Here is a 56,349-nt window from a genome sequence, read left to right as displayed (position 1 = left end):
CATTGACACCGCAGTCACCCCTCTACGACCGCATCGCGCACCGCGAGCTGGTCAAACCTGACCCGCGTCCTCGTCGGAGCGGCGTCCCCGCTGGTCTGCACCATCAGAGTGGCTGTCGGGCTGGGCGTGTCCTCGACGATGACCACGTCCGTCACACCTGCAGGCAGGTCGGCAGGCCATCCGGCATCGTCGGTCGGGTCACTGGTCAGGAGGCGCGCGGCACGCCCCTTCAGGCCCGTGTCGGTAGCCCGCACCGGCCGCCACACCATCAACGCCGGCCGGGGAGGCTGGTTGACGGGCACAGGCGAAGGCCCGGCCGTGCTCGCTGGCGCCCAGCTGCCGTCCGGCTGTCGGCGGCGCCTGGGCCGGTCACTGACCGATCCACATGTGCAGGAGGTCTTCCCTGTCCACGACGCGGCGCTCGGAGAGGTCGGCGAGCAGCTCCAGATGAACGGGTCCGTCGACGATCTCGGCCTGGTCGGGGCGCAGCGCCCCGCCGAGACCCAAGGCCGGGACAAAGCCATAGATGGTGTCGGGGCCCACCGGACCACGCAGTGCGAGTATCCGATCGAACAACGGCTTCCTGTCGGCGCCGTGAAGGTCAACGCTGCGGCGGTCCTGGGACATCAACAGCGCGTAGAGCCGGTCATCGCGGCGATCGTCCGACATCGCGCGGTCCGCCCGATCCGTGTGGACCACCCACCCGTACTGCGCGCTGATCGTCAACCGTGAGCCTGTCTGCTGCCCCCACACCTGCACATCGCCGAACGCGCTGCGGCTCACGGCAATCCATCGTTCTTCTTCCGGTAGGGCAAGGCCGTTGGTCCACGCGTCGACCGCCGGCTGCCACACCTCGGGATCACACAACCAGAACGATCCGTTACCGAAGCCGGCGAATCCGTACGTACGCCAGTGCCGCTGATCTGCCGGCGAGCTAGCCGGGCCGCATATAGCGACTCGCCAAGGTACACCCACCGCGTACCGTGTGCCGGCTGCGATTCGCGCCGTCGGCGCCAGTGGGGTGGAACTGACCGGCTGGCGGGAGTAGGCATCGCCCGCACGAAACAGGCTTGCGCGGATCAGCCGGTGAACCGCTGGCCGACCCGCCGCCCCGCGAGGCTCACCACGGTGCTGCCGGCCGCCATGCCGACCAGAACCAGAATCCCCCCGACCACCCACAACCCGCTGTCGTCGGTCGACGCGGCCCGCCACGACCACACCGCCGTGAACGCCACAGTCATCACCGGCGCCACCAGCCACGGGCTGAGCCGCGTCCCGGCGAGCGCGGCCAGCAGCACGAGCGTCAACACACAGCCGATCACCTGCCACGGCTCGTACGGGCCGCTGCTCGCGCCGGTCTGCGCGTCGACCGTGTACCGGGTGTCCCAGCCCAGCCAGAGGATCCACGCCCCGACCGTGGCCGCCGCCAGGAACAGAACACCGAGCAGTGCCCGGGTACCCTTCGTCGCCGTCATCCGGTGATCATCCCCTGCCTGCCGCTCCACCGGAACACGGACCGGTAGCCGACCAGATCCCTGATGGACTGTTGCCTCGGTCGGTGGCGATCCTCTACGGTCTGCTCAGCGGTGGGCGGTGCGGTCCGCATCCGACCCGACACCGCCGGTTGCCCGTCGTGCGGGCCGGGATGGTGGAGTCCCGGGTCGCCCCGTCGGCGGTGACCCGGCGGTCGTGTGACTCCCAGCTCGTCCCCGGGCGCTGATGCCCGGCGTGGCTCCGTGCGGAGCCGACGACGAGCCGGGGCACGCCGACCCACCGGGAGAGCCCCGTGTTCCTCAGCCCGCACGAGCAGGACCGCCTGCTCGTCCACGTCGCGGCCGATGTCGCCCGCGCCCGCCGCGAACGCGGCCTGCGCCTCAACTACCCCGAAGCCGTCGCGGTGATCACCGCGTTCCTCCTCGAAGGGGCCCGCGACGGGCGGTCGGTGGTCGACCTGATGTCCGCCGGCCGGGCGGTTCTCGGTCGCGACGACGTCCAGGACGGCATCCCCGAGCTGCTGAGGGAGGTGCAGGTGGAGGCGACGTTCCCGGACGGCACCAAGCTCGTGACGGTGCACCACCCGATCCCGTGATCCCCGGGGAGATCCTGCCGGCGGCGGACCCGGTCGAGATCAACGTGGGTCGTCCGGTGACCACACTGCTCGTGGTCAACACCGCCGACCGCCCGGTGCAGGTCGGCTCGCACTACCACTTCGCCGAAGCCAACCCGGCGCTGTCGTTCGACAGGGGCGCGGCCTGGGGCCAACGGCTCGCCGTTCCGGCCGGTACCTCCGTCCGGTTCGAGCCGGGCATCAACCGCAGCGTCGACCTCGTGCCACTCGGCGGCGCACGCGTCGTGCCGGGCCTGCGCGCAGAGTGCGCGGGACCGCTGGACCCGTCGCCGCACGCGGTCACGGCCGACGGGTCGCCGCGGTGAGCGCCGTGCGGCGGGACCGCTACATCGACCTGTACGGCCCGACGACCGGTGACCGGATCCGACTGGCCGACACCAACCTGCTGATCGAGGTGGAGACCGACCACTGCGTGGGCGGCGACGAGGCCGTCTTCGGCGGCGGGAAGGTGATCCGCGAGTCGATGGGACAGTCCCGTGCCACCCGCGCCGAAGGGGCACTGGACACCGTCATCACCGGCGCGGTGGTACTCGACCACTGGGGAGTGGTCAAGGCCGACGTGGGGCTGCGCGACGGGCGCATCGTGGCCCTCGGCCGGGCCGGCAACCCGGACACCATGCCCGGTGTCCACCCCGACCTGGTCATCGGCCCGTCGACCGAGGTGATCGCGGGCAACGGGCGGATCCTCACCGCCGGCGCTGTCGACACCCACGTGCACTTCATCTGCCCGCAGATCGTCACCGAGGCGCTGGCCAGCGGCATCACCACGATGGTCGGCGGCGGCACCGGGCCGGCCGAGGGGACCCGCGCGACAACCGTCACCCCGAACGCCTGGCACCTGGCCCGGATGCACGAGGCGCTGGACACCATGCCGGTCAACGTGCTGCTGCTTGGCAAGGGCAACACCGTCTCCACCGAGGCGCTGTGGGAACAACTGCGGGCCGGTGCGGGCGGTTTCAAGCTGCACGAGGACTGGGGCACCACACCGGCGGCGATCGACGCCTGCCTGCGGGTGGCGGACGCGTCCGGGGTCCAGGTGTCGATCCACACCGACACGCTCAACGAGGCCGGCTTCGTCGCCGACACCCTGCGGGCGATCGGCGGGCGGGCGATCCACTCGTACCACACCGAGGGAGCCGGTGGCGGGCACGCACCGGACATCATCACCGTGGCCAGCGAACCGAACGTGCTGCCGTCGTCGACCAACCCGACCCGGCCGTACACCGCCAACACCCTGGCCGAGCACCTGGACATGTTGATGGTCTGCCACCACCTCAACCCGTCGGTGCCGGAGGACCTGGCCTTCGCCGAGAGCCGGATCCGACCATCCACGATGGCCGCCGAGGACCTGCTGCACGACCTCGGCGCGATCTCCATCATCGGTTCCGACTCGCAGGCGATGGGCCGGGTCGGCGAGGTGATCACGCGGACCTGGCAGAGCGCCCACGTGATGAAGGACCGGGTCGGCGCGCTGCCGGGCGACGGGCCCGCCGACAACCATCGGGCCCGACGGTACGTGGCGAAGTACACCATCTGCGCCGCGATGGCCAACGGCCTGGAACGGGAGGTCGGCTCGGTCGAACCGGGCAAGCTCGCCGACCTGGTGCTCTGGGACCCGGCGTTCTTCGGCGTCCGGCCGCTGCTGGTGATCAAGGGCGGCATGATCGCGTACGCCCAGATGGGCGACGCCAACGCCTCGATCCCGACACCGCAGCCGATGCTGCCCCGGCCGATGTTCGGGGCGTACGGCGCGGCGGCGGCGGCCACCAGCCTGGCCTTCGTGGCCCCGGCGGCGCTGGACGCCGGGCTCCGCCTGGACGTGCGTCGTCGGGTGGTGCCGGTGAGTGACGTACGGTCGCGGGGCAAGGCCGACCTGCCGGAGAACAACGCGATGCCGCGCATCGAGGTGGACCCGGACACCTTCACGGTACGGATCGACGGGCAGGTGGTGGAGCCGGACCCGGTGACCCGGCTGCCGATGGCCCAGCGGTACTTCCTGTTCTGATGGCGACGCCGAGCCTGCTGTTGTTGTTGGCCGACGGACGCTTCCCGGCCGGGGCGCACGCGCACTCCGGTGGTCTGGAGGCGGCCGTCGCCGCCGGCCGGGTCACCGACCTGGCGTCGTTGGAGGCGTTCCTGGCCGGGCGACTGGCCACCGCCGGTCTGGTCGGCGCGGCGTTCGCGGCGGCCGCACACCGGGTGGCGATGCCCGAGCCGATCGGCTCGGCGCACCCGGCCCGGTCCGCCCGACCGTCGGACACGCCGGCTGAGTCCGCCGCTCGGTCGCGGGCGCTGGCTCGGCTCGACGCGGAGCTGGACGCGCGTACCGCCGCCCCGGCGTTACGGGCGGTCTCGCGCCGACAGGGCCGGGCGTTGCTGCGTGCCGGCCGGACCATCTGGCCGGACGCCCCGTTCGCCGATCTGCCCGCGACGCCCGGCGGGGCACACCAACCGCTGGTGCTCGGGCTGCTCTGCGCCGCGGCCGGGCTGTCCCGCGTCGAGACCGCCACGATCGCCGCGTACGGGACGCTGACCGGGGCGGCCAGCGCCGGCGTACGTCTGCTCGGCCTCGACCCGTACCAGGTCCAGGCCCTGCTGGTCGGTTTGGCCGACGCCTGCGACGGCACGGCCGCCGACGCGGCGCGGGCCGCCGACGACCCACCGGAGCGGCTGCCGGCCGCCGCCGCTCCACTGGCCGACATTCATGCCGAAATCCATGCCACCTGGGAGGTGCGTCTCTTTGCGTCCTGACACCGTTGTGCCGAGCGCTGTGCCCGCCGTCGAACCGATCACTCCGTCGGCGGCCGCGCCGCCGGCCATGCCACCCCATGACGAGACCGTTCCGCACACCCATCCGGAGCCCGGGGTGGACCCCCATCCGCCGTTGGCGCGTGCCGGCCGTGCCCTGCGGGTCGGCATCGGCGGACCGGTCGGTTCCGGTAAGACGGCCCTGGTGGCCGCGCTCTGCCGTGCCTTCGCCGACGAGTTGCGGCTCGGCGTGGTGACAAACGACATCTACACGACCGAGGACGCCGACTTCCTCCGGCGGGCCGGCGTGCTGGACCCGGCCCGGATCCGCGCGGTGGAGACCGGTTGCTGCCCGCACACGGCGATCCGCGACGACATCGGCGCCAACCTGGACGCCGTTGACGAGTTGGCCGAGGCGGTCGGCCCGCTGGACCTCGTCCTGGTGGAGAGCGGTGGGGACAACCTGACCGCGACCTTCAGCCGGGGGCTGGTCGACCGGCAGATCTTCGTGGTCGACGTGGCGGGCGGGGACAAGGTGCCCCGCAAGGGCGGGCCGGGGGTCACCGCCGCCGACCTTCTCGTGATCAACAAGACCGACCTGGCGCCGATGGTGGGTGCCGACCTCGCCGTCATGGATCGTGACGCGCGGGCCCGGCGCGGCGACCTCCCGACCCTCTTCCTGTCCATCGTGGGAGACCCCACGGCAACGTCGGTCGCGGACTGGATCCGGCACGAGTTGGCCCACCACGCCGCCCTGCACCCACAGACCGTGCCGGTCGGCCCGGCCTGATGCGAGCGCTCGCTCGGCTGGTCGCCCGGGCCGACGGTCGGGGCGGTACGGCCCTGGTCGAGTTGCACGGCGAAACGCCGTTGCTGCTGCGCCAGACCCCGACCGACGGTGGTGTCGCCACTGTGCACCTCGTCGGCGGGGCGGCCGGACCACTCGCCGGAGACGATCTGCGCCTGGAGATCGAGGTCGGGCCGGGCGCGGCCGTCCGGGTGCACAGCGTCGCCGCGTCGATCGCCCTGCCGGGTCGCGCGGGTGCCGTTTCCCGGATGGCGGTGCGGGCGGTGGTCCACGCCGACGCCACGCTGCACTGGCTTCCGGAACAGTTGGTCGCGGCGGCCGGCTGCGCGCACCTCGCCGAGTCCCGGATCGAGCTGGCCGCCGGCGCGAGCCTGCGGTGGCGCGACGAGCTGATCTGCGGCCGGTACGGCGAGGCGCCCGGCGGCGCCGTCGTACACACCCAGGTCGACTACGCGGGTCGACCACTGCTGCGTCAGTCCCTCGCGGTGGGACCGCAAGCGCCGGGCTGGGCCGGCCCGGCGGTCCTTGGCGGCGCCCCGGCCACCGGATCGCTGCTGGTGGTCGACCCCTCGCGACCCGCCGAACCGCCAACGGCCGAGGGTAGCGTCGCCCGGCTGCCATTGGCCGGCGGCCCCGCCACACTGTGGACGGCCACCGCTCCCGACGCGCACACCCTGCGCACCCACCTAACGGTCTAGGAGCCGCTACCGGGCCGAGTGCCGGTCTTGGCGGTCTTGCTGGTCTTGGCGGTCCTGCCGGTCCTGCTGGGCCTGCCGGTCCTGCTGGGCCTGCTGGTCCTCCTGGTCTTGCTGGTCTTGGCGCAATGCCGTCTTGGCCCTGCGCGACGCCGCCATGGCCCGTGTGCCCCGCGGCGGCCGAGCGGGGATTGGCCTCGACCGCCGAAACCGTTCCCGAGGCCAGGTTGGTGCAGAGCACGACGGTGCCGGCCGGCGGACACTCCAGAAAGCGTGATGTCTGTGAGTCATCACGATGACTCACAGACATCACGCTTCCTGCCGTGTGGGGTGGGAGGTCGGGCCGCGCTCACGGCCGTGCCGAACGAACCGCGAGCCCGAACGCCCGGAGCCGAACGCCCGGAGCCGAACGCCCGGAGCCGAACGCCCGCAGCCCGGAGCGGGGAGCGGGAAACGGGAGCGCGGAGCGGGGAGCGGGAAGGGGAAGGGGTCAGCGGGGAAGGGGAGCGGGGAGGGGTCAGCGGTGTGGGCCGGCCGCGTCGGCGTGCACTCGTTGCCGGGCCGGGTCGAGGCGGTCGATCAGGTCGTCGAGCTGGCGTACGAGGTTGGCGGCCCGGGGCGTGCCCGGCTCGCTGGTCTCCGCGACGCCCATCTCGATGATGCCCAGTTCGGCGATGCTGGCCCGGACCCGCTCGTCCAGGCGGGCGTGCTCACGGCGGCCCCGAGCGGTCAGGTACGCCCGGATGCGTCGGCGGTCGATCGGATCGATCCGGCGGAAGACGAGGTTGCGGTCGACGAGTTGGTCGACCAGCTTTGTGAGGGTGCCCGGCGGCAGCGACGCCTCGGCGGACACCTCGCTCATCGGGTGGCCCTGGCCGTCGGCGAGCAGGCAGAGCACGCGCCACGCCTCGATGCTGATCGCGTCGTCGGCCAGAATGGCGCCCAGCCGGCGGGAGAGCAGCCGTTCGGCGCGGGTGAGCGAGCGCAGCAGGTCGGCTGGCGTCCCGGGCACGTGTGACATGAAACTCCCTGGGCCGGTGGCCCTGTCATGGTAGCGAGTCGTCCCGGTCAGTGGTGAACGCTGGTCTTCCGTCGTGGGCCGGGCAATCATGTGCTCATGTCCGCGCCGGCACCGCCGTGGCTGACCGTCGACCGTGCCGTGGTCAGCATCGCGCTGGTCTATCCGATGCGCGGGCCGGCCGGCATGTTCGGCCCCACCTGTGAGCTTTGCGCGCAGCTCGCGGTCGAGGAGATCAATCGGTGCGGTGGCGTGCTGGGCCGGGAGGTTCGCCTGGTGCCGGTCGACGGTGGCGCACCGCCGGCAGAGGTGGCCGCCGAGGTCGAGGCGTTGGTGTCGGTGGGGGCCGTGCAGGGAGTGACGGGGTGGCACATCTCCTCGGTGCGCCAGGCGTTGGCGCCCCGCGTCGCGCACCGGGTGCCGTACGTCTACACCGCACTCTACGAGGGCGGCGAACACACCGAAGGGGTCTTCCTGACCAGCGAGACGCCGGATGCCCAACTGTGGCCCGCGATGCGGCTCCTCGCCGGGGAGCAGGGTGTGCGCCGCTGGTTCGTGGTCGGCAACGACTACGTGTGGCCGCGCCGTACGTCCCGGGCCGCCCAGCGGTACGCGCTGCGCGCCGGTGGGCAGGTGGTGGGCCGGCACTTCCTGCCGTTGGACGCGCACGACTTCACCGAGGTGTTGCGCCGCATCGAGCACAGTGACGCGGACGCCGTGTTGATGCTGCTGGTCGGTGCCGACGCGGTGCGGTTCAACCGCGCGTTCGCCCGATCCGGCCTGGACCAGCGCTGCCTGCGGCTGAGCACCCTGATGGACGAGAACATGCTGTTGGCCAGCGGCGCCGGCGCGACCCGGAGGCTGTACAGCACTGCGGGTTTCTTCGCCGGGCTGGTCACCCAGGAGAATCTCGACTTCCACGGCGAGTTCGCGCGGCGTTTCGGGGTGGAGGCGCCGCCGCTGGGCAGCCTGGGGGAGTCCTGCTACGAGGGCGTCATGCTGCTCGCCGCGCTGATCGGCCAGGCCCGCACCCTCGACGTGCGGGCCATCGAGACGGCCGCCGACACGGTCACCTATCAGGGGCCGCGTGGGCGGTTGCGGCTGCGTCAGCGGCACGTCCGGCAGCGCATCTACCTGGCCGAGGCCGACGGGCTCGACTTCACAGTGCTCGCCCAGCTCTGAACCGGGGGGCAGTCAGCCCACCCGACCCTTGACAGCGCCACCCGATCCCGTCCTAAGATGCTTCCTGCGTGAAGTATCTGGCCACGGGGTCAGGTCTCACCATTGCGTGCCCACCGTTGGCGGATTCGTCCGCCAGCCATTGTGGTGGCACTTATTCTGCGTCTTTCCGAACGGCCGACACCGTTTCCTCCCCAACGGTGTCGGCCGATTTTCGTGCGCGCCTCGACGTCCCCTCGGAAACAGTCAATTAAGGACTGGGAAACACCGGCGCAATCATGCCGGTCGACGCTTTCGGTGCCCATAACCGATCCGGTGCCCTGCGCGACGTCCACCCGTCGACCTTGGCACCGCCCACGTCAGCTCCATCGGACCGCACCGACCGTCCTAACGCCACTTGAGTGCACCGCAGGGAGAGTAGATGTCATTATTCCGGGGCCGCCGCATCCTGGCGGGTGCCATGACCCTGGTCGCCGCGGCCGCGTTGACCGCGTGCGGCAGCAAGACCACCGACGAGGGCGGCGCGACCGGCGTCACCGCCGACGTCTCCGGCGACACCGTCAAGGTGGGCCTGCTCAACTCGCTCTCCGGGACCATGGCGATCAGCGAGGTCACCGTCCGCGACTCCATCATGCTCGCCGTCGAAGAGATCAACGCGGCAGGCGGTGTCCTCGGCAAGAAGATCCAGCCGGTCGGTGAGGACGGCGCCTCGGACTGGCCCACCTTCGCCGAGAAGGCCGAGAAGCTCATCTCCGAGGACCGGGTGGCCGCCGTCTTCGGCTGTTGGACGTCGGCCAGCCGCAAGGCGGTCAAGCCGGTGTTCGAGAAGAACAAGGCGTTGCTGTTCTACCCGGTGCAGTACGAGGGACTTGAGCAGTCGCCCTACATCTTCTACACCGGAGCGACGACCAACCAGCAGATCGTTCCCGGACTTGACTACCTCAAGTCGCAGGGCGCCAAGTCGGTCTATCTGGTCGGTAGCGACTACGTCTTTCCGCGAACCGCCAACAAAATCATCAAGGCGTACGCGGCCGCGAACGGGATGACAGTGCTGGGTGAGGATTACGCGCCGCTGGGCTCCACCGAGTTCGGCACCATCGTCAACAAGGTCAAGTCGTCCGGCGCGGACGCGGTGTTCAACACGCTCAACGGTGACAGCAACGTGGCCTTCTTCAAGGAGTACAAGTCGGCGGGTCTGAGCGCCGCCGCGATGCCGGTGGTGTCGGTGTCGATCGCCGAGGAAGAGGTCAAGGGCATCGGCACCCAGTACCTGGAGGGCCAGCTGACGGCCTGGAACTACTACCAGACCACGCCGGGCGCGGCGAACTCGAAGTTCGTGGCCGCGTACAAGGCGAAGTACGGCGCGGACAAGCCGACCAGCGACCCGATGGAGGCCGCGTACGTCAGCGTGCACCTGTGGAAGGCGATGGTCGAGAAGGCCGGGGCCTTCGATGTGGAGAAGGTCCGTTCCGCCTCGGACGGGATCACCTTCGACGCGCCGGAGGGTCTGGTCACCGTCGACGGCAAGACCCAGCACATCGCCAAGACCGCCCGGATCGGCAAGATCGGCGCGGACGGCCTGATCACCGAGGTGTGGAACTCCGGCAAGCCGGTCGCGCCGGACCCGTACCTCAAGACCTACCCGTGGGCGAGCGGCCTGAGCTGACGACGCCGGCCCGGGCGGAACGCGTTGCCGCGCGCTCCGCCCGGGCCACCCGACCAGCAGTTCGGAGTACCCACAGTGACAGTCCTCTTCGGTCAACTCTTCACCGGCATCAGCATCGGCGCGGTGCTGCTGCTCATCGCGCTCGGCCTCGCGCTGACCTTCGGCCAGATGAACGTGATCAACATGGCGCACGGTGAGTTCATCATGGCCGGCGCGTACACCACCTATGTCCTGCAACAGAGCATCACCGGCGCCGGCCTGTCGCTGGCGGTCGCGCTACCGGTGGCGTTCGTGGTCGCCGGCACCATGGGTGTCCTGCTGGAGGTGCTGCTCATCCGCCGGCTCTACGCCCGGCCGCTGGACACCCTGCTGGTCACCTGGGGCGTGTCACTGATCTTGCAACAACTGGCCCGGGACATCTTCGGCAGCCCGAACGTGCAGACCCGCGCGCCCGAGCTGCTCACCGGCAACGTGGCGCTGCCCGGCGGGCTGACCATCGCCAACAACCGGCTGTTCATCCTGGCCATGGCGCTGGCCGCCGTCGCGGCGCTCACCCTGGCGCTGCGACTCACCCCGCTCGGGCGTCGTATCCGCGCTGTGGTGCAGAACCGCGACCTCGCCGCCGTGTCCGGCATCGCCACCTCTCGGGTCGACCGGACGACCTTCTTCCTCGGCTCCGGCCTGGCCGGGCTCGCCGGGGTGGCCCTCACCCTGCTCGGCCCGATCGGCCCGACCATGGGCACCAACCTGATCATCGACGCCTTCCTGGTCGTCGTGGTCGGCGGGATCGGCCAACTCAAGGGCAGTGTGATCGTCGCCTTCGCCCTCGGCGTGCTCCAGGCCACCGGGGAGTACCTGACCACCCTCAGCGTCGCCAAGGTGATCGTGTTCGTGGCGATCGTCGCGTTCCTCCAGTGGCGGCCACAGGGCCTGTTCACCCTGCGGACCAGGAGCCTCGCATGACAGCCGTCACCCCCGCGCCACCCGACACCGCCGTCCGCCCGGCGCCCGCCGGCGCCGTACCACCGGGCCGCCCCGTCGGCCGCTCACGGATGCGGACGCTGGCCGGCTTCGCCTTCGGCGCGGCGCTGCTGTTCGCCGTCGCCCCGCTGGTGTTGTCGGACTTCCGGTTGGCGTTGCTGGCCAAGTACCTCTGCGTCGCCATGGTCGCGGTCGGCATCGGGATCGCCTGGGGCCGGGGTGGGATGCTCACGCTCGGCCAGGGTGTCTTCTTCGGCCTGGGCGGCTACGCGATGGCCATGCACCTCAAGCTCGCCGACGCGGGTCCGGGTGGGATGCCCGACTTCATGCAGCTGTACGGGCAACTCGACGAGCTGCCGCTGTGGTGGCGGCCGTTCGCCAGCCCGTGGTTCGCGTTGCCCGCCACGGTGCTGCTGCCGATGATCGTCGCCTTCGGGCTCGGCTCGCTGGTCTTCCGTCGCCGGGTCCGCGGCGCGTACTTCGCCATCCTCAGTCAGGCGCTCGCCGCCGCGATGGTGATCCTGCTGATCGGCCAGCAGGGCACCACGGGTGGCACCAACGGGCTCACCGACATCAAGGGCTTCTTCGGCTACGACCTGGACGACCCGGTCAACCAGCGGATGGTGTACTTCATCATCGCCGGGACGCTGCTGGCGTTGCTCGCACTGGCCCGCCAGCTCATCCACAGCCGCTACGGCGAGTTGCTGGTGGCGGTTCGCGACGGTGAGGAACGGGTCCGCTTCCTCGGCTACGACCCGGCGTCGGTCAAGCTGGTGGCGTACGTGGTGGCGGCGGGCATGGCCGGGTTGGCCGGTGCGCTGTTCGTGCCGGCGGTGGGCATCATCTCGCCCGCGCTGATCGGCATCGTCCCGTCGATCGAGTTCGTCATCGGCGTCGCGGTGGGCGGCCGGGCGACACTGCTCGGTCCGGTGCTCGGTGCGGTGGCGGTGGCCTGGGCGCGTACCGCCCTCTCCGAGCGTTTCCCGGGCACCTGGACGTACCTGCAGGGGTTGCTCTTCGTGGTCGTGGTGGCGTTCCTTCCCGGCGGCCTGGCGTCGCTGTGGGCCTTGGCCCGCCGCCGTGACGTCGACGCGCAGCCGCTGCGGCGCGGGCGGTTGTCGCTGGGCCGACGACGCGCCGAGCGGACGGAGGTACCGGCGGCATGAGCGGCGAGCGGTTGGACGGGTTGTCCGTCAGTGACGTGCGGGTCAGCTTCGACGGTTTCACCGCAGTGGACGGCGTCTCGTTGGAGGTGCCCGCCGGTGACATCCGGTTCCTGATCGGGCCGAACGGCGCCGGCAAGACCACACTGGTCGACGCGATCACCGGTCTGGTCCGGGCCACCGGTTCGGTCCGGTTCGGTGACGAGGAACTGCTCGGCCGTCCGGTGCACCGGATCAGCCGGCTCGGCATCGGGCGGACCTTCCAGACCTCGACGGTCTTCGAGGAGCTGTCGGTGTTGCAGAACCTCGACATCGCGGCGGGCGCCCGACGCAGCTGGGCGACACTGGCCCGCCGTCGCCGAGGTGTGCCCGACGAGATCGCCGCCGCGCTGGAGACCATTGGTCTGGCCGAGCGGGCCGCGGACCTCGCCGGGACGCTCGCACACGGCCAGAAGCAGTGGCTGGAGATCGGCATGTTGCTGGTGCAGGACGCGCGGTTGCTGTTGCTGGACGAGCCGGTCGCCGGGATGAGCCACGAGGAACGCGACGCCACCGGCGCTCTGCTGGAGTTGGTGAGCCGGGATCGCACCGTCGTCGTGATCGAGCACGACATGGACTTCCTCCGTCGTTTCGCGCGCAGCGTCACAGTGCTGCACGCCGGCCGGGTGCTCAGCGAGGGCACAGTCGCGCAGGTCCAGGCGGACCCGCGTGTGCAGGAGGTCTACCTTGGCCACCCGGTCGACGCCGGGTCGGCCCGTACCGGCCTGGAGGCATGATGCTGACGCTGCGCGGGGTGCACGCCGGGTACGGGCGTTCTCGGGTGCTGCACGGGGTCGATCTGGCGGTCCCGCCCGACGGGGTGGCCGCCGTGCTCGGGCACAACGGCGCTGGCAAGAGCACCCTGCTGCGGGTCGCGGCCGGGCTGCTGCGCCCGAGTGCCGGCACCGTCGAGCTGGACGGCGAGGACGTCACCCGCGCCGGACCGCACGAGCGGGTGGCGCGGGGGATGGCGTACGTCCCGCAGGGTCAGCAGTGCTTCCCGCACCTGACCGCGGCGGAGAATCTGCGGCTGGTCGCCGACGGTCGGCGCGACGGGGCGGTGGCCACCGCGGAGGTGCTGGATCTGTTTCCGGCGTTGCGCCAGTTGCTGCGGCGCCGGGCCGGGCTGCTCTCCGGCGGCCAGCGCCAGCAGTTGGCCATCGCCCGAGCTCTGATCACCCGGCCGAGGCTGCTGATGCTCGACGAGCCGACCGAGGGTATCCAGCCGTCGGTGGTCGCGGAGATCCAGGAGCGGATCGTCGAGTTGACCCGGCAGTCCGGGTTCAGCGTGCTCCTCGTCGAGCAGCACCTGGGCTTCGCGCTGCGGGTGGCGGACCGCTACCACGTGTTGGAGTCCGGTCGGGTCACCTCGCACGGCGACGGGGGCGTCACGGCCGAGCGGGAGGTCCGGGCGGCGTTGGCGGTGTGATCGGGGTGGCGTCGGTCAGGTTCTCGGTGCGGGCCCGGTCGAGTCGCGGACGACCAGCAGGTGCCCGGTAGGGCGGCGGCGAGGGCGTGTCGTGCGCGGCTTGAGCGCGAGGGTGAGTGCCGTGCGGCCCATCTCGGTCATCGGCAGGCGGATGGTGGTGAGGCTGGGCGCGAGGTCGGCCGCCACGGAGACGTCGTCGAAGCCGACCACCGACATCCGCGCGGGCACCGGCACGCGGCGGGACCGCAGCGTCGACAGCACGCCCATCGCCATCACGTCGTTGAGCGCGATGATCGCCGTCGTCTCCGGATGCTCGTTGAGGATCTGCTCGGCGGCGGCGCGTCCACCGCCGCGGGTGAAGTCGCTGTGCACGACGGCGAGGTCGGCGGGGGACCGCCCGCGCTGCCGCAGGGCCGACGACACCCCGGCCAGCCGGTCGGCGACCGTGGTGAGGCCGGCGCTGCCGGCGGCGACAGCGATCCGCCGGTGGCCGAGGTCCATCAGGTGCTGGGCGAGCGCGTGGCCGCCGGCCTCGTTGTCCGGCAGGACGGCGTCGACGCCGAGCGCGTGTCGTCCGATGGCGGCGGCCCGTCCGCCGTGGTCCTGGAACGCGGCCAGTTCGGCGCGGGCCGCGCTCTCCATCCGTGGGTCGTCGTAGCCGGAGCCGCTGATCAGCACGATGCCGACCCGTTGGGCGATGAGGTGGCGCAGCTGTTGCAGCTCGTAGTCGGGGTCGCGGCCGGACTGGCAGATCTGCACCAGCAGCCCCTGCTCGGCGGCGAGTTGGATGACCCCGGCGGCGATCTCGGAGAAGTACGGGTCGTCGACCTGGTGGACGATCAACCCCACGGTGGAGGTGGCCCCACTGGCCAGGGTGCGGGCGTACGGGTTGGCCACGTAGCCCAGCTCACGGGCGATCTGCCGGATCCGGTCGGCGACCTCGGCGCTGACCCCCTCGCGGCCGGCGAGTGCTCGGGAGGCGGTCGCCAGGGAGACGGCGGCGTGTTCGGCGACGTCAACGAGGCGCGGCCGCCGGCTGGCCCTGGGCATCCGCAATCCTCCGAAAACATTCATGCTGCCCGATCTGTTGCGAGCGACATCGATCGAAGCCTAGGGTACGTAAGCGCTTACGTAAGCGCTTACGTGACCGGCATCCGGCATGCCGCGAAACGAGGTGACAGCCATGTCCAGGGCCCGACGAGCGGCCGTCTCCCTCCTGGCGATCGGCGCACTGACCGGCGCCAGCGCGCCACCGGCGCAGGCGGATCGCAGCATCCCGTCCGACGTCTACCCGGCGCTGCGCGCGCACCTGGTCGCCGCGTACGACTTCGACCACCCGGTGCCCGGCGACCCCGCCCTGGAGCGCGACCAGGGGCGTTCCGGCACCGAGATCGAGCTGATCAACGGCGGTGTCGCCATGCGGGTGCCGGACCGCGCGTACCGGGGCAGCCGCAACGCGGTACAGACCCGGCAGGTCGCCCCCGCCGTCGCCGGCAACGACGACTGGAAGGCCGGCACCTGGTCGGCCAGCGGGGTGCGGACGCTGCGGGCCTTCAGCGCCACCGCCGGCACCACGGTCATGGGCTGGTTCAAGCTGAACATGGACAGCCCGTTGCCCAACTCCACCACCGCCGACCCGGACGACAGGTACAACGCGATCGGCCTGGCCGGAGTGCTGACCGGCGACTCCGACGGCCACGGCGTCCGCGCCCTGCTGGAGCTGATCGACGTCGACGGGGAGTTGCGTCTCGTCGCGCTCGGCCGGCGGCTCGACGGCGGCAACTCACAGACCTTCGCCGCCACCCGCGACTGGCGCGAGCTGCTGCCGGTCGGGGAGTGGGTGCACCTGGCCGCCACCTTCGACTTCACCACCGGCGCGCTCGCCCTCTACCGCAACGGCGAACCGGTCGACGGCTTCTACACCCGCGCCGACGACCCGTGGCTGGTGTCCGGGCCGGGCCCGCACGTGACCACCGCGTCCGACCCCCGGGGCATCAAGATCGGCGGCAGCTTTCCCCAGGACACCCTGGAACGCAACCCGTGCGACTGCCGGATGGACGGCCTGATGTTCCTCGACAGTGTGGTCTCCGCGAACGACGTGCGGAGGCAGTACCGCCACCTTGCCCGCTGACCACCCTCGGCACCGTCCCACCGAGAAGGAGACACGCGTGCGCACCCTGCACCGCCGCGCCGGCACCGTCCGCCGGCCCACAGTGAGGGCCGGCCTCACCGCCCTCGTGCTGATCCTGTCCACACTGGTCGCCGCGCCGGCACGAGCCGCCGACGCGGTCGATGACCCGATCCCCGACATGCCGGTCCAGTCCCGACTCGGGCTGGTCCTCAGCGAGTACGCCAGCTTCCCGCAGTCGTACCCCACGCCGGCGCCGACCGACGCGCGGCTCATGCGTACCGCCCGGATCAACACCATCATGGAGGTGCCCGACGGCTCCGGCCGGCGGGCGGTGCCCGACCTCAACGGCAGCCTCTACCTGGTCGAGGGCGGCGTGCCGCACGTCTACCTGGACGTGGCCGCGACGTTCGCGCCGCGGTTCTTCTCCGGTCGTGGGCTCGGCCAGGGCTTCGGGTACGTCGCGTTCCACCCGGAGTTCGGGGTGAACGGCCGGTTCTACACCATCCACACCGAGTTGGCGTCGACGACGACCGTCACTCCGGACTATGCCCAGCCCAACACGCTCTTCCACGGTGTCATCACCGAGTGGGCGGCGACCGATCCGGCCGCCGCCACCTTCGCCGGTACGCACCGGGAGGTGCTGCGCATCGGCTTCGGCGGCCAGGTGCACGGCATCCAGGAGATCAACTTCAACCCCACTGCCAAGCGCCACGACCGTGACTACGGCCTGCTGTACCTGGCCGTCGGCGACGGTGGCCAGGGCGCTCGCAACACCGACCCGCAGAACCTGGCCCTGCCGCACGGCAAGCTGCTGCGGATCGACCCCCGGGGCACCAACTCCGCGAACGGGCGCTACGGCATCCCCGCCGGGAACCCGTTCGTCGGCCGGGCCGGCGCGCTCGGCGAGCTCTACGCGGTGGGTTTCCGGGACCCGCACCGGTTCAGTTGGGATCGGGCGACCGGCCGGATGTACCTCGGGCACATCGGCGAACACGCCGTCGAGGCCATCTACGAGGTCCGTGCCGGGGACAACTTCGGCTGGAGCGAGCGCGAGGGCTCCTTCGTCTTCGACAAGGCGGCCACGAACCCCTGCGACCGGCTGCTCCCGCTGCCCGCCGACGACGACAGGTACGGCTACACCTACCCGGTCGCCGCGTACGACCACGACCCCGCCGCCGGCTGGAACTGCACCGACGACGTTGGTGTCGCGGTGGCCGGCGGCTTCGTCTACCGGGGGCGGGCGCTGCCCGCGCTGCGCGGCACGTACGTCTTCGGTGACCTGGTCGACGGCCGGGTGCTCTCCACCGAGGCCAATGAGATGCGCCGGGGCCGGGGGCTGGCCACGATCCACCAGCTCGCGCTCTTCGACGCGGCGGGCACCCCGGTCCGGATGCGCGACCTGTCGTCACCGGGCGCGCCCGGTGACCCCAACCGGGTGGACCTGCGCTTCGGCACCGACGCCGCCGGTGAGCTCTACGTCGTCGCGAAGGCCAACGGAAAGGTCTGGAAGGTGACCGGTACCCGGGAGTTCGCCAGCGGTGACGTCGGGGACGTCACACTCCGTCGCACCGCCGCAGCCGCGAACTGGGCGCCGGTGACGCCGGCGAAGTGGCAGTTCACAGGCGACCAGGTCATCCTGGCCGAGGCCGGGGAGAGCCGGCCCGGTCCGCGCCGGCCCTTCGAGTACGCCGTGCTGACCAACGGCCCGGCGTGGTCGTCGGTGCGGGTCGACGCCCAGGTACGACTCGACACGCCGGTGGAAATCACCAACCGGGACGTGATCATCGTCTTCGGCTGGCGCTCGGACACCGAGTTCTACTACGCCCACCTCTCCACCGACAACACGATCTATCCGCACAACGGCATCTTCAAGGTCAACAACGCCGACCGGGAGCGCATCGACCACCAGTGGAATGGCCGTTCCCGGGGCGCCAACCCGGCGATCACCGACGCCGACTGGCACCGGGTTCGGGTGGTGCACCTGCCGTCCACCGGTGAGATTGCCGTCTACGTCGACGGGCACCGGGACCCGCTGCTGACCGCGAAGGACACCACGTTCGGCTCGGGCCGGGTCGGCTTCGGCTCGTTCGACAACGTCGGGCGCATACGAAACCTGACCGTGACCGGCACGCCGGCCTGAGCCGAGTGGGGACGGCGGCGCTCGCGCCGCCGTCCCACCGGGTCATCCGCCGACCTGGCCCGCGGGGTCCGGTCCGCTTCGTAGACTTCCTGCCATGCCGGAGATCGTCGAGTTGCTGGCCTCGCCCGTGCACCGCTTCCTGGGCCGGCCCGCCGACGGCCCGGCCCCGGCCCCGCCCGGTGAGCTGGTCGACGCCGTCCGGATCCGGGCCGGCCTCGGCATCGTCGGCGACCGGTACTTCGGCCAGCAGGCACACCGCGACGCCAGCGTCACAGTCATCGCCCAGGAGTCGCTGCCGGTCGGCATCGGCCTGGCCGAGGTGCGGCGCAACATCCTCACCACCGGGATCGCCGTGGACGAGTTGATCGGCAGGGTGCTGGTGCTGGACTCCGGCGACGGACCGGTCAGCCTGCGGGTCAACCGGGCGGCCCGACCGTGCGCCTGGATGGACGTCACCGTCGGCCCGGGAACGTGGAAGGCACTGCGCACCACCGGCGGCATCCGCTGCACGCCCCTCAACGACGGCACCCTGCGCGTCGGCGCGATCGACGCCGTCGTCAGCTGAGGAAGGGATTCGACGCTGCCGGCTCGGCTGGCCGATTCGGCGAGGTGACGCTCTGGCGAGCTGGCGCGTGGTAGAACCAAACCGCGCATCGGCTCGCAGGTCTCCGGGCAGCCGGGGGCAATGCCGGACGGGACCTCATCCGAAACAGAGGTGGTGCGTTGAACCTCGAGCTGCGGCAGCTCATCGAGGAGCTGCGGGCTGAGCTGGCCGATGTGCCGGACAGCCTGGCCTACGCCGAGTTCGGTGAGGGGGCGGCCATCGACGCCGTACCGGCGGGGCTCCCGGCCGACCTGCGGGACCTCCTGCTGGTGGCCGACGGGCTGCGGACGGGTCGGGTCGAGCTGGCCTCCTCGTCGACCCTCGCGGGGATGCAGTACCACCTGGACTACGCGCCGGACTTCTCGTCCATCCCGCAGGACCGGGCAGGCTGGCTGGTGGTCGGCGTCCGCAGCGACGAGCCGATCTTCATGGATCGTGGCACCGGAGCGATCTGGTACTTCCCACCCACCGGCACCGAGTGGTTCATGTCCGACGCGTTCGAGGAGCTCGCCCCCGACGTGGAATCCTTCGTGGACTACTACCTGCTCGGGCCGGGCTACGCCGACCTGACCCCCGCCGACGACCGGTGGTTCGCGTTCCTCGACGAGCAGGGCCTGCTCGACGAGGACGACGAGGACGGCAGTTGAGTCAGACCGGGCTGATGTGTGCGGCCAGGACCCGCCAGCCGTGCGGGTCGTCGTGGACCCACGTCCGGGTGTAGCGCAGCCGCGCCGCGAACGGCGCCCCCTCGGAAAAGCCGGACACCCGGCCCAGGAAGAACGTCACCCCCGTCTTGCCGACGACGAGCAGGTCCAACTCCTCCTCCACCAACTCCTCGACGACCGTGCGGCGGTCCCGGTGGGCGGCCAGGTCATCCTGCTTGCTGTGGGTACGCCCGTCCGGGCCGATGGCGATCAGCTGGTCGACCAGCAACTGATCGAGGGCGGCGACGTCACCGGCCCGTTGGGCGGCCTGCAGGGTGCGCTCGGCGTCGAGCAGTTCAGCCTCGCGTGCGCTGTCCGGCATGGTGGCGTCCTCCCGTTCTGGTCCGACCCAGTGCCACCGTCGGCCCGGGCTGTCCGCATTGTGGCAGCCAACCCGGCGCGGACGGGGGTGGATCGCCGCCGACGTTCACAGACTCAGGCGAATCCGTACGACTGTCTCCCCGGGACTGGCGAGCACGGCGACTTCGTCACAGATCTGCTCCACGATGGCCAGCCCGCGACCCCGTACCGAATCGGCGGCCGGCATGCTCCGGCCGAACGCCCGCGTCGGCCCCTGGTCGACCACGTCGCAGAACAGCTGACCCGACTCGGCCCAGAGCCGCACCCAGCCGCCCCCGGTGGTGTGCTGCAACGTGTTGGTGGCCAGCTCGCTGACCGCCAGCGTCAACAGCTCCGCCCGTTCGGTCGACAGGCCACGGGCCAGCGCCCCGGCGCTGACGAACGCGCGCAGCGCTCGTATGTCGGTAGCGACCTGATACGCCATGGTGTCCGCGGCGTGGGTGGGGACACTCTGCTCGGCCACGGTCTCCCGTCGCTCGCCCGGCATCAGCCCGCCCGATGCGGCTGCCCGGCCAGCGGCACCGCGTTCCGCGCGGGTGTCGTGGGCGTGCGAGCCTCGAAGTGCGCCATCGGGCAGCAGGAACCCTTCTCGTAGCGACAGCCGTTGTCGCCACATCATGTCACCCACTGCCCGCTTGACTGTCTCGTCCGTTCGGCGGTTGATCACCTGCGGGCCGGCCCGACCAGCGTCGCCGCGCCGGCGGCGGCACTCGCCGTCAGGGACGGATGTCCAGAGCGCCGATCAGCCCGTCGCGCAGCGTGAACCGGTACCGCAGCTCGATCGGGCTGCCGGGGAAGTCACCGGACACCCGGGTGATGGCCAGGTACGAGTCGCCCGCCTGCGACGTGACCCGGACCGGTTCCGCTGTGTACGAGTAGGCGTCCATCGTCTTCTGCCGCCAGGCGCGGATCGAGGCCCGCCCGTCGTACAGGCGGTCCTCGTCGGCGACGCTCGCGGTGTCCGCGAAGCAGGCGACGAAGGCGTCCAGGTCCCGGTCGTTGACGGCCCGGAAGTACCGGTCGATCACGTCGGGCAGGTCGAGGGCCATCTGCTCCTCCTGCGGCACGGGCCGCCGTCGGGCAGCCGTCGGGTTCCCGGTCCGACCTCACCGTACGAGAAGCGGGCGGCACCGCGCGGAGCAACCAGCAGAACCATTCCCGCTGCGGCCGCCGGGTTTGCTGCCGGTGGGCCCGGGTAGCCACGCGTTTCCGAAAGCGAAGGGCGGGGGCATGGCCGAGCTGGCGTTCGTCGACAAGGTTGCGGCACGGGCGGGTCTCCCGCCGGAGCAGGCACGCCCGCTCACCGAGGCGGTCCTGCGGACCCTCACCGAGCGGCTCAGCGGCGGGGAGGCGGGCGCGTTGGCCCCCCACCTGGCCGGCGAGCTGAGTCCGCTGCTGGTCAAGGCCGCCGAGCCGCCGGAACCGTTCGGTTACGACGAGTTCCTGCGCCGGGTGGCCGACCGCGCGGGGATCGACCGTCCGGCCGCCGAGCGCGGCACCCGCGCGGTGCTCCAGACGATGCACCGGGTGGTCGGGCACCGCGAGTTCGAGGACGCCCTGGCCCAACTCCCGGCGGACCTGCGGGCACTGGCGCAACCGCTGCCGCACGGCCCCTGACCGACGCCCCCACCGCCGCGCGCCTCGGGCGTCGGTGACCGTTCGGTCCCTGGCGCGCCGCCACGACACCGGATCTACTGTGCGTTACCGACCGAACGCGCAGTGGTGGTGGTCCCGCGCCCGTCCGCCGGATCGTCGCCGCTCCGATCCGAGGAGCGTCCCCCTTGGCGTCCATGGTGTCCCCGCGTCCCCTGCTGACCGCAGTGACGACAGTCGTCGTGCTGATCACCCTCGCTCCCGCTCCCGCCACCGCGTCCCCGCACAGCTATCGGGTCGTCGACCTCGGCACCCTGAGCGGGGGTGACGGCGCTGCGACGGCGATGAACGACCGCGGCGACATCGTCGGCTGGAGCACCGTCGCCAGCGGAGCCCGGCACGCAGTGCTCTGGCGCCACGGTGTCATCACCGACCTGGGCGTGCTGCCGGGCGACACGGATTCCAGCGCCGTGGACGTCAACGAGTTCGGTGACGTGGCGATCACCTCCTTCGGCTCGGACTACCTGACCCGCGCGGTGCTCTGGCGCGACGGTCAGCTCCACGACCTGGGCACCCTGGGCGGGGAGAACAGCGTGGCGATCGGCGTCAACGACCGGCGGCAGGTGCTCGGCACCAGCGAACCGGCCGGCGAGATGCCGCACCGCTTCCTGTGGCGCGACGGTGTCTTCACCGACCTGGGCCTGGAGTACTTCTACGAGTTCACCGCCGACGTCAACAACGCGGGCGACGTGGTGGGCGGGTTCAACGTGCCGCCGCAGGACTACCCGTGCACCTGCGTCGGCGGTCTCCTGCGCAACGGCGTCTTCACCCAGATCGGCAGCGAGGCCATCGGGGTCAACAACCGGGGCCAGGTGGTGGGCGCGGCGAACGGGCGGGCGTTCCGCTGGCAGAACGGGACGTTGACCGACCTCGGCACGCTCGGTGGCTACTGGAGCCGCGCCACCGCGATCAACGACCGGGGCGCTGTGGTGGGCCAGAGCACCACCACAGCGGCGTGGCGCCCGTTCCTCTGGCGCGACGGGGTGATGACCGACCTGACCACCCGGGGCGTGTGGGAGACCGACTCGATCGAGGACATCAACATCCGGGGCCAGCTCGTCGGCGCCCGGGGGAACCGGCCGGTGCTGTTCCGCTGAGCGGCGTTCCTCGCACCACGGACGGGGCGGGGCGCGGCCTGACCCGCCGGTCAGGCCGCACCCCTTCGTCCGAGGTCAGCCGGTTACCCCGCTGCTGACCACCCACTTCTGGTGTGCGCCGCCCGCGTACGTGCCGAGCTGGATCTGGGTGCGGTCGGCGCTGCTACCGCCGGCGGCCTCCATGATCTTGCCGGACTGCGGGTTGCGGATCGACCCGTCCGCCTGCGGCTGCCAGACCTGCGCGCCGGTGCCGTTGCAGGTCCAGAGCTGGATCTTCGTGCCGTTGGCGGTGCCGGCGTTGTCGATGTCCAGGCACTTGCCCAGCACCCGGTACGTGTCGCCGACCTTCGTCCACGACTGCGCGGCGGTGCCGTTGCAGGTCCAGAGCTGGATCTTCGTGCCGTCGGCGGTGCCCGAGTTGTCGACGTCCAGGCACTTGCCGCCGACGCCGGTGATGGTGCCGCCGGTCGGTGGCGGGGGACTGCCCGGGATCGAGTTGAGCGTGTACCACGCCTCGGTGCTCCACAGAGACTCGCCGCTGGTGGAGGTGAACGGGCGCGGTGAGCGCAGGTGCACCACACGGCCGGCCTTGCGACCGGGCACCGTGAGGCTGACCTTCTTGCCGTCCGCCGAGAGGGTGGCCGCGGTGACGGTCAGCGTCTCCTCGTCGATCTTCGGGCCGCCGTAGTTCGACGTCGCCACGTACCGCCACTGCTTGAGCTTGTAGCGCGCGGCCAGCTCGGCGGCGGTCGCCGTCGACACCGGCTGGGTGTACTCCACCTCGAAGCCGGTCGTGGTGGCGCGCATCGCGAGCATCTCGAACGTGGTGGCGGTGTTCGGGGTGAGCTTCTGCAGGCCGTACGACAGCTTGCCGGTCTGGCCCCAGTTGCCGCCCGCGCCGAGCCCACCGACGTAGATCGCGCCGTCCGGGCCGACGTTGACCTCGGAGACGCCCGCCTCCAGGCCCTGGGTGAGCCGGAACAGCGCGCCCTGGTATTCGCCGTTGACCTTCTCCACGTTCGCCCGTTGCAGGCCGCCGTAGGTCACGTCACCGATGACGAACTGGCCGGCGTAGCGACCGCTGGTCAGGTAGAGCGGCGTGCTGGGCGAGTTGGCGATCTCGTTCTGCGGCATCCAGAGCACCGGCTGCGTGACCGCGGCGGTGTCGAACGGGCCCGCCGGGTTCGTGAAGTGGTTGAAGAACCGGCCCTGCTTGACGTGCACCAGCTTCGACGAGGGCAGCCAGCCGCCCTGGTTGTCGGTGACGAAGATGCCGCCCTCCGGGCCCCAGCCGATGCCGTGTGGCGTCCGCAGGCCGCCGGCGACGTAGCTGACCGCGCCGGTGTCCTTGTTGACCTTGAGGGTGGTGCCGCGGTTGGTGGCCGGTTGCGGGTTGGTGGTGGCGCCGCCGGAGTTGATCGACACCGACAGGTTCAGGTAGAAGAACCCGTCCTGGTAGAGCAGGCCGAACGCGAACTCGTGGAAGTTGCCGCCGTACGGCCAGGTGGCGACGGTCTCCAGACGCTCGGCCACCTCGTCACCGCCGGTGTTCACCAGACGGGTCAGCCGCTGCTTCTCGGTCACGTAAACCACCCCGTCGACGACCTTGAGCCCCATCGGTTCCTTGAGGCCGCCGGCGATCTTCTTGGTGGTCACGTTGCCCGGGGTTGTCGACCCACCGGTGTTGCCGAGGATCCAGACCTCGCCGTCCTGCGAGCTGCCGGACTGGTCGCTGCCGCCCCACGTGCTGATGACCAGCCGGCCGTCGGCCAGCCAGTCCATGCCGGTGACCTTCGGCTGGAAGCCGCTGGGCCGCAGGTTGGTCACTGTGTAGCCGGGGTGCACGCCGGTCAGCGGCAGGCCGTCGCCGGGGGTGTCGGAGACACCCTCGCACTCCTTGCGTCCGGGTGCTGTCACCCGGACCACGCCGGCGTCGGTGCTCAGCGCCGAGTTCGGTACGACCACGAAGGTCGACGAACCGGGGGTCTTCCACTCCAGCGTGATCTGCTGCCCGCCCCCACGCTCGAAGTGGTCGATGCGCAGCGGGTGCAGGCCGGCGGTGAGGGTGACGGTGCCCTCCTTCGGCGGGGTCGCGCCGTGCAGCCCGTCGTGGTTGATCACCACGGCGTTGTCGATCGACAGCTTGGAGCCGTCGTCGCTGCTGAGCCGGAAGGTGTAGCTGCCGGCCTGGGTGGTGGTGATGTTGCCGAGCACCTGCGAGACGAAATTGTCCTCGAAGCCGAAGTCGGCCGCCGAGGTCCAGTTGACCGTGGACATCAGCTTGTCCACGTTGGGGGTCTGGGCGGGCTTGAGGGTGCACAGCTCGGACAGCGGCACCTGCACGTCGAAGACGCGCAGCGTGACGCCCGGTTCCTGCGCGGGGGCGGCGTTGGCGGGGACGGCCCAGAGACCGGCGGCGAGGACGAGTGCCAGCGCACCCAGGACGGGATGGCGGAGTCGGCGTAGCAGGCGTGAGCCCATCGTTCCTCCAGGAGGCAGTGGAGTGTCCGACGGCCGGCGTGGATCAGTGGTGAGGATGACCGTCGGCCCGGCTCCGTAACGTCCTCGACGCCGACGAGTGACATTGCGGAAACACCGGGTGGATGGCTCGGAACATTAAGGGGTTTCGATTGGACTGTCCATGGCTTCGCCTCGATACATCAAAAGTTCCCTATGTCCGTGCGAAAGTTCGCGATAATACGCGAAGAATGCCCGACTATTGCGCCGGCCTACCGCCGTCCGCGCCGCTGCGGGCCACCGCTCCGATTGCCGGTCTTTCGAGTCGGGTTGGCGGACTTGCGGGTTGCGGCTCCGCCTCGGCCCGCGCCGTCGGCGGACCGACTGTCCGCAGTGGAGGCTCCGCGTACCGAGGGCCGACGGCGAGCCGCCACCAGCACGATCGCCGAGACCACGACGACGATCAGGGCCGGGACCAACCAGGCCGGGAACCCGCCGTCGCGCTGCTCCTTCGCGGCGTCAGCCGGCTCGCTCGCCGCAGCGCCGGTGGGGGCGACGGAGCTGCCGGTGGCCCCAGGATTGGTCGAGCCCTCGCCCTCGGCCTGGGCGAGCAGCGCCGGATCCGGCCCCGCCGTGGGCACCGACCAACCGGCCGGGGCCGGCGTGCCCGGGCCCTGGTAGTCGAAGGTCACCTCGCCCCGCACCGCCTCACCGTCCGAGGCGACCGAGAGGTAGCTGGCGGTGTAGCGGCCCTTCGCCGGCCAGTGCGCGACGGTCACCATCGCCGGGAAGCCGGTGTGGTAGAGCCGTGGCTCGAACACACCGTTGACCATGAAGTACTCGGTGACCGGCTTGTCCAGTCGCTTCGGCTCACCGTAGGACCACCCGTTGTCCACTCGCGACCCGTCCGGACCGCTGATGGCGAAGTGCGCGTTGGACGCCGGCTTCTCGGTGAAGTACAACGCCAACTGGGTCAGTGGCTCGCGTACGACAGTGCCCTTCAGCGGGGTGGAGGTCGCCAGCTGGCCGTGCGCGGACGCCGGGGCGACGGGCAGCAGCAGCGACACCACCACTGTCGCCGCCAGCGCAGCCACGACACGACTCAGAACCTCACGCACAGTGACCAGCTTCGATCGCATTCGTTCATCATGGTCATTTCCCCCGCACCGAACAAGACGTAGAGTTCTCCTCCCCGACGATCAACCCGACACCCGTCCCCCTCGCGTCGTTCGGAGTTCGCCCGTGTTCGTCAGTACCCCCAACACCCGGACCGCCGCCACCCTCGCCGCCGCCACCCTCGGCGCCCTGCTCCTCGCCGGTTGCGGGCAGGACGACGAACCCTCGGTGGCGACCCCCTCGCCGGCACCCACGTCCGTCGCCCCGTCGGGCGCCACCCCCACCGCGTCGACCCCGACGGCCACCGGCACGCCCAGCGCCTCCGCCAGCACCGACGCGGTGGACAAACAGATCACCGTCACGATCGCGAAGAAGCGGGTCGATCCGCCCACTGGACGGGTCACCGTCAGTAAGGGTCAGATGGTCCGGATCACCGTCACCTCCGACGTGGCCGACGAACTGCACGTGCACGGCTACGACCTGGGCGCCCGCCTGCCGGCCGGCACGCCCGGCTCGGTGGAGTTCCGCGCCGACAAGACCGGGCTGTTCGAGGTGGAGACGCACGAGTCCGAGCTGGTGCTCTTCCAGCTCGTCGTCCGCTGAACGAGATGACGGCCGCTCCCACGCTGCTGGCACACGGCGTCGGTGGCCGTCAGGACCTGCCGATCACGCTGCCGCAGCTCGTCGTCGCCGCCGCGCTGACCCTCGTCGTCACGTTCGTGGCGCTGGGCCTGCTCTGGCGCGAACCCCGGCTCGACCGGGACGCCACCGGCGGTCGCCCGGTGCCGCAGTGGCTCGCCCGACTCGTCGACGCGTCCGCGTTGCGGTGGGCGCTGCGCGGGCTCGGCCTGCTCGCCGCCGCCTGGTTCTGCCTCGGTCTGCTGGGCGGGCCCGACACCGCTGACAACCCGACCGCCGGCGTGCTCTACGTGCTGCTCTGGATCGGGCTGGCCCCACTGTCGCTGCTGCTCGGCCCGATCTGGCGGGCGGTCAACCCGCTGCGCACCGTGCACCTGCTCGCGGCGCTGGCGACGCGGCGCGACCCGAACCGTGGGCTCCGTGAGCTGCCCGACAGCGTCGGCTGGTGGCCGGCCGCCGCCACACTGTTCGGGTTCGTCTGGCTGGAACTGGTCGCCCCCGACCGGGCCACCCTGCCGGTCATCACCGCCTGGCTGGCCGGGTACGCGGTGGTCCTGTTGGCCGGCGCGGTGCTGTTCGGCTCCGGCTGGTTCGACCACGCCGACCCGTTCGAGGCGTACAGCACAGTGATTGGTCAACTCGCCCCGCTCGGCCGGGCCGCCGACGGCGTGCTGGTCTGGCGCAACCCGCTCGACGGGATCGCCGGCCTGCGACCCCGCCCCGGGCTGGTCGCCGTGGTGATCGTGCTGCTCGGCTCGACCATGTTCGACAGCCTCTCCAACGCGCCGGGCTGGTTGCGCTTCAGCCAGGAGAACGGCCTGCACCCGGCGGTCACCGGCAGCGCCGGTCTGAGCCTCGTCATCGCCGCCGTCGCTGTGGCGTACCTCGCCGCCACCGGTGCCGCGGCGCGCATCGGTCGCGCCGACGCCGCCGAGGCCCGTGGGGTGCCGGGCGAGATCGCCCACTCCATCGTGCCGATCGCTGTGGGGTACGTGGTCGCGCACTACTACTCGCTGCTGATCCTGGAGGGCCAGCGCACCGTCGCGTTGCTCTCCGACCCCCTGGGCGCCGGCGCCAACTGGCTCGGCACCGCCGACTGGGAGCCGCAGACCGCGCTGATCACGCCGTCCGGGGTGGCGACCCTCCAGATCACCGTCATCATTCTCGGACACCTGCTCGGCACGCTGCTCGCCCACGACCGCGCCCTGTACCTGTTCCCCCGGGCCCGGGCGGTGGCCGGCCAACTACCCCTGCTGGCGCTGATGGTCGCCTACACCGTCGCCGGTCTGCTGCTGCTCTACGCGGGGTAGCCCCGCCCGGGCTCCGACCCGTGCGTCATGATGGCCCGTGGACTCCGATCTTCAGCGCTACCTCGACGAGCTGGTCAGCACCGCCCGGGACGTGCTCGGCGACGACCTGGTCGGCGCGTACGCGGCCGGCTCGGTGGGGCTCGGGGCGTACCAGCCAGGCCGCAGCGACGTGGACGTGGCGCTGCTCAGCGCCGGGCCGCTCACCGACACCGCCAAGCGGACGTTGGTCGCCCGGCTGCGGCACGAGGCGCTGCCCTGCCCCGCGCGCGGACTGGAGCTGGTCGTCTACGACCGGGCGGTGGCCGCCTCCGGCACCCCGGAGCCCGGCTTCGAGGTCGAACTGAACACCGGGGCCGGCATGCCGTTCCGGCGCACCCTCGACCCCGCCGACCGCCCGGCCGCCGACGGCCGATTCTGGTACGGCCTCGATCGCAGCATCCTGCACCAGAGTGGACTCCCACTGCTCGGCCCGCCGGCCGGAGAGGCCTTCACCGACCTCGCCCCGGCCGACCTGCGCCGCCTGCTCATCGAGGCGCTGTCCTGGTGGCTCGCCCTGCCCACACCGCCGGCCGACCAACCCGCGCCCGGCACCGAGGACGCCGTACTCGGCGCCTGCCGGTCGCTGGTGCGCCACCGCGACGGCGTCTGGCTCGCGAAGGTGGCCGCCGGGCAGCGGCTGATCGACGCCGGCGACCCGGCCGAGGTGATCCGTCAGGCGGTCGCCGCGCGACACGGCGGGCCGCCGCCCACCGGTGCGCAGGCCCGCGCCTTCCAACAACGGGTACGCGACGAGATCGCCGGGTAGCCGCTTCGCCGCTGCGGGGGCGGGCCGCGCGGCGCTCAGCGGACCGGGCTGGCCTTCATCGAGGCGAAGAGCAGGTTGAGACCCTCGGTCATGGTCGGGTGGGTGATGATCGCGTCCCGAAGAGCGGTCCACGGCATCCCGGCGAGCATGGCCAGCTGCACCGAGGTGATCACCTCACCGGCCTCGGCGCCGAGCAGCGCCGCGCCGAGGATCCGGTCGGTGCTGGTGTCGACGACCGCCTTCCACATGCCCTGGGTCTGACGCAGGGTGCGCGCCCGGGGGATGGCGGCGACCGGCAGGTGGGCGACCTGGATGTCGTACCCGGCGCGGCGCGCCTCGGTCTCGGTCAGCCCGATCCGCGCCAGCTCCGGGGTGGTGAAGACGGTGTACGGGATCAGCCGGTCGGCGGTGCTGCGCTGGCCCCCCGCGAGGTTCGCCCGGATGATTCGGTAGTCGTCCAACGAGACGTGGGTGAACTGCGGGCTGCCGGCGACGTCCCCGGCCGCCCAGGTGCGCTCGGCGCTGGTGCGCAGGTGCTCGTCGACCTCGACGAAGCCCCGCTCGCTGAGTCGTACGCCGGCCACGTCCAGGCCGAGCCCGTCGGTGACCGGCTCCCGGCCGGCCGCCACCAGCACGTCGTCCCCGATCACCACGCTGCCGTCGTCCAGCGTCACCCGCAGCGAGTCGTCGGCCTCCCGGTCGACCCGCGCGACCGCCACACCCACCCGTACGTCGATGCCGTCATCGAGGAAGACGCGCGTCACCGCGTCGCTGACGTCGGGGTCCTCGCGGGTGAGCAGCCGTGGACCGCCCTCCACCAGTGTCACAGCGCTGCCGAACAGCGCGAACATCTGCGCGAACTCCACCCCGACGGTGCCGCCGCCGAGGACCACCAGCCGGGCCGGCAGCCGGTCCAGGTGCAGCAACTCGTCGCTGGTGAGCACCCCGGCCTCGGCCATCCCGGGCACCGACGGCAGGTGGGGGCGGGTGCCCGTGTTGATCACCACGTCGCTGCCGCGCAACAGTCGCTCGCCGCCGTCGGCGAGTGCCACCCGTACGGTTCGTGGGCCGACGAACTGGGCCTCGCCGATCACCAGGTGCAGGCCGGAGTCGAGAAACTGCTGCCGGTTGGCGGCGACCATCCCCTCGACCACGTCCTGCTTGTGCGCGCGCAACAGGTCGATGTCGACCCGGCCACCCTCCACCGTCAGGCCGAGCGCCGACGCGTCCCGCAACTGGCGGGCAGCCCGCGCGCTGGTCACCAGGGCCTTCGTCGGGATGCACGCGACGTTGATGCAGCTACCGCCGATCATGCCGCGCTCGACCATGGCGACCCGCTGCCCGGATCGGGCGACGTCCATGCTCAACGTCTTGCCGGCCTTGCCGCCACCGACGACGAGCAGGTCGAACTCCTCCGGTTGGTCGGTCACCGGGCGCTCCTCTCGGTCACCGGCCAGGCCGGCGGCCACCGCTGGTGCGCGGCGGCCAGCCCAGCCTGCCAGCTCAAACGGGCACCGCGACCCGGTTCCGCGCAGAATCCGCCCGGGCCGCCCCCATTCCGCGATCTTGCACTTACTGTCGCGACGTAGGGGGCATTCCGTGCATCTCGGCGACCGAAACCGCAAGATCGGCGGGGACGGGACCCGGGCCCGCGCGGATTCGCTTCGGGCCCGGGTTCGATCGCTGCTGAGGTCAGTGCCGGACGGCGCCGTTCTCGCTGACCGGCTGCCCGAAGGCGAGGAACGGTACGGGCGTCGGTGTGTCAGTGCCGATGTGCCGAGGGAAGGTCGGCTCGGCGTCGTCGGCGCTCACGTCCCGGCTTGCCGTACGGTCGGAGGCCACCGACTCGTCCGCCACTGCCGGTGCGCCAGCATGCTCGTCGTTCGCCTGCTCGGCTGGGGCCTGGTCGCCGTTCGCCTGCTCGGTCGGGGACCGGTCGCCGTTGGCCTGGCCTACCGGGGTCAGGTCGGCGTAGCCGCTCTGGACCGGGCTCCGGTCGGCAGGCGCGGCGTTGAGCGGGGCGCGGTCGGCGGTGGCGCGATCGGCGTCCGCGTCGTCCACGGCGGGTCGCTCGGCGGAGTACCGGTCGACGCCCACGCGCTCGACGGTGAGCCGCTCGACGCCTACCCGCTCCGGGGCGGGTCGGTCGGCGCTGGAGCGGGAACCCACCATCGGGTACTCAGCGGTCTCCGTACCGCCGGCTGCCGCGGCCATGACCGCGGCGGCGGCGAGGTCGGCCACCCGCTTCGCCTCCCGCTGTACGCGGGCGCGGACATCCTTGGCGTGCCGCTCGGCGGAGTCCCCGGCACGCCGGGCCTCGTCCAACCGGGCACTCTCGGCGGTCAGGTCCCGGCGGACCTCACCGAGTCGCTGCTGCATTCGGGACAGCTCGTTCTCCAGCGTCTCGCCCTCCTGGCGGATCTCGGCGAGCTGCTGGCGGCCGGTGTCCAGCTCGGCGTTCAGCTCGGCGGCCTCCTGCCGGCGCTCCTCAAGCTCCTTCTGCAGGGCGGCGAGCTGCTGCTGATGGCTGGCGGCCTGCTCGTCGGCGCGGTTGCGCAGCTCGGTCACGTGCTGCTGCGCCTCGGCCAGCAGCGCGGCGATCTGCTGCTCGGTCGCGCTGCGCTCCTCGGCCAGCTCCTGCTCGGCGGCGGCCTGCTGTTCGGCGATGTCCTGCTCGGCGGCGGTACGCCGCTCGTTGACCTCGCGCTCCACGGTGGCCTGCCACTGGGCCATCTCCTGCTGGTGCTTGGAGCGGGCCGACTGGAGTTCCTGCTGGATCTGGGTACGGGCCGACTTCATCAGCGCGTCGGCGGCGACCCGGGTCTGGTTGAGCTGCTGTGCGCTCTGCTCGGTGATCCGCTTGGCTTCGTGCTGGGCGCGTTCGTGCGCGGCCTCACCGTCGGCCCGCAACTGCTCGGCGTGCTCGCGGATCGCTGTCAGTTCAGCTTCGGCGTGGGTGCGCCGTTCCTCGTGCGCCTGCTCCTGCTCGGTCCGCCGGGCGGCCAGCTCCTCGGCCAGATCCTGACGTGCCTGCGCGGCCCGCTCACGGGTGTCGGCGAGGATCCGCTCGGACTCGCTGCGCAGCTCGTTGGCCCGGTCGGTGGCCGACTCGGTGATGATGCCGGCCTGCTTTTCGGCGAGCGCCATGATCTCGCCGACCATCGGGCCCAGATCGTGGAACGAAGCGCGGTCCACCTGCACGGGTTGCTCCTGAAGCTCAGCCAGTTCGGCGCGCAGCCGCTGCACCTCGGCGGTCAGTTCACGGACGCGGACGGCGGAGCGCCCGTGCTCTCCGCTCAGCATGGCTATCTGGCCGTCGAGCTGCTCCAGGTGCCGGTCCACCTGGCGTTTGTCGTATCCGCGCAGGGCGAGCTCGAAGCTCGGCCGGGAGGCCGCATCGTCGCGTGCTGCGTGCGGCTCAGCGCCGATGGACATGCACCATCCTCCGTACGATCGGGGCGTCAGGGTCGGCGGTCGCCTGCCCCACGGGCCGTCAGTGTGGCGCAACGCTACCGCCGACCGGACCTCATGCGAAGTCCTGCCCCACCACCTCTCACGTTGCCGTCCCGCGTTCCCCCGATCCCGCGCCGATCATGGACTCGCGGTGCCGGAAAGGTGGTGCTCCACCACCTTTGTCATCCACCACAACTCCATGATCGACGCAGGTCACCTCGGCGCGAGGTCAGCGTCGGCGGGCCACCAGGACCGCGTCGTGGTGGGTGATGTCCTCGCCGTTCTGGTTGGTGACGAGGCGGGAGCGTTCCTCAGCCGCCAGCACCTCCCAGTGAGCCGGCTCCAGATCGGCGGCCACGTCCTGAGCGGTGTACATCATGTCCGGCATGTGCATCCGGTGCGCCGACCCCCACAGATCCGACGGGTGGTGCCCGACGATCAGCAGGACACCGCCCGGTGCCACCGCCGCGGCCAGCCGGCCGAACAACTCCCGCCGCTGCTCCGGGGGCAGGTGCATGAACTGCGCGGACACCAGGTCGTACGCCTCCTCGGTGGGCGGCTTGTCCCGCAGGTCGGCGTGGGTGAACTCGATCCGATCGCCCACGCCGGCGGCCTCGGCGTGCGCGGCGGCCCGGCTCAACGCCGTGCTGGAGATGTCCACCGCCGTCACCTGCCAGCCGCGCTCGGCCAACCACACCGCGTCGCCGCCCTCGCCGCTGCCCACGTCCAGCGCGCGCCCCGGGGCCAGATCGGTGACCTCGGCGACCAGCTGCGGGTTCGGTCGGCCACTCCAGACCGACGGCCGGGACTGGTAGCGCTCCTCCCACGCCGGCTCCTCGAACGTCGTGGCCACCAACTGCCGGTACGCGGCCACCGCGTCCCGGGTCTCCTCGGCGATGAGATCGGCGTTGATCGCCGCCGCCGCGTTCAGACCGGCCCCGGCGGACGTGATCACCTGACCGCGAATGTCGGCCACGTTGCCCGCCACCCAGACACCCGGGACGGTCGTCGCGCCGGTGGCGTCGGCGGAGATCTGGGCGCCGATGACGTGCTCACCCATCATCACCTCCTCCGGGGCCAGGCCGAGCCCCACCAGCACATCGGAGCGGGGAGTCAGCCGCGTCGCCACCACTATCGCGTCGAGCGCCACCACCCGGCCGTCGGCGAGCCGTACACCGGTCAGCGCGTCGTCGGTCACCTCCACCGCGGCGACCGGGCCGGGCACCACAGCGATGCTGCGGGCGGCGAGCCGCTCGGCGGTCTCCGCGTCGGGTGCGGGGGAGTCGTGCAGGAGGAGCAGCACGCTGGAGCTCCACTGTCGCCACATCTCGGCCTGGTGCACGCTCAGCGGGCTGGTCGCCAGGACGCCGATGCGGCGGTCCCGAACCTCCCAGCCGTGGCAGTACGGGCAGTGCAGCACGTCACGACCCCACCGCTTGGCCAGGCCGGGCACGTCGGGCAGTTCGTCGGTCAGACCGGTGGTCACCAGCAGCCGGCGGGCCCGCACCGAGTCCCCGCCGTCCACGCTCAGCCGGAACCCGTCGTCGTCCCGGGTCGCCGCCCGCACGCGTCCGGTGCGGAACTGCCCGCCGTACCCGGCCACCTCGGCCCGGCCGATCGTGAGCAGCTCGCCCGGCGGCGTCCCCTCCCGGCCCAGGTAGTTGTGCACCCGGTCGGCCGGTGCGTTGCGCGGCTCACCGGAGTCGATCACCAGCACCGACCGTCGGGCCCGGCTCAGCGCCAGGGCTCCGCTGAGCCCTGCGGCGCCGCCGCCCACCACCACCACGTCGTATGTCTCGTCCACCGGTATCTCCCTCTTGCTTCGTCGGCTGCGCCCACCATCCGTCGCCGCCGGCAGGGTGGCAACTATCCTTGCCGTTATGGCAAACGAGGACAGCGCCGCCCTGGCGGCAGTCGGCCCCCGGCTGCGTGCCCTACGTCACCAACGCGGGACCACGCTGACCCAGCTCGCCGACCTGACCGGCATCTCGGTGAGCACCCTGTCCCGGCTGGAGTCCGGGAGCCGTCGCCCCACCCTGGAGTTACTGCTCCCGCTGGCGAGGGCCTACCAGGTGGCGCTGGACGAACTGGTCGACGCCCCCGCCACCGGCGACCCCCGGGTACGCCCCAAACCGATAGTCATCCACGGCGTGACGTACCTGCCGCTGACCCGCCGACCGGGCGGTGTCCAGGCCTTCAAGCAGATCTTCCCGCCGGACCCGTCCGCCGGGGGCCGAATCCCGCAGGCCCACGAGGGGTACGAGTGGCTCTACGTGCTCTCCGGCCGGCTACGCCTGCTGCTCGGTGACCGCGATCTGACGCTGACCCCGGGAGAGGTGGCCGAGTTCGACACCCGCATCCCGCACCTCTTCTTCAACCCCGGCCCCGGCACCGCCGAAGCCCTCAGTCTCTTCGGGCCGCAGGGGGAGCGGTTGCACGTCCGCGCCCGCCCGGCCAGGCCCGACAAGCAGCAGTAGCCCCGGACGCGCCGCCGTTCAGGTGGTGTAGTCAGCGTTGATCCGGATGTATCCGTCGGTCAGGTCGCACCCGTACACGGTGAAGGCGCCGGCGCCGATACCCAGGTCGACCTCGATCACCACGTCGTCGCCTTCGAGGTGGCGCCGCAGCCGAACCAGCGTCTCCTCGGTGGCCTGCGCCGGATACACCTCGATACCGCCGAAGCCGATCCGGACCCGTTGCTGGTCGATGTCTTCGTCGTCCTCGCACTTGCCGACCGCCATGGCTACCCGGCCCCAGTTCGGGTCCGCGCCGTGCACGGCTGTCTTCACCAGCGGCGAGTTGACGACGGCCTTGCCCACCCGCTTGGCCTGCTCGCCGTCCCGGGCACCGCTGACCCGGACCTCGATGAGTTTGCTGGCGCCCTCGCCGTCGCGGGCGACCATCCGCACCAGATCCAGCGCGACCGTATACAACGCCTGTTCGAACTCGTCCAGATCGACCGGCCCGGCCAGGCCGTTGGCGAAGACCGCCGCCGTGTCACTCGTGGAGGTGTCGGTGTCGATGCTGACCGCGTTGAAAGTGCGGGCGATGACCGACCGGAACACCCGGTCCAGCTCGGCCGGCTCGATGCGGGCGTCGGTACAGAAGAAGGTCAACAGGGTCGCCATGTTCGGTTCGATCATGCCGACGCCCTTCGCGACGCCGACGATGCTCGCCGCTCCGCAGCTGGCCCGCACCACCTTGGGCGTGGTGTCGGTGGTCATGATCGCCCGGGCGACCCGGTCGAAATCGGCAGGCGGAAAGGGCCACCGAAGATCGGCCAGGCGCTGTCGCACCCTCGGCATCGGATACTGCTTCCCGATCACCCCGGTCGAGGCGATGAGCAGTTCGTCGTCGTCCAGTCCGGCGGCGCGAGCCACTGTGGACCGCACCTCGCGGGCGTTCTCCAGCCCCTCCTTGCCGGTGGCCACGTTCGCGTTGCGGGAGAGCACCACGACGCCGCGGGCGGACGATGTCGACGCCGCCGAACGGCTGAGCAGGACGCTGGGGCCGGCGAACCGGGAGCGGGTGAACACCGCGGCGCTGACCGCTGGCACCTCGGAGACCAGGGCGGCGAAGTCGTCCTCGTCATCCTTGAGCCCGGCGTTCGCGACCACCGCGCGGAACCCCTGCGGAACGATCATGTACTGCTCCATCCTTCTCGTCTCGGCCCGGTCCTGGGCCCCGAATGCCGCCGCGGACGACGTCAAGGCTCACGCCAACTCGGACACCGGTGACCTGCCGTTCACCGAAGCCGGTCACCGGGGAGCGGACCTCCGCGCGTCGGCACGGCGCAGGCCGAAGCCCATCGAAGGCCAGCTGCAGCGGCACGCCCTTCGTGACCCAAGGTATCAATGCGGTCGCTGTCCGACGGACGCCCGCCCGGCGCATCCCAGGGACGGTCCGCCGCTCCGTCAACTCCGCCCCCGGCACCGCCGAGGCCTCAGCCTCTTCGGGCCGCAGGGGGAGCGGCTGTGCGTCCGGGCCCGCCCCGCCGCCGCGCAGGACAAGGGGTGATCAAATAGGCAGGTCCGCGTCCGGTCCGGGCGGTCGACGTCGATGCGAAAATGGCCCGATGACCAATGCGGCATCCAAGCGCTGGAGCGACCGGATCGAGCACCATGACATCATCGTCAACGAGGTGCCGGGCCTCCGTCCACTGACCTTGGATCTTGTCGTTCCAGTGGAGGCACCCCAACCCGTCCCGGTTCTGGTGTGGATCCACGGCGGCGCGTGGCTGTTCGGCTCGCCCAAGCAACCCGCGGACTGGCTCATGGAAGCGGATCCGTTCGCCGCCGCCATCCGTGCCGGGTTCGCTGTCGCCTCCGCGCAGTACCGACTCAGCGGCGAGGCGCACTTTCCCGCTCAACTCGACGACGTCAAGGCGGCGGTGCGATGGCTGCGCCGACACGGCGACCAGGTGGGCGTGGACCGCGAGCGGATCGGGGTGTGGGGCGAGTCGGCCGGTGGACACCTGGCCTCGATGGTCGCGCTGACGGGGGACGACCAGGACGACAGTGACGTCCGGGCGGCGGTCTGCTGGTACGCGCCATCGAACCTCTTGACCATGCAGTCGCAGGCACACCCGTCCGGAACGATCAACCACGACGCGGCGGACTCGCCCGAGTCCCTTCTGATCGGCGCCCCGTTGGCCGACAACCCGGGTCTGGGCCGGGTGGCCAGTCCGATCACCTACGTCACCGACCAGGCCCCACCCATGCTGCTGATCCACGGCGACCAGGACGTGGTCGTACCGGTGGGGCAGAGCGAGGAGCTTGCCGCGGCATTGACCGCGGTGGGGGCCGAGGTCGAGCTGTCGGTGGTGCCGGGCGCCGACCATTGTTTCGGCGGGGTGCCGCTGGAGCCGCTGATCCGCGACACCCTGGCGTTCTTCACCCGGGTCCTGATCGCCTAATGGCCTGAGCCGGCATCGCCAGTAAGTTGCGGTTGCCGTGCCTCCGGCGGGGGCACGACGACTCCGAGATGGTTGGGAGTACGTCGGCGCGTCTCCGCCCGTCTTGACCTGGCGGACCATGCGGTGACCCGCTCCCCAGTGGGCGGGTCGGCGGCAGACAGTGAGGATGGTGGGGTATGTGAAAGGCCCCGCTTCACAGACTAGCGACAGGATTCCGACATCCATAAGGCCGGCCAGGATGGCTGACATCGCTCAGACTCTTGCCTAGATTGATCGCATGCCACCACTGGAAGCCGCAATGTGGGGTGCAATCGGCGGATTCGTGGTCGAGGGACTTGCCTTCGCGGCGGCGATACGGCGTGTAGGCGGATGGCCCTGGCGATGGGCGACCGAGCCGCAGCCGCTCCCGTACGCATCCATGGTGCTGGTCCGAGTTGCGGCGGGTGCGGGACTCGCCGCGCCTGCAGGCTCTTCGGGGCAGGTGTCGACGGCATTTGCTGCCTTCGTTCTCGGAGTTGCCGCTCCGCTTGTTGTCGAGAAGATTGTGCAGACTGCAGCTCAGCAACGGTTGCCGAATCTCACGCATGAGCAGGTGGAAACGCCAATAACTGGTGCTGCAAGCGCCCAATCGGCGCTAGTCCAAGCGGGAGAGAGCGATGCGACTTAACGAGACGTGGGGGCAGCTAATTGCAGCCTTGGGTCGATTAACGCCGGCTTTCACGCCAGCCCCTAACAAAATGCTTCGGCAACGTCGCGCTGAGACAGATGCACTTGCAGAGCCGACGCCGTCTTCGAAGCTGTCGACCGAGCGAATAGCCGAAGCATTGGATATGCTTGAAATTCGCAGCGTCAAGACCGAAGATGGCGAATTGTTGGCGATGTGGGACCGCCACGCTGTTCTCTTCACGGTCGAGGGGCCAGACGGAGAAATCCTCGTATCTCGCGCGAGTCCACATGCAACCATCCCGTCCGACGCGGTGGAAAGGGCGTACCGCGTGATGAATGAATGGAACGCTACGCGGCGTTTCATGAAGGCATACGTCGGCGAGCCGACAAGGCGTAGGCAGTTCCCAATTTTCGGCGAGATGCAAACACCCCTCGGTGCAGGTATTCATAGCGCGCTATTGATCGAACTGTTGGACGCGGCAGCAGCCGTAGCAACGTCCCTTGTGGAGTTTCTCTACGAGGAGGGCATATTTTCTGAGGGGTTTCCGGTGAGAAGGCAGGGTGAAGGAGTTGGCGATTGATTCGATCGGCAGCCCCAGGCGCTAAAGATTCGTTCCACTCCTGCGCGTCGCTGTCGGGTGAATCAGGCTGGAGGAGGAAGATTGAGAGAGGTTGCCGGAGCAAGTGTGTGGGTCGTTTTCCTGGGACTCGTCTTGACGTCGTCTGTTCTCGCCGCATTTGTAGGAAAGCTTCTGGATAGAGGCTCAACGCATGTCGACCGATTGCGAGAAGGGTATGCCGAAGCCGCAAAGGCTCTCGCTGAATGGAGCAACTTTCCCTACAGGATCGAACGGCGGGTAGCTGACGATGCGGAAACCCGCAAGGCGCTCGCCGAACTTGGATCGGATATCACTGATCGGTTGGCCTACTACTCGGGTTGGGTTAGCGCAGACAGTCCAGAGATGGGCGAATTCTACATCCGCCTCGTGACACGTCTTCGGATTGACGTGGCCGAGCATGCCCGATACGCCTGGGACCAGCCACCTCGCCTAACTGGTTCGGAAATGAACATCAGAAAGAGTCTTGTCGAGTCCCCGCCCGTCCGGATCATCTCGGGCTGGGCCTATGTGCAGCTCTTTTCGACCGCCTTCAGGTATAGGTTCGGCTGGCGTCGACACCTGGTCTGGGGGTCCCTGCTGCGACGCCTGCTTCTGGCAAGGGAGGTCAGAGCAGAAGTTGCATTGGCTCGCGCCCGCAGGGGACTGGTCCCCCTCGCTGAGCCCGAACGACCTGCAGCCGCTGAGGCATCGCCACGTTCCCCGGATCTGCAAGATCTTGAGCATGTGCGGGATGGTCAAGCAGCGGAATTGGCCTAAAGCAAGGCCCGCCCAGGTGAGGCTAGGCGCGCCGCCGGAAGCGCTAGTGAATCCTAGACCGTGTGTGACGGCAGCGCTGACAGCAACTGGCCCAGACAGGGGTAGCCGCTGGCAGTAGAGCGCGGACAGCCGCCCGAGGTCCCGCACGTGGGCAGACGTCGCCGGACGGAGCGCCCAGAACTTACAAGCGAGGGGTTGATGTGGCCCCCGGGCCTGGTTGTGCCGAAGGTCGGAAGCGTTCGCCTGGCGGTTGCGGTATTAGCCGTCGTGGTGGGGCGCGTCGGTGCGGTGTCGGGGGTACCGTCGATTGTGGTGGTCTGCCGTGTAGTGGCTGGTGGTCCGCTGCCCGGACCCCTACCTGGGAGACGATGATGAGCGATCCTGCGGCCTTTGGTGCGCGCCTGCGGATGTATCGCGAGCGTGGAGGGAAGACTCGACCCGTTCTCGGCGGGCTGGTCGGGCGTAGCGCAGAGTGGGTCAAGGCGTTGGAAAATGGCCGGCTACTGCCGCCACGCCTGCCCATGCTGCTGCGGCTGGCCGAGGTGCTCGACATCTCGGATCTAGCGGATCTGACCGGTGATCAGTCGTTGCCGGTGGCGTCGGTGACCAGGGCGGGGCATACCGAGGTCGGCAAGGTGGCTGCGGTGATGCAGCGGGCGTCGGTGCCCGTGGGCGCGGTGACGCCGATTGCCGTGATGCGCGATCTGGTGGATCAGGCGTGGGCGTTGTGGCATCGGTCGACGACTGAGCGTACGGCGGTGGCGGCGGTGCTTCCGGGGTTGCTGACGGATGCGCAGCGGAGTGCCCGGATGCTCGACGGCGGGGACCGTCGGCTGGCGTTGGTGGAGCTGGCGCGGGTGTATCACCTGGTGCAGTTGTACCTGGCGCACCAGCCGTTGCCGGAGTTGGTGTGGCTGGCTGCCGACCGGGCGATGTCAGCCGCCCAGGACGCCGACGACCCTGCTGCGATGGCGGTAGCTGCCTGGTACTACGCGCACGTCTATCGGGGCGCGAACCAGGTGGATGCCGCCGAGCAGGTCCTGGTCGAGGCTGCGGCTCTGGTCGACCCTGCGGCGGGTGGTGAGCAGTTGGCGCGGTGGGGTCAGGTGCAGCTCGGCATCGCGCTGGGGCACAGCAAGGCCGGCAGGGCCGGTCGGGCCTGGCGGGCGTGGGATGGTGCCGACTCGGCCGCGAGCCGGCTCGGCGGTGGGTACGTCCATCCATGGTTGATGTTCGGTTCGGCGGCGTGTGCGGCGTACGCGGTCACCATCGAGGCGGACCTGTGCCGCACGGGTGAGGCGGTGCGGCGGGCCGACACCACCGACTATCGGGCGCTGCCCTCGCAGACCCGCCGGGCTGCCGCGCTGATCGATGCCGCGCGGGCGCACCTGCTGGACCGTGGGGAGGTCGCGGCGGTGCACCTGCTCGGCCGGGCATTGCGGGAGAGCGTCGACACGGTGCGACACAACCCGTACGCCCGCTCTGTCGCCCTGGAGCTGTCGAACCGGCCGGGCACGGTCGGTGAGGACGCCCGAGAGTTGGCCCTCGCCATCGGCGTGATCGGGTAACCCTCCCTGAGGTACAAACTCTCCCTGCCGCAACCGGTGACCACTCGTAGCGTTCCCGTCACTGGCGGCGGCGAGACTGTGCCTGCTTGACACCCGATAGAGCCGGACAGAGTCTCGCCGCCGCCCCCTGTTGCTCGATCGAGGGGGCGAGTCTGTGGCGATCTGGTCTGAGCTGTGCGCGTTGATGCGGTGGCTGTTTCGGCGGCCTCAGCCGCCGCCACCGTCCGGGACCGGACAGCGGTACCAGGACGCTGAGCAGGCGGCGGCGCAGCAGCGTCTACTCGACCACGCGAGGCAACTGCGGCGGTGCCAGGGCCATCACGAATCGGCGGACCACCTCAGCGCACGTCGACCGGAGGGCCTCCAGTGACCCGACGCGTAACCAGTTCGTCCGGCCGGTCAACGGTGAGCAACCGGCGCGTGTCGTATGACGAGTACATCTCGGCCACTGCGCTGACCTTCGCGCGGCGGCATCGACCGGTGTGGTCCTCGCAGCTCCAGGGGCGAATCTGTCGTTGTGGGGTCGCCCTGCCCTGCCGTGCACAGCACCGGTTACCGATCAATCGCGGGCACTGGCCGCAGGCAGGTGAGCAGTGAGCGGTGCATTGGAGCGGGTGATCCTCGCGGTGCACGTCCGAGGGCTGGACGGCTGGTGTGTCGGTTACCTGGTGTGGTGGGCGAGGTTGGTTCCGTACCCGTGTTGGCGGGTGGAGTGGGTGACCAGTCGGCAGGCTCGCCCGAGCGTCTTCCGGCTTCTCGGCGGTGCGCGATGACTAGCCACGGCCCGGTCATGCCGATCTGGAGCTGTGGCGGCTGTGACCTGCCGTGGCCGTGTCCGACGCGGCGGCGTGAACTGCGCGCGGAGTACGCAGACGCGCCGGTGTCGCTGGCCCTCTACCTCGGTGCCTACCTCATTCAAGCCACAGAGGACATGCCCTGGGCACCCGCCGGCACCCTGCACCGCCGCTTCATCGGCTGGACCAGACAGCGGCCGGAAGTACAACAACGAAGTACAGCAGTCGCGCCCGCCGAACCCGACTGGCATGATCGCCATCAGGCCGTATGACCTCGGATGACACCCGATCGGCCGGCTTGCCGACAGTCCACACCGAAGGGATTACTGGCTGTTCTCCAAGCAGTCGCCGCCATCGACGTTCGTCACGCGAAGGTGTCGGGCCAGCTCGTTGATCGCGCGCTGGAGCGGATCGCCTGCCGCGCGGTGGCGGTGACCTGCCGTGGGGGCCGGACCGGTTCCCCTCCGGTCCGACCCCCGCGATCAGGTCCGCGCTAGGCGCGGATCCTGCGCTGCCGGACGACCAGCAGCAGCGCCGCGCCCAGGAGCACCGCCAGCACGCCGGCGCCCATCCAGAGCCCGGCCGGGAACGACGTACCGGTCACTGGGAGCTTGCCCTTCACCGGAATGGTGATGGTGGACTCGGGCGAGACCGGCGCCGGGCCGTCCGGCGGGGTGCCGGTCGCCGTCGCGGTGTTGCGCAGCGACCCGTTGTGGTAGTCGGCCTTGCTGACCGTGTACGTCGCCGTGCAGGTCACCGCGGCACCGGCCGCGAGGGTGACGGAACCGTTCGGGGTCCGCTCCGGACCACAGGTGATCGGGCCGAGGTTGGCAGCCGAGGCCGGCGCGGTCAGCGCGTCGGTGATCGTCACCCCGGTCAGCGACACCTGACCGGTGTTGGTGACCACGAACTGGAAGGGCACGTGCTGCCCCGGTCGGACGATCTTGTCGGTGCTGCTCGACTTCACCACGGTGATCGCCGCGCCACGGGTGGCTGTGACCTCGGCGGAGGCCGGCGCGGAGCGTACCGGTGCGGGTGGGGCCTGGCCGGGGATGGTCGGCGGCGTGCCGGCCGCGACGGCCGTGTTGGTGATTCGGCCGGCCTCGACGTCCGCAGCGGTGACCGCGTAGGTCGACGTGCAGGTGGTGCTCGTCCCGGCGGCCAGGCTGACCGCGCCGTTGGCGACCGGCGGCGTGCCGCAGGTGATCGCCCCGGGCGTTCCGGTGCCGGAGAAGTCGGTCTCGTCGACGGTCACCGCGCTGAGCGCTGTGGTACCGGTGTTGGTCACCACGAACCGGTACGTGACCACATCGCCTGCCGAGGACACCACTGTGGGCGTCACCGACTTGGTGATGGCGATCGCCGGGTGGGGGATCGGGATGTCCACGGGCGACGGTGGGGATACCGGCGGCGGTCCGAACGGGGGCGTACCGGTGGCCGTGGCGACGTTGCGCAGCGACGAGCCGGCGAAGTCCTCAGCGGTCACCGTGTAGGTCGTCCGGCACTGGATGGAGGCGCCCGGCGACAACGTCACAGCGCCGTTCGGGATGTTCTGCGGACCGCAGGTGATCGGCCCGAGCACACCACGCTCGGACGGCGGCAGCACCGTGTCGTTGACCGTCACGTTGGTGAGGGTGAAACCGCCGGTGTTGACGACCAGGAAGGTGTAGGGCACCTGCTGGCCCGGCGCGGCGATCGCCACAGTGGTCGTCGACTTGATCACCTCGATGTCGGCGACGAGGCCGGACTCCGGGATGGTCAGTGTCGACGGCGGCGAGTCGACCGGAGCTCCCCCGCCCGGCGGTGTGCCGTGTGCGGTGGCGACGTCGGTGACGCCGTTGTTGTCGAGGTCGGCCTGGGTGACGGTGTAGGTGGCGGTGCAGGTGGTGCTCGCGCCGGGCGCCAGGGTGGTGACCGGGCAGGTGATCGGGCCGAGGTCGGCGTTGGAGGACGGCGGGGTCTGCACGTCTGTCACGTTGACGTTGGTCAGCGTGAGCCCACCGGTGTTGACCAGGTGGAACCGGTACGGGACCTGCTGACCGACCGCGGTGATCGCCACGGTCGTGGAGGTCTTCACGACCTGGATCGCGGCGATGACTCCCGCGTCCGGAATGGTGAGCGTCGCCGGCGTCGAGTCGATCGGCGTGTCACTGCCGGCCGGTGTGCCGTGTGCGGTGGCGACGTTGGTGACGCCGTTGTTGTCGAGGTCGGCCTGGGTGACGGTGTAGGTGGCGGTGCAGGTGGTGTTCGCGCCGGGTGCGAGGGTGGTGGCGGCGCAGGTGATCGGGCCGAGGTCGGCGTTCGACGACGGCGGTGTCTGCACGTCGGTCACGTTCACCGAGGACAGCGTCACGGTGCCGGTGTTGGCCACCAGGAACCGGTAGGGCACCTGCTGCCCGACCGTGTTGATCGAGACGGTGGTGGACGACTTCAGCAGCGAGATCGACCGGATCAGGTCGGCCGCCGGAATGGTCAGCGTCGAGGGCGTCGAGTCGATCGGGTCGTCGCTGCCGGCCGGTGTGCCGTGTGCGGTGGCGACGTCGGTGACCTCGTCGTTGTCGAGGTCGGCCTGGGTGACGGTGTAGGTGGCGGTGCAGGTGGTGTTCGCGCCGGGCGCGAGGGTGGTGGCGGCGCAGGTGATCGGGCCGAGGTCGGCGTTTGACGACGGTGGGGTCTGCACGTCGGTCACGTTCACGTCGTTGAGCGTCACGCCGCCGGTGTTGGCCACCAGGAACCGGTACGGCACCTGCTGACCAACCGCCGTGATCGACGTGGTGGTCGACGACTTCACCACTGAGATGCCGGGCACGACCACGTCGCTCGGGATCGTCAGGGTGGCCGGCGGCGACTGTACGGGCGGCCGACCGCCGGGTGGTGTGCCCTGGGCGGTCGCGCTGTCCCGGACCGAGCCGAAGTCCAGGTCGGCCTGGGTGACGGTGTAGGTGGCGGTGCAGGTGGTCTGCGCGCCGGGGGCGAGGGTGGTGGCGGCGCAGGTGATCGGGCCGAGGTTCGCGTTGGACGACGGCGGTGTCTGCGTGTCCGTGACTGTCACTCCGGTGAGGGTGAACCCACCGGTGTTGACGACGTGGAACTGGTACGGCACCTGCTGCCCGACCGACGTGATCGACGGGGTGGTGGAGGTCTTCAGGATCGCGATGGAGGCGACCAGGCCGGTCTCCGGAATGGTGAGTGTCGAGGGCGTCGAGTTGACAGGTGCGCCGACCGTTGGGGTGCCGTGCGCGGTGGCGACGTTGGTGACGCCGTCGTTGTCCAGGTCGGCCTGGGTGACCGTGTAGGTGGCGGTGCACAGGGTCTGCGCGCCCGGTGCGAGGGTGGTGGCGGCGCAGGTGATCGGGCCGAGGTTCGCGTTTGACGACGGCGGTGTCTGCACGTCGGTCACGTTCACGCCGGTCAGGGTGAATCCGCCGATGTTCAGCAGGTGGAACTGGTACGGAACCTGTTGCCCGACAGTGGTGATCGATGTGGTGGTCGAGGTCTTCAGGATGGCGATCGCCGCGATCAGGCCGGCTTCGGGGATTGTCAGCGTCGAGGGCGGCGAGGTGACCGGCGTACCGCCGCCGGGCGGGGTGCCCCGTGCGGTGGCGACGTTGGTGACGCCGTTGTTGTCCAGGTCGGCCTGGGTGACCGTGTAGGTGGCGGTGCAGGTGGTGCTCGCGCCGGGTGCGAGGGTGGTGGCGGCGCAGGTGATCGGGCCGAGGTTGGCGTTCGACGACGGCGGTGTCTGCACGTCGGTGACGGCCACGTTGGTCAGGGTCAGGCCGCCGGTGTTGGCGACCAGGAATCGGTACGGCACCTGCTGCCCGACCGAGGTGATCGAGGTGGTGGTGGACGACTTCACCACGGTGACGGCGGCGGTGAGCGCCGGCGCCGGGATGGTCAGGGAGTTCGGGTCGGAGACGACCGGTGGACCGGTGGGTGGGCTGCCCTGTGCGGTGGCGACGTTGGTGACGCCGCCGTTGTCCAGGTCGGCCTGGGTGACCGTGTAGGTGGCCGTGCAGGCGGTCTGAGCCCCTGGCGCGAGGGTGGTCGCGGCGCAGGTGATCGGGCCGAGGTTGGCGTTCGACGACGGCGGGGTCTGCACGTCGGTGACCGAGATGGCCGTCAGCGGGACGCCGCCGGTGTTGACCACGTGGAACGAGTACGGCACCTGCTGACCGACGCTGGTGATCAGCGTGGTGGTCGACGACTTGATCAGGGCGATGTCGGCGGGCGTGGCGCCGGCGCAGGAGAGCGTGGTGCTGAACGGGAAGTAGTGGATCTCGCCGCCGCGGTGGTCAAGCGTACGGGTGATGACGCTGCCCTCGGTGTTGCTGGAGGAGAGGTCGGTGAGGCTGGCGTTGGGGGCGTAGATGGTGCCCTCGACGGTGGCGGCGTTCGGGGTGAGGGTGAGCGCGGTGGCGGTCGGGAAGTTGAACAGGACGTAGCGCGCCTGCGGCCCACCGATCCCGGCGAAGTTCGGCGCGGTCCAGGCGAACGTGTTGCCCACGCCGCTGGTGTCCACGTTGACCAGCAGTGGCGTGTCGGCGGTCGGCTGGCTCGCGAAGGTCAGGGTCTGGATGTTGGCCAGGTCGGCGGCGGTCAGGTTGAGCACGTTCGTCACGCCCGGGGTCAACGTGACGACGGCGTTGCTGCCCGGCGGGATCGGGCGGGGCAGCACGTCACCGTTCGGCGTCCGCAGCACCACTGTGTTGTCGCAGGTGGCCAGGCCGGCCGTGGTGTCCCGGAAGGCGGCGAACGCCCCGGCGAAGTTGATCGGCGAGGTCGGCCCGACGCTGGCAACCGGCTGCCGGGTGACCAGCTCCACCCGGGGTGAGGCGTCGTAGTCGTTCGCCGGCAGGATCCGGGTGTTGACCTGGGCGCCGTTGTTGTCGGTGTTACGGACGAAGGTGCCGGTCAGGTTGCCGACCTTGGCGTAGCCGTTGGAGAGCACCTGGAGGCGGCTGCCGCCGACGCTGCCGGCGAAGTTGACCCGTCCACCCACGACCAGGGCGGTGGGGTTGGCGTCGCCGGGCACCACGAACGATCCGGCGGTCGCGCCGGCGAGCTGGTAGTTGCCGAAGGTGAGATCGCCGCCGACGGCGAGGGTTCCCTCGTTCTCGTCGTTGTTCACTGTGGCGTTGCCCTCGGTCATCACGCCGAAGCTCAGCGCCTCGGCGACCGGGTCGACGGGGCCGATGGCCTCGTCGACGGCGGCCAGTACCGGGTTGATCGGGGTGGGTGCGCCAGGCGCCGGCACCAGCAGGCCGTTGACCGCCAGCACGCCCGCGACGGCGGCCAGCGCCGTCGCCCGTGACCTGCGGCTACCCCACCACGAAATCCTCATCACGCCCCCGTTGGTTCGAATGTGCCAGGGGAGCTTATAGGGGCAAAAACACCCTTATGCCGTGTTTGTCCGAATGGTGGCCCTGCCGGGCGGGCTTCGAACTGTGCGCACCGAACTTCCGTGTTTATGATCGACAACCCCCGACCGGGGACCGACACGGCCGTTCGATTCGGTCCGGAGCAGAGCTGAGGTGCGCGACGGTGATCCGCGAGGCGTACGCCTGCTGGGTGCGCGAACCCGGCGTGGCCGAGATCCAGCCGGTGTCGCTGACCGCCCCGGGCCCCGACGAGGTGCTGGTCCGGACCCGCTACTCCGGGGTCAGCCGGGGCACCGAGACGCTGGTCTTCGCCGGCCGGGTGCCCGCCGACCAGTACGCCACGATGCGCGCGCCGTTTCAGGAGGGCGAGTTTCCCGGCCCGGTGAAGTACGGCTACCTCAGCGTCGGCGTCGTCGAGCAGGGCCCGCCGGAGCTGCTCGGGCGAACGGTGTTCTGCCTGCACCCGCACCAGAGCGCGTACGTCGTGCCGGTGAGTGCCGTGGTGCCGGTGCCGGAGGGTGTGCCGGCCGCCCGAGCGGTGCTCGCCGGCACTGTGGAGACGGCCGTCAACGCCCTGTGGGACGCGGCGCCGCTGGTCGGCGACCGGGTCACAGTGATCGGCGCGGGCATGGTGGGCTGCTGCGTCGCGGCGCTGCTGGCTCGGTTCCCCGGCGTGCACGTCGAGTTGGTCGACACCGACGCCCGCAGGGCCGGCGTCGCCGGGGCCCTCGGCGTCGACTTCGCCAACCCGGCCGACGCCAGTGGCGACCGGGACCTGGTCGTGCACGCCAGCGCCACCGCCGCCGGCCTGCAACAGTCGCTGGACCTGCTCGCCCCGGAGGGCACGGTCATCGAGCTGAGCTGGTACGGCGACCGCCCCGTGCAGGTGTCACTGGGCGGGGCGTTCCACTCGGGTCGACTCAGCGTGCGCAGCAGCCAGGTCGGCATGGTGGCACCAGCCCGACGGGGACGGCGCAGTTACGCCGACCGACTGGCGCTCGCCCTGGACCTGCTCGACGACCCGGCCTTCGACGCGTTGATCACCGGCGCCTCGCGCTTCGCGGAGCTACCCGACGTGCTCGCCAGACTGACCTCGGGCGACCTGCCCGCGCTCTGCCACCTCATCACCTACGAAGACGGAGAGTGATCGTGTTCAGCGTGACCGTTCGGGACCACATGATGATCGCCCACAGTTTCCGAGGTGAGGTGTTCGGGCCCGCCCAAAAGCTGCACGGCGCGACGTTCGTGGTGGACGCGACGTTCCGCCGGCCCGACGTGGACGCCGACGGGATCGTGGTGGACATCGGCCTGGCCACCGAGCAGCTGCGGGCCGTGCTGAGCGAGCTGACCTACCGCAACCTCGACGACGAGGCGGCCTTCGCCGGGGTGAACACCACCACCGAGGTGCTGGCCCGTACGGTCGCGGACCGGCTGGTCGAACGCGTGCACGCCGGTGAGCTGGGCGCGGGGGCGCGCGACCTGACCGGTATCACTGTCACCCTGCACGAGTCGCACATCGCCTGGGCGAGCTACGAGCGGTCGTTGTGACCGAAGCGGGCCGGGCGGTGCACGTCGTCCTGCCCGGTGACATCGACGATCCGGCCACGCCCAGCGGCGGCAACTCCTACGACCGGCGGATCTGCGCCGGTCTGGGCGAGCGCGGCTGGTCGGTGCACGAGCATCCGGTGCCCGGCACGTGGCCGCATCCCGATCCGGCCGACCGGGCGACGCTGGGCGGGGTGCTCGCCGCCGCGCCCGACGACGCCGTGGTGCTGATCGACGGCCTGATCGCCTCGGCCGTGCCGGACCTGCTCGCCCCGCACGCCCGTCGGCTGCGCCTGGTGCTGCTGGTGCACCTGCCGCTGGACGACGAGCCGGAGGCCCGCGCGCTGGCCACCGCCCGGGCCGTCGTCACCACCAGCGAGTGGACCCGCCGAGCCCTGCTGGCCCGCCATCCGGCCCTCGCCGGCCGGGTCCGGGCCGCGCCGCCCGGGGTGCGGCCCGCGCCGCCGGCAGCCGGCTCGGCGGCCGGTGACCGGTTGCTCTGCGTCGCGGCGGTCACCCACCACAAGGGGTACGACGTGCTGGTCGACGCATTGGCCACGCTGGTCGGCCGGCCCTGGACGATGCTCTGCGTGGGCACTTTGGCCCGCGAACCGGATCTGGTGCACCGGCTGCGCGACCGGTTGACCGGAGCGGGCCTCACCGAGCGGGTGCGACTGGTCGGCCCGCTGACCGGCGCGGCGTTGGACGACGCGTACGCCGCCGCCGACCTGCTGGTGCTGCCGTCGAGAGGCGAGACGTACGGCATGGTCGTCACCGAGGCGCTGGCCCGCGGTCTGCCGGTGGTGACCACCGAGGTGGGCGGGCTGCCGGAGGCGCTCGGTCACGCGCCCGGCGGTGACCGCCCGGGACTGCTGGTCCCACCCGGTGACCCGGCGGCGCTGGCCGCCGCGCTGATCCGCTGGCTGGACGACGACGCGCTACGCGCCCGGCTGCGGCGGGCCGCTCTCGCCCGGCGCGACACCCTGACCGACTGGCCGGTGACCACCGCGTTGCTGGCCGGCGTGCTGAAGGAGGTGGCGGAATGACCGCCGAGGAGACCCTGCCGTTCGCCGACTGGCTGCGGCTGCGTGAGCCGGCCGACGCGGCGGCGCGCGCCGAGGACCTGCTGGATGCCGTCCGGGCCTGGCTGACCGGCGACACCCCGACGGTGATCCACGACCTGGGCAGCGGCACCGGGTCGATGAGTCGTTGGCTGGCCACCCGGCTACCCGGACCACAGCACTGGGTGCTGCACGACCGGGACGCCGACCTGCTGGCCCGGGCCGCCGAGGGCATGCGGGGGGTGACAGCCGCCGACGGCGCCCCGGTCACCGTCCACACCCGCTGTGGCGACCTCACCCGGCTGACCGCCGACGACCTCGCCGACGGTTCCCTGGTCACCGCATCCGCGTTGCTGGACATGCTCACCGCCCAGGAGGTCGAACGGGTGGCGGCCGCCTGCGTCGGCCGGCCAGCCCTGTTCGCCATCTCGGTGACCGGGCGGGTCCGGTTCACCCCGGCCGACCCGCTCGACGAGGCGGTCGAGGCCGCGTTCAACGACCACCAGCGGCGTACCGTCGAGGGCCGGCGGCTGCTCGGCCCGGACGCCGTCGCCGCCACCGCGGCCGCGTTCGCCCGGCTCGGCGTCGACGTGCGGGAACGGCTCAGCCCGTGGCGTCTCGGCCCGGAGCAGGCCGACCTGACCGCCGAATGGTTCCGAGGATGGCTCGGGGCCGCCTGCGAGCAGCGCCCCGACCTGGCCGAACCCGCCCAGGCGTACGCCCGCCGCCGGTTGGCCGACGCGGCTACCGGCCGACTCACGGTGCTCGTCGAACACACTGACCTCCTCGCGGGTGGATGAACCGTTCACGCCCTGGGTACGTGCACTAGGGCAAGTGGACGATCTTCAAAAAGGAGGCCGGCGCCGATGTTCTGGGCCTGGGCACGAGTGGTCGGCGGGGTGGGTCTGCTCGCCGTCCTGCTGTGGCAGGTGGGCAGCGGCCCGTTCCTCGCCGGAGTACGACTGATCGACGCGTCAGCGTTGGCTGCGGCGCTGGTCATCGGGGTGCTCACCACTGTCTGCGCGGCGTGGCGGTGGAGCCTTGTCGCCGGCGGCCTCGGCGTACGCCTGCCACTGGCGACCGCTGTGGCGCACTGCTACCGGGCCGTGTTCCTCAACGCCACACTGCCCGGCGGGGTGCTCGGCGACGTGCACCGGGCGGTACGCCACGGCCGCGACGCCGGCGACGTGAGCCGGGGCATCCGCGCTGTGGTCTGGGAGCGTGCCGCCGGGCAGGTGGTCCTGGTCGGGGTCGCGCTGGTGGTGCTCGCCGCCTTCCCGTCGCCGGTCCGGCCGTACCTGCCGGTCGCCGCCGCGCTGCTCGTCGCCGGCGGGCTGGTCGTCGTGCTGCTGGCCCGGGTCCTCCCGAACGGTGGCGGGTCGCGCTGGGCGACGGCACTGCGTACCGCCGTGGCGGACGTACGGTCGGGCCTGCTGGCGCGGCGCACCTGGTTCGGTGTGCTGGTCGCCTCGGCCGTGATGGTCGCCGGTCACCTGGCCACCTTCCTGGTGGCGGCGCGTACCGCCGGATCGGACGCCCCGCTGTCCCGACTGCTGCCGTTGACGTTGCTCGCCCTGCTCGCCATGGGCCTGCCGTTGAACGTGGCCGGTTTCGGGCCGCGCGAGGGGGTGGCGGCGTGGGTGTTCGGCGCGGCTGGCCTCAGCGCGGCCGAGGGCATCGCCACCGCCACCGTCTACGGCGCACTGGTGTTGGTGGCCAGCCTGCCCGGGGCCGCCGTGTTGCTGGCCCGTCGGCGTCGAATTCCGGTCGCCGCTCGGGAAGCCGCCTCCGGCGGCGGATGTTGAGTCGGTTGTGAGACGGTACGCGTCGCCGGACGGCGGTGGCGCCGGACAAAGGAGTCCCATGCCCGAAGCATTGCCGGTTGCCACGATCCGCACGCAGGTCACGGTGCCGCTGGCGTTTCCGGATGGCTACACCACGACAGCCCGGGTGTTCACCTTCAAGGGCCTGGTGGACGGTCGGGAGCACCTGGCCCTCGGCCTCGGCGACTGGGCGGGTGCCCTGGACCGGCTCGCCGCCGGGGGAGTAGCCCCGCTGGTCCGTCCTCACAGCGAGTGCCTGACCGGCGACGTGTTCGGCAGCCAACGCTGCGACTGCGGGCCGCAACTGCGCGAGGCGGTGCAGCGGATCGCCGAGACCGGCGGTTTCCTGCTCTACCTCCGGCAGGAGGGCCGTGGCATCGGCCTGTACGCCAAACTCGACGCGTACGCGTTGCAGGACGCCGGGTTGGACACCTACCAGGCCAACGTCGCGCTGGGCCGGGGCGAGGACGAGCGGGACTACACCGCCGCCGCGCAGATGCTGGCCACGTTGGGCGTGCCGCGGGTCCGACTGCTGAGCAGCAACCCGGACAAGGCCGAGCAGTTGACCCGGCTGGGCGTGGACGTTGCCGAACGGGTGCTCACCAGCGTCTTCCTCTCGCCGGCCAACGCCGAATACCTGGCGGCGAAGGCGGCCAAGGCGGCGGAGGTCGAGGCGGCCGAGGCGGTCGAGGCGGCGGATGTGCTCGCGGGCCGGGCGCCTGAGCGGCCCGTCTCCCGATGAGTTGGCGGCCGGGCCCGACGCGGCCGTACGTGCTGCTGAGTTGTGCCGCCTCCATCGACGGGTACATCGACGACGCCTCCGAGCAGCGGTTACTGCTGTCCAACGAGGAGGACCTGGACCGCGTCGATGCGGTCCGGGCCAGCTGCGATGCCATCCTGGTCGGCGCCGGCACCGTCCGACGAGACGATCCTCGGCTGCTGGTGCGCTCCCCGAGCCGCCGGGCCGAGCGGGTGGCGGCCGGTCGACCCGCCTCGCCCACCAAGGTCACCCTGACCGCTCAGGGCGACCTCGACCCGAGCGCCCGCTTCTTCACCGCCGGTGATTCGGCCCGGCTCGTCTACTGCGCCACTGGCGCGCGGGACAAGACCGAGGAGCGGGTCGGCCGACTGGCCACCGTGATCGACGCGGGTGAGCCCGTCGACCCGGGGTGGTTGCTGACCGACCTGGCCGGGCGGGGCGTACAACGGTTGATGGTGGAGGGCGGCGGGACGGTGCACGCCCAGTTCCTCGCCGCCGGTCTCGCCGACGAACTGCACCTGGTGGTCGCCCCGTTCTTCGTCGGTGACGGCCGGGCGCCCCGCTTCGTCGGCGAGGGTCGTTTCCCCTGGCACCCGGGTCGCCGCGCCCGTCTGGCCGAGGCCCGCCAGATCGGCGACGTGGTCCTGCTCCGCTACGCCCTCTCCGACCGCTGCCCCACCAACCCCGCCGCCCGCCCCACGGACCCGCCCGCCCCTACCGGTCCCACGCGTTGAACATGGGGTTGGCGGGTGATTCGATCTCCACGGACCCCGCCAACCTCATGATCATCCCGACCGGGTGGGTGGGGTGGCGTTATTTGTGTGGACGGTGGGGGTGGGTTCGGACAGGATTTCCGGATGTCCGTACCGAACCTGGCCCTGCTGCGCTGGCAGTTCGACCTGACGTGGTCGCTGTTCGAGTACCACCTTGAGCGACTCGACTATGCGGACTTCCTCTGGGAGCCGGCCGACCACTGCTGGTCGGTGCGGCAGAGCACCGACGGCACCTGGACCCCGGACTGGGCCGACACCGAACCCGACCCGGTCCCGGTGCCGACGATCGGCTGGCTCACCTGGCACGTCGGCTGGTGGTGGACCGTGGCGATGGACCATCTCCGGGGTGGATCAGCCCGGCAGCGCACGGCCGTTGTCTGGCCGGGCGCGGGCGAGCCGAGTGTCGCCTGGCTGCGTGGACTGCGCACCGAATGGCTGGGTCTGCTCGACCAGTTCGGCGACAGCGACAGCGACAGCGACCTCGACCGCATCGCGACGTTCCCCTGGCCGGACGGGACCGACCACACCGTCACGCACACGATCGGTTGGGTCAACTCCGAACTGATGAAGAACGTCGCGGAGATCGGTCAGCTCCGGCTGCTCCGCGCCGCACGCACCGATCGGGGCGGCCCGGCTGCTCGACCGTAGTACTTTCGCCACACGAGTGCCGTGACGAAACCGGAGGCGGCGTGCTCAGTGCCCGGTGTGTCGAGTGCGAGGCGGACCTGCCCGTCGGCACCGGCCGGGGGCGCCCGCGCCGCTACTGCTCCCGTCGCTGCCAGGCCCGCGCGTACCGCAGGCGTCGAGAGCACGGCCCCACCAGCAGCCCACGTCGTATTCGGGACCTGCCCGCGCCGACCGGCGGCGACCCGCGCCACCGGTTGGTCGCCCTCGCGGTCGAACTGGCGGACGCGGGCGGTCTGGACGCCGTCTCCCTGCGGGTCCTCGCCCAACGCGCCGGCCTGCCCGCCCACGCCGTCTACCGGCACGTCCGGAACCGGGTCGATCTCCTCGCCGCGATGGCCGAGCAGATCACCGCCACCCGCCCGCCCGGCACCGCGCCACTACCGCGCGATCCGCGCCAACGGCTCGAACGGCTGGCCGGGGACGAGTGGGCGATGTACCGCGGACATCCCTGGCTGCTGGCCATCCTCGCCACCGACCGGCCGCCGACCGGGCCGGCGGTACTCGCCATGGTCGACCGGGTGGTGACGGCGTTCACCAGCGCCGGGTACGAACCGGCCGAGGCGTTCCGCGCCTACCTGGCGCTCAGCGGCTACATCCAGGGCATGGCCCTGCTCATCCGGCGTGACCCCGAGGACGACACCACCTACCACGCCTGGTGGTCGGCGACCCTCACCCGGCTGGAGCGGACCGGCCGTACCCGGGATCGACAGTGGCTGGCCGCGGCCGGGCAGACCACACCTGACGCCGACCTGGACACCTGGTTCCAGTTCGGCCTGCGCGGGCTGCTCGACGGCCTGTTGCACAGCCCCACTCGGTAGGGTGGCCGGCGTGCCGCGACTGGAGATGATCACCAAGGACAACGTGGAGGCCGCGTGCCGGGTCAGCGTGCGGCCCGACCAGGAGAAGTTCTCGTCTCCGATCGCCTGGTCCCTCGCCGAGGCGTACGCGCAGCCCGAGATCGCGTGGCCGCGTCTGATCGTCCAGGATGATGAGATCGTCGGCTTCCTGATGGGCTTCTTCGACATCGTGTGGGACCCGGCCCAATCGGACGACAGGCGCTCGGGGCTGTGGCGGCTCAACATCGCCGCCGAGCACCAGGGCCGGGGGTACGGCCGCTTCGCGGTACAGGCCATTCGCGACGAGGCCCGCCGACGTGGGCACGACCGCGTCTACACGACGTGGGAGCCGGGGCCGGATGGCCCGGAGCAGTTCTACCTGAAACTCGGGTTCCAGCTGACCGGTGAGACCAGCGAGAACGAGGTGGTGGGCGTCCACTCCACGCACTGACCGGAGGCAGTGGACGACCCTGGACCGAGTGATCAGGGGTGCGGCGGGGCCTGCGTACGATGCGGGGTCGAGTTCCCCTCGTCGCGGCGGAGGTATCGGGCAATGGCAGGCCAGCACGAGGGTTTCGCCCTCGGCATCGACCTCGGCACGTCCAACACCGTCGCGGTGCTGCGCTGGCCGGACGGGCGGACCCGTCCGCTGCTGATGGACGGTCAACCGCTCAGTCCGTCCGCCGTCTACGCCGACCCGGACGGCACCCTGCACACCGGCTGGGACGCCCGCCGGTTGGCGCAGGCCGACCCGGCCCGGTTCGAGGCGAACCCGAAGCGTCGGGTGGACGAGCCGACAGTGCGGCTCGGCGACCGCGCGTACCCGCCGGCCGACCTGCTCGCCGCGGTGCTGGCGGCGGTCGGCCGGGCAGCTGTGGGCGCCGTGGGTTTCCTGCCGCCGGCCGTGGTCACCTGCCCGGCCGCCTGGGACGCGACGCGGCGACAGGTCCTCGCCGACGCGCTGCTGCGGGCGGGCTGGCCGCAGGCCGCCGAGCACACCCTCGCCGGGCCGACGCCGCCCGGCACCCGGCTGCTGCGGGAGCCGGTGGCCGCCGCCCGCTACTACACGCAGGTGCTGCACCGTCCGGTGCCGGTCGGCGGGGCGATAGCGGTCTTCGACTTCGGTGGCGGGACGCTCGACGTCGCGGTGCTGCGCAACGAGGGCGCCGACCCCTGGGGTGACTCCGGCTTCAGCGTGGTCGCCGACGGTGGCCTGCCCGACCTGGGCGGTCTGGACCTCGACGCGGCGCTGGTGCGGCGGGTCGGCGAGTTGGTCGATGAGCGGCACGCCGCGCAGTGGGCCCGGCTCACCCGACCGGCGGATCCGGCGCAGCGCCGCGACCAGGTCCGGCTCACAGACGAGGTACGTGGTGCGAAGGAAACCCTGTCCCGGTCTACGGTCGCCCCGGTCGCGGTGCCGGGAGTGGCCGAGACGATCCAGCTGACCCGGGCGGACGTCGAGCGGGTGGCCACGCCGCTGCTGCGCCGGGCGGTGCAGCGGGCCCGGGAGGTCATCGCCGCCGCCGGGCTGCGCCCCGATCAGCTCGACGGGTTGTTCCTCGTGGGCGGGTCGTCACGAATCCCGCTGGTGGCCCGCATGCTGCACGCCGAGCTGGGGATCGCGCCGACCGTGCTGGACCAGCCCGAGTTGCCGGTGGCCGAGGGCGCCCTGACCGACCTGCCGCTGCGCAAGCCGCTACCTGCCCCGGCGTACGCGGGAGCGCCGCTCGCGCCACCCGCGCCGGCTCCGGTGAGCCCGCCCGCGCCGGCTGGATCGCCCGCGCCGGTCGTACCGTCGCAGCCCTGGCCGGGGTCGACCCCGCCGGCGGGGCCGCCGCCCA

General features: G+C 71.2%; 53 protein-coding genes and 1 pseudogene. 38 read left to right on the top strand and 16 right to left on the bottom strand.

Annotated features, from left to right (window positions below; genetic code table 11):
* Positions 1-14: 14 nt before the first annotated feature.
* The 3 genes from NIE111_RS32500 to NIE111_RS00260 all read right to left on the bottom strand — a co-directional run bounded on the left by NIE111_RS32500 (position 15) and on the right by NIE111_RS00260 (position 1,475).
* A complete protein-coding gene (locus NIE111_RS32500) occupies positions 15-269 on the bottom strand; it encodes a DUF7161 family protein (RefSeq protein WP_443677120.1) in 255 nt (84 codons plus the stop codon).
* 100 nt (positions 270-369) lie between these two features.
* On the bottom strand, positions 370-975 hold the full coding sequence (locus NIE111_RS00265) for a GAD-like domain-containing protein (protein ID WP_308193603.1): 606 nt from the start codon (positions 973-975) through the stop codon (positions 370-372).
* A 104-nt stretch (positions 976-1,079) separates the two neighbouring features.
* Positions 1,080-1,475, bottom strand: coding sequence for a hypothetical protein (locus tag NIE111_RS00260; RefSeq protein WP_238682422.1), 396 nt, complete (start codon positions 1,473-1,475; stop codon positions 1,080-1,082).
* Positions 1,476-1,786: 311 nt separating this feature from the next.
* Between NIE111_RS00260 and NIE111_RS00255 the strand changes: the two genes are divergently transcribed.
* The 6 genes from NIE111_RS00255 (at position 1,787) to NIE111_RS00230 (ending at position 6,382) form a co-directional block, all read left to right on the top strand.
* Entirely contained in the window at positions 1,787-2,089 is a 303-nt protein-coding gene (locus NIE111_RS00255; protein WP_030335444.1) for an urease subunit gamma, read from the top strand.
* On the top strand, positions 2,086-2,433 hold the full coding sequence (locus NIE111_RS00250) for an urease subunit beta (RefSeq protein ID WP_308193602.1): 348 nt from the start codon (positions 2,086-2,088) through the stop codon (positions 2,431-2,433). Before NIE111_RS00255 ends, NIE111_RS00250 begins: the two co-directional genes overlap by 4 nt.
* The gene (locus tag NIE111_RS00245; RefSeq protein WP_238682421.1) at positions 2,430-4,133 is read left to right on the top strand and encodes an urease subunit alpha; all 1,704 of its coding nucleotides are present in this window, start codon (positions 2,430-2,432) and stop codon (positions 4,131-4,133) included. The genes NIE111_RS00250 and NIE111_RS00245 overlap by 4 nt, the downstream gene beginning before the upstream one ends.
* A complete protein-coding gene (locus tag NIE111_RS00240; RefSeq protein WP_238682420.1) occupies positions 4,133-4,879 on the top strand; it encodes an urease accessory protein UreF in 747 nt (248 codons plus the stop codon). The genes NIE111_RS00245 and NIE111_RS00240 overlap by 1 nt, the downstream gene beginning before the upstream one ends.
* Before the next feature lie 67 nt (positions 4,880-4,946).
* Positions 4,947-5,666 (top strand): urease accessory protein UreG, encoded by a 720-nt coding sequence (ureG, locus tag NIE111_RS00235; protein WP_372488264.1) that lies wholly within the window; start codon positions 4,947-4,949, stop codon positions 5,664-5,666.
* Positions 5,666-6,382, top strand: a complete 717-nt coding sequence (locus NIE111_RS00230) for an urease accessory protein UreD (RefSeq protein ID WP_238682418.1) — start codon at positions 5,666-5,668, stop codon at positions 6,380-6,382. Before ureG ends, NIE111_RS00230 begins: the two co-directional genes overlap by 1 nt.
* A 514-nt stretch (positions 6,383-6,896) precedes the next feature.
* Here the strand turns inward: NIE111_RS00230 and NIE111_RS00225 are convergent.
* A complete protein-coding gene (locus NIE111_RS00225) occupies positions 6,897-7,400 on the bottom strand; it encodes a MarR family winged helix-turn-helix transcriptional regulator (protein WP_238682417.1) in 504 nt (167 codons plus the stop codon).
* 96 nt (positions 7,401-7,496) lie between these two features.
* Between NIE111_RS00225 and NIE111_RS00220 the strand changes: the two genes are divergently transcribed.
* The 6 genes from NIE111_RS00220 (at position 7,497) to urtE (ending at position 13,854) form a co-directional block, all read left to right on the top strand.
* Positions 7,497-8,579 (top strand): substrate-binding domain-containing protein, encoded by a 1,083-nt coding sequence (locus tag NIE111_RS00220; RefSeq protein ID WP_238682416.1) that lies wholly within the window; start codon positions 7,497-7,499, stop codon positions 8,577-8,579.
* 418 nt (positions 8,580-8,997) lie between these two features.
* Entirely contained in the window at positions 8,998-10,242 is a 1,245-nt protein-coding gene (urtA, locus tag NIE111_RS00215; protein WP_238682415.1) for an urea ABC transporter substrate-binding protein, read from the top strand.
* Between the two features lie 75 nt (positions 10,243-10,317).
* Positions 10,318-11,205: an urea ABC transporter permease subunit UrtB gene (gene urtB / locus NIE111_RS00210; RefSeq protein WP_238682414.1), complete on the top strand. Its 888-nt coding sequence runs from the start codon at positions 10,318-10,320 to the stop codon at positions 11,203-11,205.
* Positions 11,202-12,389 (top strand): urea ABC transporter permease subunit UrtC, encoded by a 1,188-nt coding sequence (gene urtC / locus NIE111_RS00205; protein ID WP_238682413.1) that lies wholly within the window; start codon positions 11,202-11,204, stop codon positions 12,387-12,389. Before urtB ends, urtC begins: the two co-directional genes overlap by 4 nt.
* Positions 12,386-13,162, top strand: coding sequence for an urea ABC transporter ATP-binding protein UrtD (gene urtD / locus NIE111_RS00200; RefSeq protein WP_238682412.1), 777 nt, complete (start codon positions 12,386-12,388; stop codon positions 13,160-13,162). Before urtC ends, urtD begins: the two co-directional genes overlap by 4 nt.
* Positions 13,162-13,854 (top strand): urea ABC transporter ATP-binding subunit UrtE, encoded by a 693-nt coding sequence (gene urtE, locus NIE111_RS00195; protein ID WP_238682411.1) that lies wholly within the window; start codon positions 13,162-13,164, stop codon positions 13,852-13,854. Before urtD ends, urtE begins: the two co-directional genes overlap by 1 nt.
* 15 nt (positions 13,855-13,869) lie before the next feature.
* On the opposite strand, the gene NIE111_RS00190 is transcribed toward urtE, so the two are convergent.
* Entirely contained in the window at positions 13,870-14,904 is a 1,035-nt protein-coding gene (locus NIE111_RS00190) for a LacI family DNA-binding transcriptional regulator (protein ID WP_238682410.1), read from the bottom strand.
* 133 nt (positions 14,905-15,037) lie between these two features.
* Here NIE111_RS00190 and NIE111_RS00185 point away from each other — a divergent pair, with 133 nt between their 5' ends.
* From NIE111_RS00185 to NIE111_RS00170, 4 genes are all read left to right on the top strand, one after another.
* Positions 15,038-15,985: a LamG-like jellyroll fold domain-containing protein gene (locus NIE111_RS00185; RefSeq protein ID WP_238682409.1), complete on the top strand. Its 948-nt coding sequence runs from the start codon at positions 15,038-15,040 to the stop codon at positions 15,983-15,985.
* Positions 15,986-16,022: 37 nt separating this feature from the next.
* Positions 16,023-18,125 carry a PQQ-dependent sugar dehydrogenase gene (locus tag NIE111_RS00180; protein ID WP_238682408.1) on the top strand — a complete coding sequence of 701 codons (2,103 nt, stop codon included), beginning with the start codon at positions 16,023-16,025 and terminating at the stop codon, positions 18,123-18,125.
* A 94-nt stretch (positions 18,126-18,219) separates the two neighbouring features.
* The gene (locus tag NIE111_RS00175; RefSeq protein ID WP_112589888.1) at positions 18,220-18,690 is read left to right on the top strand and encodes a molybdenum cofactor biosysynthesis protein; all 471 of its coding nucleotides are present in this window, start codon (positions 18,220-18,222) and stop codon (positions 18,688-18,690) included.
* A gap of 158 nt (positions 18,691-18,848) precedes the next feature.
* Complete coding sequence (locus NIE111_RS00170; protein ID WP_238682407.1) at positions 18,849-19,376, top strand: hypothetical protein; 528 nt, start codon at positions 18,849-18,851, stop codon at positions 19,374-19,376.
* Position 19,377: 1 nt separating this feature from the next.
* On the opposite strand, the gene NIE111_RS00165 is transcribed toward NIE111_RS00170, so the two are convergent.
* The 3 genes from NIE111_RS00165 to NIE111_RS00155 form a co-directional block, all read right to left on the bottom strand.
* Entirely contained in the window at positions 19,378-19,755 is a 378-nt protein-coding gene (locus NIE111_RS00165; RefSeq protein WP_112672939.1) for a nuclear transport factor 2 family protein, read from the bottom strand.
* 105 nt (positions 19,756-19,860) lie between these two features.
* Positions 19,861-20,412: an ATP-binding protein gene (locus NIE111_RS00160; RefSeq protein ID WP_308193608.1), complete on the bottom strand. Its 552-nt coding sequence runs from the start codon at positions 20,410-20,412 to the stop codon at positions 19,861-19,863.
* Positions 20,413-20,509: 97 nt separating this feature from the next.
* Positions 20,510-20,842 carry a nuclear transport factor 2 family protein gene (locus tag NIE111_RS00155; protein ID WP_238682406.1) on the bottom strand — a complete coding sequence of 111 codons (333 nt, stop codon included), beginning with the start codon at positions 20,840-20,842 and terminating at the stop codon, positions 20,510-20,512.
* A gap of 181 nt (positions 20,843-21,023) precedes the next feature.
* On the opposite strand from NIE111_RS00155, the gene NIE111_RS00150 reads away from it, so the two are divergent.
* Positions 21,024-21,410 carry a DUF2267 domain-containing protein gene (locus tag NIE111_RS00150; RefSeq protein ID WP_238682405.1) on the top strand — a complete coding sequence of 129 codons (387 nt, stop codon included), beginning with the start codon at positions 21,024-21,026 and terminating at the stop codon, positions 21,408-21,410.
* Positions 21,411-21,583: 173 nt separating this feature from the next.
* Positions 21,584-22,543, top strand: a complete 960-nt coding sequence (locus NIE111_RS00145) for a hypothetical protein (protein WP_238682605.1) — start codon at positions 21,584-21,586, stop codon at positions 22,541-22,543.
* 75 nt (positions 22,544-22,618) lie between these two features.
* On the opposite strand, the gene NIE111_RS00140 is transcribed toward NIE111_RS00145, so the two are convergent.
* Both NIE111_RS00140 and NIE111_RS00135 read right to left on the bottom strand, forming a co-directional pair.
* Positions 22,619-25,024 carry a ricin-type beta-trefoil lectin domain protein gene (locus NIE111_RS00140; protein WP_238682404.1) on the bottom strand — a complete coding sequence of 802 codons (2,406 nt, stop codon included), beginning with the start codon at positions 25,022-25,024 and terminating at the stop codon, positions 22,619-22,621.
* Positions 25,025-25,272: 248 nt separating this feature from the next.
* Positions 25,273-26,139, bottom strand: coding sequence for a copper resistance CopC family protein (locus NIE111_RS00135; protein WP_238682403.1), 867 nt, complete (start codon positions 26,137-26,139; stop codon positions 25,273-25,275).
* Positions 26,140-26,242: 103 nt separating this feature from the next.
* Between NIE111_RS00135 and NIE111_RS00130 the strand changes: the two genes are divergently transcribed.
* Genes NIE111_RS00130 through NIE111_RS00120 form a run of 3 tightly spaced genes read left to right on the top strand, consistent with a single transcriptional unit; the run spans position 26,243 to position 28,870 of the window.
* Positions 26,243-26,719, top strand: coding sequence for a cupredoxin domain-containing protein (locus NIE111_RS00130; RefSeq protein WP_238682402.1), 477 nt, complete (start codon positions 26,243-26,245; stop codon positions 26,717-26,719).
* Positions 26,720-26,724: 5 nt separating this feature from the next.
* Entirely contained in the window at positions 26,725-28,065 is a 1,341-nt protein-coding gene (locus tag NIE111_RS00125) for a hypothetical protein (protein ID WP_238682401.1), read from the top strand.
* Positions 28,066-28,102: 37 nt separating this feature from the next.
* Complete coding sequence (locus NIE111_RS00120) at positions 28,103-28,870, top strand: nucleotidyltransferase domain-containing protein (RefSeq protein ID WP_238682400.1); 768 nt, start codon at positions 28,103-28,105, stop codon at positions 28,868-28,870.
* A 35-nt stretch (positions 28,871-28,905) separates the two neighbouring features.
* Here NIE111_RS00120 and NIE111_RS00115 read toward each other — a convergent pair whose 3' ends face one another.
* The 3 genes from NIE111_RS00115 to NIE111_RS00105 all read right to left on the bottom strand — a co-directional run bounded on the left by NIE111_RS00115 (position 28,906) and on the right by NIE111_RS00105 (position 34,127).
* Positions 28,906-30,300, bottom strand: coding sequence for a dihydrolipoyl dehydrogenase family protein (locus NIE111_RS00115; RefSeq protein WP_238682399.1), 1,395 nt, complete (start codon positions 30,298-30,300; stop codon positions 28,906-28,908).
* A gap of 262 nt (positions 30,301-30,562) precedes the next feature.
* On the bottom strand, positions 30,563-32,305 hold the full coding sequence (locus tag NIE111_RS00110) for a coiled-coil domain-containing protein (RefSeq protein ID WP_238682398.1): 1,743 nt from the start codon (positions 32,303-32,305) through the stop codon (positions 30,563-30,565).
* Between the two features lie 247 nt (positions 32,306-32,552).
* On the bottom strand, positions 32,553-34,127 hold the full coding sequence (locus NIE111_RS00105) for a bifunctional NAD(P)/FAD-dependent oxidoreductase/class I SAM-dependent methyltransferase (RefSeq protein WP_238682397.1): 1,575 nt from the start codon (positions 34,125-34,127) through the stop codon (positions 32,553-32,555).
* A gap of 76 nt (positions 34,128-34,203) precedes the next feature.
* Between NIE111_RS00105 and NIE111_RS00100 the strand changes: the two genes are divergently transcribed.
* The gene (locus NIE111_RS00100) at positions 34,204-34,800 is read left to right on the top strand and encodes a helix-turn-helix domain-containing protein (protein WP_238682396.1); all 597 of its coding nucleotides are present in this window, start codon (positions 34,204-34,206) and stop codon (positions 34,798-34,800) included.
* An 18-nt stretch (positions 34,801-34,818) separates the two neighbouring features.
* On the opposite strand, the gene argJ is transcribed toward NIE111_RS00100, so the two are convergent.
* Positions 34,819-35,967, bottom strand: coding sequence for a bifunctional glutamate N-acetyltransferase/amino-acid acetyltransferase ArgJ (argJ, locus tag NIE111_RS00095; protein WP_238682395.1), 1,149 nt, complete (start codon positions 35,965-35,967; stop codon positions 34,819-34,821).
* Between the two features lie 431 nt (positions 35,968-36,398).
* Here argJ and NIE111_RS00090 point away from each other — a divergent pair, with 431 nt between their 5' ends.
* The 5 genes from NIE111_RS00090 to NIE111_RS00070 all read left to right on the top strand — a co-directional run bounded on the left by NIE111_RS00090 (position 36,399) and on the right by NIE111_RS00070 (position 41,914).
* Positions 36,399-37,238: an alpha/beta hydrolase gene (locus tag NIE111_RS00090; RefSeq protein ID WP_238682394.1), complete on the top strand. Its 840-nt coding sequence runs from the start codon at positions 36,399-36,401 to the stop codon at positions 37,236-37,238.
* 656 nt (positions 37,239-37,894) lie between these two features.
* The gene (locus NIE111_RS00085; protein ID WP_238682393.1) at positions 37,895-38,485 is read left to right on the top strand and encodes a type III secretion system chaperone family protein; all 591 of its coding nucleotides are present in this window, start codon (positions 37,895-37,897) and stop codon (positions 38,483-38,485) included.
* A gap of 1,166 nt (positions 38,486-39,651) precedes the next feature.
* Positions 39,652-40,848 (top strand): helix-turn-helix domain-containing protein, encoded by a 1,197-nt coding sequence (locus NIE111_RS00080; protein WP_238682392.1) that lies wholly within the window; start codon positions 39,652-39,654, stop codon positions 40,846-40,848.
* Between the two features lie 593 nt (positions 40,849-41,441).
* Positions 41,442-41,621, top strand: coding sequence for a hypothetical protein (locus NIE111_RS00075; RefSeq protein ID WP_238682391.1), 180 nt, complete (start codon positions 41,442-41,444; stop codon positions 41,619-41,621).
* Positions 41,618-41,914 carry a hypothetical protein gene (locus tag NIE111_RS00070; RefSeq protein ID WP_238682390.1) on the top strand — a complete coding sequence of 99 codons (297 nt, stop codon included), beginning with the start codon at positions 41,618-41,620 and terminating at the stop codon, positions 41,912-41,914. Before NIE111_RS00075 ends, NIE111_RS00070 begins: the two co-directional genes overlap by 4 nt.
* Before the next feature lie 221 nt (positions 41,915-42,135).
* On the opposite strand, the gene NIE111_RS32495 is transcribed toward NIE111_RS00070, so the two are convergent.
* Entirely contained in the window at positions 42,136-45,504 is a 3,369-nt protein-coding gene (locus NIE111_RS32495; protein WP_443677119.1) for a CLIPPER-2 domain-containing protein, read from the bottom strand.
* Between the two features lie 105 nt (positions 45,505-45,609).
* Positions 45,610-46,986 (bottom strand): annotated as a pseudogene (locus NIE111_RS00060) (choice-of-anchor A family protein); the annotation flags it as partial.
* Between the two features lie 200 nt (positions 46,987-47,186).
* Here NIE111_RS00060 and NIE111_RS00055 point away from each other — a divergent pair.
* From NIE111_RS00055 to NIE111_RS00005, 11 genes are all read left to right on the top strand, one after another.
* Positions 47,187-48,170 (top strand): zinc-dependent alcohol dehydrogenase, encoded by a 984-nt coding sequence (locus tag NIE111_RS00055; protein ID WP_238682389.1) that lies wholly within the window; start codon positions 47,187-47,189, stop codon positions 48,168-48,170.
* Between the two features lie 2 nt (positions 48,171-48,172).
* A complete protein-coding gene (locus NIE111_RS00050) occupies positions 48,173-48,571 on the top strand; it encodes a 6-pyruvoyl trahydropterin synthase family protein (protein ID WP_238682388.1) in 399 nt (132 codons plus the stop codon).
* The gene (locus NIE111_RS00045) at positions 48,568-49,614 is read left to right on the top strand and encodes a glycosyltransferase family 4 protein (RefSeq protein ID WP_238682387.1); all 1,047 of its coding nucleotides are present in this window, start codon (positions 48,568-48,570) and stop codon (positions 49,612-49,614) included. The genes NIE111_RS00050 and NIE111_RS00045 overlap by 4 nt, the downstream gene beginning before the upstream one ends.
* Complete coding sequence (locus NIE111_RS00040) at positions 49,611-50,429, top strand: class I SAM-dependent methyltransferase (RefSeq protein WP_238682386.1); 819 nt, start codon at positions 49,611-49,613, stop codon at positions 50,427-50,429. The genes NIE111_RS00045 and NIE111_RS00040 overlap by 4 nt, the downstream gene beginning before the upstream one ends.
* A gap of 66 nt (positions 50,430-50,495) precedes the next feature.
* On the top strand, positions 50,496-51,434 hold the full coding sequence (locus tag NIE111_RS00035; RefSeq protein ID WP_238682385.1) for a lysylphosphatidylglycerol synthase transmembrane domain-containing protein: 939 nt from the start codon (positions 50,496-50,498) through the stop codon (positions 51,432-51,434).
* Between the two features lie 58 nt (positions 51,435-51,492).
* Positions 51,493-52,194, top strand: coding sequence for a GTP cyclohydrolase II (locus NIE111_RS00030; protein WP_238682384.1), 702 nt, complete (start codon positions 51,493-51,495; stop codon positions 52,192-52,194).
* Complete coding sequence (locus NIE111_RS00025; protein WP_238682383.1) at positions 52,191-52,946, top strand: RibD family protein; 756 nt, start codon at positions 52,191-52,193, stop codon at positions 52,944-52,946. The genes NIE111_RS00030 and NIE111_RS00025 overlap by 4 nt, the downstream gene beginning before the upstream one ends.
* Positions 52,947-53,069: 123 nt before the next feature.
* Positions 53,070-53,633 (top strand): DinB family protein, encoded by a 564-nt coding sequence (locus tag NIE111_RS00020; protein ID WP_238682382.1) that lies wholly within the window; start codon positions 53,070-53,072, stop codon positions 53,631-53,633.
* Positions 53,634-53,674: 41 nt separating this feature from the next.
* On the top strand, positions 53,675-54,490 hold the full coding sequence (locus NIE111_RS00015) for a TetR/AcrR family transcriptional regulator (RefSeq protein WP_238682381.1): 816 nt from the start codon (positions 53,675-53,677) through the stop codon (positions 54,488-54,490).
* A 25-nt stretch (positions 54,491-54,515) separates the two neighbouring features.
* A complete protein-coding gene (locus NIE111_RS00010) occupies positions 54,516-54,959 on the top strand; it encodes a GNAT family N-acetyltransferase (protein ID WP_238682603.1) in 444 nt (147 codons plus the stop codon).
* Between the two features lie 102 nt (positions 54,960-55,061).
* Positions 55,062-56,349, top strand: a 1,288-nt coding sequence (locus NIE111_RS00005) for an Hsp70 family protein (RefSeq protein ID WP_238682380.1), incomplete at its 3' end; no start/stop codon positions are given.

The sequence above is a fragment of the Micromonospora hortensis genome, from assembly GCF_022230935.1.
Taxonomy (GTDB): domain Bacteria; phylum Actinomycetota; class Actinomycetes; order Mycobacteriales; family Micromonosporaceae; genus Micromonospora; species Micromonospora hortensis.
The sequence above is the reverse complement of the archived record's forward strand: the minus strand, read 5'-3'. Positions and strand labels throughout refer to the sequence as shown.

Coding starts and splice junctions, on each gene's coding strand:
- NIE111_RS00140 (WP_238682404.1), bottom strand. CDS start 25,024: ATGGGCTCACGCCTGCTACGCCGACTCCGCCATCCCGTCCTGGGTGCG.
- NIE111_RS00100 (WP_238682396.1), top strand. CDS start 34,204: ATGGCAAACGAGGACAGCGCCGCCCTGGCGGCAGTCGGCCCCCGGCTG.
- NIE111_RS00010 (WP_238682603.1), top strand. CDS start 54,516: ATGATCACCAAGGACAACGTGGAGGCCGCGTGCCGGGTCAGCGTGCGG.
- NIE111_RS00155 (WP_238682406.1), bottom strand. CDS start 20,842: ATGGCCCTCGACCTGCCCGACGTGATCGACCGGTACTTCCGGGCCGTC.
- NIE111_RS00145 (WP_238682605.1), top strand. CDS start 21,584: ATGGTGTCCCCGCGTCCCCTGCTGACCGCAGTGACGACAGTCGTCGTG.
- urtD (WP_238682412.1), top strand. CDS start 12,386: ATGAGCGGCGAGCGGTTGGACGGGTTGTCCGTCAGTGACGTGCGGGTC.
- urtE (WP_238682411.1), top strand. CDS start 13,162: ATGCTGACGCTGCGCGGGGTGCACGCCGGGTACGGGCGTTCTCGGGTG.
- NIE111_RS00240 (WP_238682420.1), top strand. CDS start 4,133: ATGGCGACGCCGAGCCTGCTGTTGTTGTTGGCCGACGGACGCTTCCCG.
- NIE111_RS00220 (WP_238682416.1), top strand. CDS start 7,497: ATGTCCGCGCCGGCACCGCCGTGGCTGACCGTCGACCGTGCCGTGGTC.
- NIE111_RS00085 (WP_238682393.1), top strand. CDS start 37,895: ATGCGACTTAACGAGACGTGGGGGCAGCTAATTGCAGCCTTGGGTCGA.
- NIE111_RS00090 (WP_238682394.1), top strand. CDS start 36,399: ATGACCAATGCGGCATCCAAGCGCTGGAGCGACCGGATCGAGCACCAT.
- NIE111_RS00110 (WP_238682398.1), bottom strand. CDS start 32,305: ATGTCCATCGGCGCTGAGCCGCACGCAGCACGCGACGATGCGGCCTCC.
- NIE111_RS00025 (WP_238682383.1), top strand. CDS start 52,191: ATGAGTTGGCGGCCGGGCCCGACGCGGCCGTACGTGCTGCTGAGTTGT.
- NIE111_RS00190 (WP_238682410.1), bottom strand. CDS start 14,904: ATGCCCAGGGCCAGCCGGCGGCCGCGCCTCGTTGACGTCGCCGAACAC.
- NIE111_RS00150 (WP_238682405.1), top strand. CDS start 21,024: ATGGCCGAGCTGGCGTTCGTCGACAAGGTTGCGGCACGGGCGGGTCTC.
- NIE111_RS00070 (WP_238682390.1), top strand. CDS start 41,618: ATGACTAGCCACGGCCCGGTCATGCCGATCTGGAGCTGTGGCGGCTGT.
- NIE111_RS00080 (WP_238682392.1), top strand. CDS start 39,652: ATGAGCGATCCTGCGGCCTTTGGTGCGCGCCTGCGGATGTATCGCGAG.
- NIE111_RS00125 (WP_238682401.1), top strand. CDS start 26,725: ATGACGGCCGCTCCCACGCTGCTGGCACACGGCGTCGGTGGCCGTCAG.
- ureG (WP_372488264.1), top strand. CDS start 4,947: ATGCCACCCCATGACGAGACCGTTCCGCACACCCATCCGGAGCCCGGG.
- NIE111_RS00175 (WP_112589888.1), top strand. CDS start 18,220: ATGCCGGAGATCGTCGAGTTGCTGGCCTCGCCCGTGCACCGCTTCCTG.
- NIE111_RS00230 (WP_238682418.1), top strand. CDS start 5,666: ATGCGAGCGCTCGCTCGGCTGGTCGCCCGGGCCGACGGTCGGGGCGGT.
- urtA (WP_238682415.1), top strand. CDS start 8,998: ATGTCATTATTCCGGGGCCGCCGCATCCTGGCGGGTGCCATGACCCTG.
- NIE111_RS00030 (WP_238682384.1), top strand. CDS start 51,493: ATGCCCGAAGCATTGCCGGTTGCCACGATCCGCACGCAGGTCACGGTG.
- NIE111_RS00185 (WP_238682409.1), top strand. CDS start 15,038: ATGTCCAGGGCCCGACGAGCGGCCGTCTCCCTCCTGGCGATCGGCGCA.
- NIE111_RS00035 (WP_238682385.1), top strand. CDS start 50,496: ATGTTCTGGGCCTGGGCACGAGTGGTCGGCGGGGTGGGTCTGCTCGCC.
- NIE111_RS00020 (WP_238682382.1), top strand. CDS start 53,070: ATGTCCGTACCGAACCTGGCCCTGCTGCGCTGGCAGTTCGACCTGACG.
- NIE111_RS00160 (WP_308193608.1), bottom strand. CDS start 20,412: ATGATGTGGCGACAACGGCTGTCGCTACGAGAAGGGTTCCTGCTGCCC.
- NIE111_RS00040 (WP_238682386.1), top strand. CDS start 49,611: ATGACCGCCGAGGAGACCCTGCCGTTCGCCGACTGGCTGCGGCTGCGT.
- urtC (WP_238682413.1), top strand. CDS start 11,202: ATGACAGCCGTCACCCCCGCGCCACCCGACACCGCCGTCCGCCCGGCG.
- NIE111_RS00260 (WP_238682422.1), bottom strand. CDS start 1,475: ATGACGGCGACGAAGGGTACCCGGGCACTGCTCGGTGTTCTGTTCCTG.
- NIE111_RS32500 (WP_443677120.1), bottom strand. CDS start 269: ATGGTGTGGCGGCCGGTGCGGGCTACCGACACGGGCCTGAAGGGGCGT.
- NIE111_RS00225 (WP_238682417.1), bottom strand. CDS start 7,400: ATGTCACACGTGCCCGGGACGCCAGCCGACCTGCTGCGCTCGCTCACC.
- NIE111_RS00135 (WP_238682403.1), bottom strand. CDS start 26,139: ATGCGATCGAAGCTGGTCACTGTGCGTGAGGTTCTGAGTCGTGTCGTG.
- NIE111_RS00165 (WP_112672939.1), bottom strand. CDS start 19,755: ATGCCGGACAGCGCACGCGAGGCTGAACTGCTCGACGCCGAGCGCACC.
- argJ (WP_238682395.1), bottom strand. CDS start 35,967: ATGATCGTTCCGCAGGGGTTCCGCGCGGTGGTCGCGAACGCCGGGCTC.